The sequence below is a fragment of the Oceanobacillus sp. Castelsardo genome (genome assembly GCF_001659985.1).
In the GTDB taxonomy this organism is placed as follows: Bacteria; Bacillota; Bacilli; order Bacillales; family Amphibacillaceae; genus Oceanobacillus.
Map to the genome: position 1 here is coordinate 1 of NZ_LYCS01000014.1, position 57671 is coordinate 57671.

54 protein-coding genes, 1 rRNA gene, 3 pseudogenes and 1 riboswitch (1 of these 59 running past the window's edge) are annotated in these 57671 nt (G+C 35.9%); of the genes and pseudogenes, 24 read left to right on the plus strand and 34 right to left on the minus strand.

The window, feature by feature from the left end; all coding sequences use genetic code 11:
- A 16S ribosomal RNA gene (locus A9178_RS16845) occupies positions 1-498 on the minus strand; the annotation flags it as partial.
- A 494-nt stretch (positions 499-992) separates the two neighbouring features.
- Between A9178_RS16845 and A9178_RS16850 the strand changes: the two genes are divergently transcribed.
- From A9178_RS16850 to A9178_RS16865, 4 genes are all read left to right on the plus strand, one after another.
- Entirely contained in the window at positions 993-1724 is a 732-nt protein-coding gene (locus A9178_RS16850) for an ABC transporter ATP-binding protein (protein WP_068677383.1), read from the plus strand.
- On the plus strand, positions 1721-2482 hold the full coding sequence (locus tag A9178_RS16855) for an ABC transporter permease (RefSeq protein WP_068677386.1): 762 nt from the start codon (positions 1721-1723) through the stop codon (positions 2480-2482). Before A9178_RS16850 ends, A9178_RS16855 begins: the two co-directional genes overlap by 4 nt.
- Before the next feature lie 183 nt (positions 2483-2665).
- Positions 2666-3100 (plus strand): MarR family winged helix-turn-helix transcriptional regulator, encoded by a 435-nt coding sequence (locus tag A9178_RS16860; RefSeq protein ID WP_068677388.1) that lies wholly within the window; start codon positions 2666-2668, stop codon positions 3098-3100.
- 14 nt (positions 3101-3114) lie between these two features.
- Complete coding sequence (locus tag A9178_RS16865; RefSeq protein WP_068677390.1) at positions 3115-3711, plus strand: alpha/beta hydrolase; 597 nt, start codon at positions 3115-3117, stop codon at positions 3709-3711.
- A gap of 34 nt (positions 3712-3745) precedes the next feature.
- On the opposite strand, the gene A9178_RS16870 is transcribed toward A9178_RS16865, so the two are convergent.
- On the minus strand, positions 3746-4699 hold the full coding sequence (locus tag A9178_RS16870; protein WP_068677392.1) for a calcium/sodium antiporter: 954 nt from the start codon (positions 4697-4699) through the stop codon (positions 3746-3748).
- Between the two features lie 112 nt (positions 4700-4811).
- On the minus strand, positions 4812-5675 hold the full coding sequence (locus tag A9178_RS16875; RefSeq protein WP_068677394.1) for a VOC family protein: 864 nt from the start codon (positions 5673-5675) through the stop codon (positions 4812-4814).
- Between the two features lie 172 nt (positions 5676-5847).
- Positions 5848-5892, plus strand: a riboswitch (PreQ1 riboswitch).
- Positions 5893-5898: 6 nt separating this feature from the next.
- On the opposite strand from A9178_RS16875, the gene A9178_RS16880 reads away from it, so the two are divergent.
- Complete coding sequence (locus A9178_RS16880) at positions 5899-6384, plus strand: QueT transporter family protein (protein ID WP_068677396.1); 486 nt, start codon at positions 5899-5901, stop codon at positions 6382-6384.
- A 95-nt stretch (positions 6385-6479) separates the two neighbouring features.
- A complete protein-coding gene (locus A9178_RS16885) occupies positions 6480-7247 on the plus strand; it encodes a DUF3891 family protein (RefSeq protein WP_068677398.1) in 768 nt (255 codons plus the stop codon).
- A gap of 30 nt (positions 7248-7277) precedes the next feature.
- Here the strand turns inward: A9178_RS16885 and A9178_RS16890 are convergent, their stop codons facing one another.
- Positions 7278-8369 carry a mechanosensitive ion channel family protein gene (locus A9178_RS16890; RefSeq protein WP_068677400.1) on the minus strand — a complete coding sequence of 364 codons (1092 nt, stop codon included), beginning with the start codon at positions 8367-8369 and terminating at the stop codon, positions 7278-7280.
- A gap of 100 nt (positions 8370-8469) precedes the next feature.
- The gene (yfkAB, locus tag A9178_RS16895; RefSeq protein WP_068677402.1) at positions 8470-9600 is read right to left on the minus strand and encodes a radical SAM/CxCxxxxC motif protein YfkAB; all 1131 of its coding nucleotides are present in this window, start codon (positions 9598-9600) and stop codon (positions 8470-8472) included.
- Positions 9601-9733: 133 nt separating this feature from the next.
- On the opposite strand from yfkAB, the gene A9178_RS16900 reads away from it, so the two are divergent.
- Complete coding sequence (locus A9178_RS16900) at positions 9734-11362, plus strand: catalase (RefSeq protein ID WP_369801994.1); 1629 nt, start codon at positions 9734-9736, stop codon at positions 11360-11362.
- Between the two features lie 54 nt (positions 11363-11416).
- On the opposite strand, the gene A9178_RS16905 is transcribed toward A9178_RS16900, so the two are convergent.
- Together A9178_RS16905 and A9178_RS16910 are read right to left on the minus strand one after the other, a co-directional pair.
- A complete protein-coding gene (locus A9178_RS16905) occupies positions 11417-12595 on the minus strand; it encodes a trans-sulfuration enzyme family protein (protein WP_068677406.1) in 1179 nt (392 codons plus the stop codon).
- Between the two features lie 227 nt (positions 12596-12822).
- On the minus strand, positions 12823-14022 hold the full coding sequence (locus A9178_RS16910) for an ornithine--oxo-acid transaminase (protein ID WP_068677407.1): 1200 nt from the start codon (positions 14020-14022) through the stop codon (positions 12823-12825).
- Between the two features lie 50 nt (positions 14023-14072).
- Here A9178_RS16910 and A9178_RS16915 point away from each other — a divergent pair, with 50 nt between their 5' ends.
- From A9178_RS16915 to A9178_RS16935, 5 genes are all read left to right on the plus strand, one after another.
- On the plus strand, positions 14073-14405 hold the full coding sequence (locus A9178_RS16915) for a hypothetical protein (protein WP_156520797.1): 333 nt from the start codon (positions 14073-14075) through the stop codon (positions 14403-14405).
- A gap of 200 nt (positions 14406-14605) precedes the next feature.
- Positions 14606-15367 carry a GTP cyclohydrolase II gene (locus tag A9178_RS16920; protein ID WP_068677409.1) on the plus strand — a complete coding sequence of 254 codons (762 nt, stop codon included), beginning with the start codon at positions 14606-14608 and terminating at the stop codon, positions 15365-15367.
- Complete coding sequence (gene ribD / locus A9178_RS16925) at positions 15360-16508, plus strand: bifunctional diaminohydroxyphosphoribosylaminopyrimidine deaminase/5-amino-6-(5-phosphoribosylamino)uracil reductase RibD (protein WP_068677410.1); 1149 nt, start codon at positions 15360-15362, stop codon at positions 16506-16508. The genes A9178_RS16920 and ribD overlap by 8 nt, the downstream gene beginning before the upstream one ends.
- A 162-nt stretch (positions 16509-16670) precedes the next feature.
- On the plus strand, positions 16671-17237 hold the full coding sequence (locus A9178_RS16930; RefSeq protein ID WP_068677412.1) for a 5' nucleotidase, NT5C type: 567 nt from the start codon (positions 16671-16673) through the stop codon (positions 17235-17237).
- A gap of 127 nt (positions 17238-17364) precedes the next feature.
- Positions 17365-18021: a GntR family transcriptional regulator gene (locus A9178_RS16935; protein ID WP_068677414.1), complete on the plus strand. Its 657-nt coding sequence runs from the start codon at positions 17365-17367 to the stop codon at positions 18019-18021.
- 260 nt (positions 18022-18281) lie between these two features.
- Here the strand turns inward: A9178_RS16935 and brnQ are convergent, their stop codons facing one another.
- The 6 genes from brnQ to glgB all read right to left on the minus strand — a co-directional run bounded on the left by brnQ (position 18282) and on the right by glgB (position 28277).
- Positions 18282-19640 (minus strand): branched-chain amino acid transport system II carrier protein, encoded by a 1359-nt coding sequence (gene brnQ, locus A9178_RS16940; RefSeq protein WP_068677416.1) that lies wholly within the window; start codon positions 19638-19640, stop codon positions 18282-18284.
- Between the two features lie 268 nt (positions 19641-19908).
- Entirely contained in the window at positions 19909-22338 is a 2430-nt protein-coding gene (locus A9178_RS16945; protein WP_068677418.1) for a glycogen/starch/alpha-glucan phosphorylase, read from the minus strand.
- 14 nt (positions 22339-22352) lie between these two features.
- Complete coding sequence (locus tag A9178_RS16950) at positions 22353-23780, minus strand: glycogen synthase (protein ID WP_068677420.1); 1428 nt, start codon at positions 23778-23780, stop codon at positions 22353-22355.
- A gap of 25 nt (positions 23781-23805) precedes the next feature.
- Positions 23806-24912: a glucose-1-phosphate adenylyltransferase subunit GlgD gene (gene glgD, locus A9178_RS16955; RefSeq protein ID WP_068677422.1), complete on the minus strand. Its 1107-nt coding sequence runs from the start codon at positions 24910-24912 to the stop codon at positions 23806-23808.
- A complete protein-coding gene (locus A9178_RS16960) occupies positions 24909-26069 on the minus strand; it encodes a glucose-1-phosphate adenylyltransferase (protein WP_082918256.1) in 1161 nt (386 codons plus the stop codon). Before A9178_RS16960 ends, glgD begins: the two co-directional genes overlap by 4 nt.
- 282 nt (positions 26070-26351) lie before the next feature.
- On the minus strand, positions 26352-28277 hold the full coding sequence (gene glgB / locus A9178_RS16965) for a 1,4-alpha-glucan branching protein GlgB (RefSeq protein ID WP_068677512.1): 1926 nt from the start codon (positions 28275-28277) through the stop codon (positions 26352-26354).
- Positions 28278-28592: 315 nt separating this feature from the next.
- Here glgB and pulA point away from each other — a divergent pair, with 315 nt between their 5' ends.
- Positions 28593-30737 carry a type I pullulanase gene (gene pulA, locus A9178_RS16970; RefSeq protein ID WP_068677424.1) on the plus strand — a complete coding sequence of 715 codons (2145 nt, stop codon included), beginning with the start codon at positions 28593-28595 and terminating at the stop codon, positions 30735-30737.
- Between the two features lie 53 nt (positions 30738-30790).
- Here pulA and A9178_RS16975 read toward each other — a convergent pair whose 3' ends face one another.
- Positions 30791-31405 carry a class I SAM-dependent methyltransferase gene (locus tag A9178_RS16975; RefSeq protein ID WP_068677426.1) on the minus strand — a complete coding sequence of 205 codons (615 nt, stop codon included), beginning with the start codon at positions 31403-31405 and terminating at the stop codon, positions 30791-30793.
- 148 nt (positions 31406-31553) lie between these two features.
- Here A9178_RS16975 and A9178_RS16980 point away from each other — a divergent pair, with 148 nt between their 5' ends.
- Positions 31554-32480, plus strand: a complete 927-nt coding sequence (locus A9178_RS16980) for a ketopantoate reductase family protein (RefSeq protein ID WP_068677428.1) — start codon at positions 31554-31556, stop codon at positions 32478-32480.
- 175 nt (positions 32481-32655) lie between these two features.
- Here the strand turns inward: A9178_RS16980 and A9178_RS16985 are convergent, their stop codons facing one another.
- Positions 32656-33063 (minus strand): secondary thiamine-phosphate synthase enzyme YjbQ, encoded by a 408-nt coding sequence (locus tag A9178_RS16985; protein ID WP_068677430.1) that lies wholly within the window; start codon positions 33061-33063, stop codon positions 32656-32658.
- 147 nt (positions 33064-33210) lie between these two features.
- On the opposite strand from A9178_RS16985, the gene A9178_RS16990 reads away from it, so the two are divergent.
- From A9178_RS16990 to A9178_RS17010, 5 genes are all read left to right on the plus strand, one after another.
- On the plus strand, positions 33211-33747 hold the full coding sequence (locus A9178_RS16990; protein ID WP_068677432.1) for a ribonuclease H-like YkuK family protein: 537 nt from the start codon (positions 33211-33213) through the stop codon (positions 33745-33747).
- Between the two features lie 165 nt (positions 33748-33912).
- The gene (locus tag A9178_RS16995) at positions 33913-34263 is read left to right on the plus strand and encodes a DnaJ family domain-containing protein (protein WP_068677434.1); all 351 of its coding nucleotides are present in this window, start codon (positions 33913-33915) and stop codon (positions 34261-34263) included.
- A gap of 94 nt (positions 34264-34357) precedes the next feature.
- Positions 34358-35413: a sporulation integral membrane protein YtvI gene (gene ytvI, locus A9178_RS17000; RefSeq protein WP_068677436.1), complete on the plus strand. Its 1056-nt coding sequence runs from the start codon at positions 34358-34360 to the stop codon at positions 35411-35413.
- Between the two features lie 417 nt (positions 35414-35830).
- Complete coding sequence (locus A9178_RS17005) at positions 35831-36016, plus strand: hypothetical protein (protein WP_068677438.1); 186 nt, start codon at positions 35831-35833, stop codon at positions 36014-36016.
- Complete coding sequence (locus tag A9178_RS17010; protein ID WP_068677440.1) at positions 36013-37455, plus strand: sodium:solute symporter family protein; 1443 nt, start codon at positions 36013-36015, stop codon at positions 37453-37455. Before A9178_RS17005 ends, A9178_RS17010 begins: the two co-directional genes overlap by 4 nt.
- A gap of 90 nt (positions 37456-37545) precedes the next feature.
- Here the strand turns inward: A9178_RS17010 and A9178_RS17015 are convergent, their stop codons facing one another.
- The 9 genes and pseudogenes from A9178_RS17015 to A9178_RS17055 all read right to left on the minus strand — a co-directional run bounded on the left by A9178_RS17015 (position 37546) and on the right by A9178_RS17055 (position 45775).
- Positions 37546-38112, minus strand: a complete 567-nt coding sequence (locus A9178_RS17015; RefSeq protein ID WP_068677442.1) for an NADPH-dependent FMN reductase — start codon at positions 38110-38112, stop codon at positions 37546-37548.
- Between the two features lie 12 nt (positions 38113-38124).
- Positions 38125-39183 carry an LLM class flavin-dependent oxidoreductase gene (locus A9178_RS17020; RefSeq protein ID WP_068677515.1) on the minus strand — a complete coding sequence of 353 codons (1059 nt, stop codon included), beginning with the start codon at positions 39181-39183 and terminating at the stop codon, positions 38125-38127.
- A gap of 107 nt (positions 39184-39290) precedes the next feature.
- Entirely contained in the window at positions 39291-39728 is a 438-nt protein-coding gene (locus tag A9178_RS17025; protein ID WP_068677444.1) for a MarR family winged helix-turn-helix transcriptional regulator, read from the minus strand.
- Between the two features lie 232 nt (positions 39729-39960).
- The gene (gene copZ / locus A9178_RS17030) at positions 39961-40167 is read right to left on the minus strand and encodes a copper chaperone CopZ (RefSeq protein WP_068677446.1); all 207 of its coding nucleotides are present in this window, start codon (positions 40165-40167) and stop codon (positions 39961-39963) included.
- A gap of 27 nt (positions 40168-40194) precedes the next feature.
- Entirely contained in the window at positions 40195-42579 is a 2385-nt protein-coding gene (locus A9178_RS17035) for a heavy metal translocating P-type ATPase (protein WP_068677447.1), read from the minus strand.
- A gap of 13 nt (positions 42580-42592) precedes the next feature.
- Entirely contained in the window at positions 42593-42895 is a 303-nt protein-coding gene (locus A9178_RS17040) for a metal-sensing transcriptional repressor (protein ID WP_068677449.1), read from the minus strand.
- Between the two features lie 199 nt (positions 42896-43094).
- A pseudogene (locus A9178_RS17045) lies at positions 43095-43286 on the minus strand (nitrite reductase); the annotation flags it as partial.
- A gap of 683 nt (positions 43287-43969) precedes the next feature.
- Entirely contained in the window at positions 43970-44764 is a 795-nt protein-coding gene (locus tag A9178_RS17050) for a sulfite exporter TauE/SafE family protein (RefSeq protein ID WP_068677453.1), read from the minus strand.
- 108 nt (positions 44765-44872) lie between these two features.
- Positions 44873-45775: a LysR family transcriptional regulator gene (locus tag A9178_RS17055; RefSeq protein WP_068677455.1), complete on the minus strand. Its 903-nt coding sequence runs from the start codon at positions 45773-45775 to the stop codon at positions 44873-44875.
- 320 nt (positions 45776-46095) lie between these two features.
- On the opposite strand from A9178_RS17055, the gene A9178_RS17060 reads away from it, so the two are divergent.
- The 4 genes and pseudogenes from A9178_RS17060 to A9178_RS19435 form a co-directional block, all read left to right on the plus strand.
- On the plus strand, positions 46096-46683 hold the full coding sequence (locus tag A9178_RS17060; RefSeq protein WP_068677457.1) for a TetR/AcrR family transcriptional regulator: 588 nt from the start codon (positions 46096-46098) through the stop codon (positions 46681-46683).
- 6 nt (positions 46684-46689) lie between these two features.
- The gene (locus A9178_RS17065; protein ID WP_068677459.1) at positions 46690-47031 is read left to right on the plus strand and encodes a DMT family transporter; all 342 of its coding nucleotides are present in this window, start codon (positions 46690-46692) and stop codon (positions 47029-47031) included.
- Positions 47031-47342: a DMT family transporter gene (locus tag A9178_RS17070; protein ID WP_068677461.1), complete on the plus strand. Its 312-nt coding sequence runs from the start codon at positions 47031-47033 to the stop codon at positions 47340-47342. Before A9178_RS17065 ends, A9178_RS17070 begins: the two co-directional genes overlap by 1 nt.
- A 72-nt stretch (positions 47343-47414) precedes the next feature.
- Positions 47415-47589, plus strand: a pseudogene (locus tag A9178_RS19435) (LysR family transcriptional regulator); the annotation flags it as partial.
- A 157-nt stretch (positions 47590-47746) separates the two neighbouring features.
- Here the strand turns inward: A9178_RS19435 and hpt are convergent.
- Both hpt and A9178_RS17080 read right to left on the minus strand, forming a co-directional pair.
- Positions 47747-48271: a hypoxanthine phosphoribosyltransferase gene (hpt, locus tag A9178_RS17075; RefSeq protein WP_156520798.1), complete on the minus strand. Its 525-nt coding sequence runs from the start codon at positions 48269-48271 to the stop codon at positions 47747-47749.
- 45 nt (positions 48272-48316) lie between these two features.
- Complete coding sequence (locus A9178_RS17080) at positions 48317-49603, minus strand: NCS2 family permease (protein ID WP_197482213.1); 1287 nt, start codon at positions 49601-49603, stop codon at positions 48317-48319.
- 124 nt (positions 49604-49727) lie between these two features.
- Between A9178_RS17080 and A9178_RS17085 the strand changes: the two genes are divergently transcribed.
- Positions 49728-50588, plus strand: coding sequence for a LysR family transcriptional regulator (locus tag A9178_RS17085; protein WP_068677465.1), 861 nt, complete (start codon positions 49728-49730; stop codon positions 50586-50588).
- 322 nt (positions 50589-50910) lie between these two features.
- On the opposite strand, the gene A9178_RS17090 is transcribed toward A9178_RS17085, so the two are convergent.
- The 8 genes and pseudogenes from A9178_RS17090 to A9178_RS17125 all read right to left on the minus strand — a co-directional run.
- Positions 50911-51858 (minus strand): ring-cleaving dioxygenase, encoded by a 948-nt coding sequence (locus A9178_RS17090; RefSeq protein ID WP_068677467.1) that lies wholly within the window; start codon positions 51856-51858, stop codon positions 50911-50913.
- A gap of 54 nt (positions 51859-51912) precedes the next feature.
- Positions 51913-52206 (minus strand): annotated as a pseudogene (locus A9178_RS17095) (methyl-accepting chemotaxis protein); the annotation flags it as partial.
- Positions 52207-52534: 328 nt separating this feature from the next.
- Positions 52535-52885: a DUF2200 domain-containing protein gene (locus tag A9178_RS17100; protein WP_068677471.1), complete on the minus strand. Its 351-nt coding sequence runs from the start codon at positions 52883-52885 to the stop codon at positions 52535-52537.
- Between the two features lie 102 nt (positions 52886-52987).
- Complete coding sequence (locus tag A9178_RS17105) at positions 52988-53689, minus strand: LutC/YkgG family protein (protein ID WP_068677473.1); 702 nt, start codon at positions 53687-53689, stop codon at positions 52988-52990.
- Positions 53673-55109: a LutB/LldF family L-lactate oxidation iron-sulfur protein gene (locus A9178_RS17110; protein ID WP_068677475.1), complete on the minus strand. Its 1437-nt coding sequence runs from the start codon at positions 55107-55109 to the stop codon at positions 53673-53675. Before A9178_RS17110 ends, A9178_RS17105 begins: the two co-directional genes overlap by 17 nt.
- A gap of 17 nt (positions 55110-55126) precedes the next feature.
- Positions 55127-55843 (minus strand): (Fe-S)-binding protein, encoded by a 717-nt coding sequence (locus tag A9178_RS17115; protein WP_068677477.1) that lies wholly within the window; start codon positions 55841-55843, stop codon positions 55127-55129.
- 40 nt (positions 55844-55883) lie between these two features.
- Complete coding sequence (locus tag A9178_RS17120; RefSeq protein ID WP_068677479.1) at positions 55884-56597, minus strand: FadR/GntR family transcriptional regulator; 714 nt, start codon at positions 56595-56597, stop codon at positions 55884-55886.
- 270 nt (positions 56598-56867) lie between these two features.
- Positions 56868-57671: the 3' portion of an MFS transporter gene (locus A9178_RS17125; RefSeq protein ID WP_068677481.1), read on the minus strand. It continues 507 nt past the right edge of the window; only the last 804 of its 1311 coding nucleotides appear in the window; its start codon lies off the right edge, out of view; the stop codon is at positions 56868-56870.

Below are 57671 nucleotides of genomic sequence, written 5' to 3' on the forward strand. Positions count from 1 at the left end.
ATGATCAGTTACTATCATACTTGTTCTTCCCTAACAACAGAGTTTTACGATCCGAAAACCTTCTTCACTCACGCGGCGTTGCTCCGTCAGACTTTCGTCCATTGCGGAAGATTCCCTACTGCTGCCTCCCGTAGGAGTCTGGGCCGTGTCTCAGTCCCAGTGTGGCCGATCACCCTCTCAGGTCGGCTACGCATCGTCGCCTTGGTAGGCTTTTACCCTACCAACTAGCTAATGCGCCGCGGGCCCATCTGTAAGTGACAGCTTACGCCGCCTTTTAAACTTCTTATTATGCAATAAAAAGTATTATCCGGTATTAGCTCACGTTTCCGCGAGTTATCCCAGTCTTACAGGTAGGTTGCCCACGTGTTACTCACCCGTCCGCCGCTCTTTCCACTACTTTCATCCCCAAAGGGATGAAAGTAGCTTCCAGCGCTCGACTTGCATGTATTAGGCACGCCGCCAGCGTTCGTCCTGAGCCAAGATCAAACTCTCCAAAAAAAGTTTGTTCAAATGAAATGCATTCACTTGATATTCTTAGCTTAAAAATGATTCAGGTTTTAAGTTATCATCTATCAAACGATATCCAACTCATCCCCGTTTAATTCATACAGGTTGTTTGTTCAGTTTTCAAAGAGCAATTAATTTCTTTCGCGCTTGTTTAAAGCGACTTTATTAATATAACACAAGTTTCACTCGGCTGTCAACAACTATTTTAATTGGTTGTTTTCCTCAACAGCAACTCTTATATCATATCAACATCTGCAATCTAAGTCAACACTTTTTTAAAACCACTTAAAAGTCATTAACTTTTGTAACAGCAAAATTTATAATACTACTCTCCATCTTAAATGTCAACATTTTCATTTAAACACTTTTATACTTTAATCATTGTACAGGTTAATGGAACTAATATGCATATTTATAGATTGCTATAGAAAAATATTGAATAATAGAAGAGGTTTTAAAATTTGTTTATAAGGAAGGTAAATTTAATGACAACTACTTTCGAGCCAATTATTACGTTTAATAACGTTACATTTTCCGATCGTAATGTTCCTATAATAAAGAACCTTTCCGGCTCTTTTGCTAAAGGTAAAATAACAACGCTAGTAGGACCCTCCGGTGCAGGTAAGACTACTTTATTTCGATTATGTAATAGACTCATTTCTCCTAATTCGGGGCAAATCACAATAAACAACAAACCCATTGAACAATACGATCCAATTATATTACGCCGCAAAATCGGGCTTGCTTTACAAAGTGCTACCATGCTAAGTGGCTCTGTTTATAAAAACCTTTCTTTACCACTTACATTAAAAGGTGAAACATTACCTGAGGAAGATGCGAAAGAATTATTAGAAGATGTATCACTAGGAAAAGATTTCTTAAATCGGAATATTAATGATCTATCTGGTGGACAAAAGCAAAAGGTTTCCATTGCTCGAACATTAGTAAATCGTCCAAATGTTCTCTTATTGGATGAAATTACTTCTTCTCTCGATCGAATATCACAACACGACATTGAAGAATTAATACAAAAGATAAACCAAAAATATGGAACAACAATTATTTGGATTACGCATAATTTGGACCAAGCTTTGAACATTGGTGATTATTCATGGGTTATGATGGCTGGTGAAGTCATTGAAACAGGTAAGAGTGAATTTTTAATCAACCCGAAAGACGAAAGGGTACAACGTTTTATAAAGGGAGACTTAGAATGAGTTATTTAACATTGTCATTATCACTTATATTTGTATTAATCCCCATTATCCTATCAAAAACATTACATTTAGGTTTAGAAAGGGACACTATAATTGCAACTGTTCGTTCTATTATCCAACTACTAGTTGTCGGTTATGTTTTACAATTTGTCTTCGCCTCGGAGCAATTTATTTTTATCGTCTTAATGATTATTTTAATGATTGGAGCAGCAACACAAAATGCTAGAAAAAAGGGAGCATCGATTAAAGGGATTACCTGGAAACTAATTATCACCTTTATTTTTATCGAAATACTTACTCAAACAATCTTACTAGGATTGCAGATAATTCCACCTACTGCACAATATATTATACCTATTAGTGGGATGATGGTTGGGAATTCTATGGTTCTTGCAATTTTATTTCTGAACCGATTCACTGCTGAGGTGGAAGCACGACAAGATGAAACGGAGCTCATTTTATCCTTAGGCGGTACACCGAAACAAGCAATCCATACTCCCTTAGTTACTTCTATTAAAGCAAGTACGATTCCTACTATAGAAAGTCAAAAAACGATTGGCTTAGTCCAGTTACCCGGGATGATGAGTGGACAAATTATAGCAGGAGCTGATCCAGTACAAGCTGTACAATTCCAACTACTTGTCCTTTTTTTACTATTAACAACCGCAATCGTCACAAGCATATTCCTAGGATTCTTATCCTATCCAACCCTTTTTAATGAAAAGATGCAAATGTTAAAAATTAGAGATGAAGAATAAAGAAGACTTGGTTCAGGTGGAGTTTTAGTAACGCCAGCAGATAAAATAGATCGTGAATCTAAATTTGGATTCACGATCTACAGCGTTTTATTGACAATTGCCTTTTAATTTTGTATATTATACTTAATTAAAAATACCTTAATTAAGTATATATAAATAAATAATGTAAAAGGAGAATTTTCTATGACTGAGAATTTATCACTAAAAGCTTTTGTTGTCTTACTTAAAGCTAACAAGACGTTGGCAGAATTAATTAAAAAGGATATAAGCAGTCATGGAATGCGAACATCTGACTTCGCTGTTTTAGAAGCATTATACCATAAAGGCCAACAGACTATTAAACAAATTACACAAGCCGTATTGATTAATACAGGTTCCATTACGTATGTTATCGATAAACTAGAAAAAAAAGGACTACTGGAAAGAACTCCATGCAAGGATGACCGCCGTGTTGTTTATATTCAATTAACTGATCAGGGCATAAAATTAATGGAGGAAATTTTTCCGCTTCATCAACAGGTTATTGAAAACATATTTGAAGATGTTACAGATGAGGAAAAGAAAATAGTAATCGATGTAGTAAAGCGCGTTGGTAAGAAAAGTGAACAACTAAAATAAACAGGGGTGAAACGATGAAACATATTTTTCAAAAAGGTACAGATACTTCAAAAACTTTATTACTACTTCATGGGACAGGAGGGACAGAACAAGACCTGTTACCTTTAGCGGAGATTATCGATAAGGGCGCTAATATTCTTAGTGTGAGGGGAAATATTTTAGAAAACGGAATGCCTCGTTTCTTTAAAAGACTTGCTGAAGGGATATTTGATGAAGAAGATTTAGTATTTAGAACAAAAGAACTAAATGATTTTCTAGATGAAGTAGCTACCAAATATGAATTCCCACGTGATAATATTACAGCAATTGGGTATTCCAATGGCGCAAATATAGCTGCAAGTCTACTATTCCACTATAAAGACTCTTTAAATGCCGCCATATTACATCATCCTATGGTACCTAGAAGAGGAATTGAGTTACCAGATTTATCGGATAAAAAAGTTTTTATCGCAGCAGGAACCAATGACCCTATATGCCCAGCTCAAGAATCCGAGGATTTAAAATCCCTATTAGAAGGTGCGGGTGCAAAAGTCAAGATACATTGGGAAGATTTCGGTCATCAATTAACAATAAACGAAGTAAAATCCGCTGCTGAATGGTATAACAATTAAAAAAACTGCCGTGCTACATAATGCGCGGCAGTTTTTAATTTCTTAATATAATATACGCTAAATAAACAACATAAGAAATGGCTAGTATAAGACCTTCCCTCTTACCTACTCTAAAATTAGTCCTAGAGAAGACTAATAAGAGTACCGTTAAGACCATCATAATGATAACATCCATAAATACTTTATTATCCACCGCGAGAGGAGATATAGCCGAAGCCGCTCCTAACACAAATAAAATATTAAAGATATTACTTCCAACAATATTACCAAGGGCAATTTCACTTTCTTTTTTCAGTGCGGCAGTAATAGAAGTTACAAGTTCCGGTAAAGAGGTCCCAACGGCTACAATCGTCAATCCGACTAACGTTTCACTCATTCCCCATTGGTAAGCAATTTCCGTTGCATTGGAAACAACTAGATCCCCGCCAAAAACAATACCTACTAATCCTAACAAAGTAATTAATATATTTTTCCCCCATGTTACACCTTCAGGAATCAATTCATCCTTCATATTTTCCCTACTCTTGAATGCAACTTCGATAACATAATACATAAAGATGGCGAAAAATAATAGAAAAACTAGCCCGTCACTACGAGTGATAAAATTACCACTCAACCCTTCTAACATGACATCACTCATAAGGACTAACAATACAGCGCTCGCCAAAAGCGTAAAAGGGATTTCTTTTCGTATCGTTTCCGTTTCGACCTTTAAAGGATAAATGAATGCAGCAATACCAACAACAGCAGTCAAATTAAAAATATTACTACCAATAACATTACCTAGTGCTACATCAGCATTTCCTTCAAAAGACGCTATAATACTTACCGTTGCCTCAGGAGAACTTGTTCCAAATGCGACGATAGTAAGACCGATTAATATCGAGGGAATTTTAAGTAACCTTGCTATATTGGAAGCACCATCTACAAAATAATCCGCTCCCTTAATCAACAGGCCAAAACCTATAATCAACAATAAGTATTCCAAATACTCCCACCCCCAATTCCTCTTTATCTTAATATAATTTTCCCTTAATAACTATTTTAAATTCTAAAGAAAATAGAGATTGCCAATTTGCGCAATCTCTAATATCCCTTATTTATTCTTCTAGTTGAAGTCGAATAGCATTCCCTGAAGGATCCTCTACTAAATAATAATCATTCTCCTTAATTACGGTTACTTGCATATCGTCTAATTTACGGACAGCCTTTTCTCTTTTTTCAGAATCGGGGAAAATTAATGAGAACCAGTTAAGACCAACACTATTCTTTGAAGACGCCTTAGCACCTTCTCCATTCCAGACATTTAGCCCTAAGTGGTGATGATAACCATTTGTCGAAGCGAAAAGAGCGCCGGGATATCTAGTAACAATATTAAATCCTAGTCCATCTACATAAAACTTCTCCGTTTCTTCTAAATGAGCAACATGTAAATGAATATGTCCCATCAAGGTGTTTTCTGGCATTCCTTCCCATTTATCTCCTGCTTCACCAAGCACACCTTCTCCATCCATTTGTGCTGTGCCCATATCTACTAAGTCACCATTCCAATTCCATTCAGATGAAGGGCGATCACACGCAATCTCAATTCCATTTCCATCCGGATCATCGAAGTATAATGCTTCACTAACGAAATGGTCAGATGCCCCTAAACGAATTTCGTGACCTTTCGTTTGAATAAGATGTTTTAAAAATGTACCCAAGTCTTTGCGAGACGGCAAAAGAATAGCAAAATGATACAAACCTGTTGTTCTTCTTTCTTTAGGTATAACATTTTTCGGTTGTTCCAATGTTAATATTGGCTTTGTACCATCTGCCGTTAATACAGCCCGTTCACTCGTTTCTTCTAAAACTTTAAATCCCATAAAGTCTCGATAAAAGACAAGAGAATTCTTTAGGTTTGTTACATTTATATTAACCTCACCAACATAAGTAGCTGGCTTTTGAAAAAATTTCTTTTCCATTTTAAATCTCCTTTTAATAACATTGCATTTATTATTGTTATATATAATTATAAGGTTACTTAAAGTAAGTATATGGATATTCTTCAAATCTGTCAACCGAACACTTAATAATTACTTATAATACCATTGTGAATAATTATAAAATTTGCTATGATAGATTCCATTGACTTACAGCTCCGTGGTTCGAAAACCTCCCACGTAAAAAAACTAAGGAGAGATTGAAATGAATATTAAAACATTAACTGTAAACGGGGTATTGGCTGCATTGTATATAGCTGTATCAGCACTTATTCAGCCTTTTGGCTTTACCAATGTGCAATTCCGTGTTTCTGAGATGTTTAATCATCTAGTGGTATTTAATAAGAAGTTATTTTTCGGTATTATATTGGGTGTATTTCTAACCAATCTATTTTTCTCGCCGATGCGACTATATGATATTGTATTCGGAGTCGCTCATTCAGCAATTTCTTTAGGATTTATTATTCTATTATCTAAATACACGAAAAACACCCTACTTCTACTAACTGCAAATACAATTATTTTCAGTATTAACATGTACATTATCGCATTAGAATTATACTTAGCATTTGAATTACCTTTCTTATTTTCTTGGGTAACTACCGCGATTGGAGAAATTGTTGTTTTAGCTATTGGAATTCCAATCATGTATACTTTAAATAAACAAGTACATTTTGATAAAATCATCTAATAGAATAATCTATAGTAAAAAACTTCACGATTAACTAATTAATCCGTGAAGTTTTTTCTATACTCCTACATAATATATATAAAGGGGGTCTATTTATGATTGTTAGAGAAGAAAAAGACCATTTTATAATGATTGAACAAGACAATCACGCCATTGTGTCCGGCGAATTAATAAAGCATTGGAAAAAGGAATTGTTATTAAGCAACACTCTTATGAATTCCGTTAACACAGCAATTACACTTCATGATTATGGTTGGAAGTATTTTGATAAGCAGCCAGTATGGAATGATCAAATAAACGTACCATATGATTTTACGAATTACCCCTTAGCCCCAAAAACGATTATTTATACACATGGAATTAATGAGGTGGAGAAAGAAGACACCTATGCAGCTTTATTATGTAGTACCCACTACACAAAATTTATAATTCAGGAATCTTCTTCTTATGCAGAATCCTTTGTAGAACAAGAAAGGAGAAGACAAAAGAAAATCATTCAGTCTTTAAATAACTTCGATAAGAACTTATTTGATTTTCATTATGAATTACTTAAGTTTACCGATAGTCTATCTCTATTCTTTTGCATTAATAGACCCGGTGTTAAAAAAGATGAATATCATTTCTTTTTTAAAAATGGAATTGCTCTTCCTTCTATTGATAAAATGAAAAGCCAGATTCTTTGGCCGGAATGGAAGGCAGACAATACTATTTATATCGATCCATTTCCATATGAAGCAGAAGTACCTTTAAAAATTAAACAAAAGAGAGTTGTAAAAAATTTAATCAAGAAGAATGGTATCGTTAATAGCTATGAAAAAACACCATACGAAATAGTAGATTTAAAGCTTTCACCTAAAAAATAGAGAAGGAGCCCTTGTGAACTCCTTCTCTATTTAAGATTCCTGTCTAAGTTGTAACGAATCTGAATCATCAGATGAATCATTCTCTAAATATAATCTTCTTGCAGGTAAGGCAAATTCTACTCCTTCTTCCCTTACGATATCAAGTATTCTAAAATTAATTTCTTCTTTCACATTTAGATATTCTCCCCAAGCCGTTGTCTTCGTGAAGAAATATAGAAGAATACCCAAACTACTTTCTTTATACTCATCAAATTTCACAAATATCGTTTCTTGATGAATCTCTGGATGATTTTTCACCAGACTTTCTATTCGGTTTACGACCGATTCTACTTTTTCTCTTGGTGTTTCGTAACTTAATGAAAGATTGAAAGTAACGCGGCGTTTATTCATTTTAGTCCAGTTCGTGATTGGTTCATTTGCTAATTGATTATTAGGAACAGAAACCAATGCATCCGCAAAAGTTCGTATTTTAGTACTTCGGAAATTAATATCTTCTACTGTTCCTTCCACACTAGGGGTTAAAATCCAATCGCCAATCGTAAAAGGTTTTTCAGAAATAATTAATATTCCACCAAGAATGTTCGCTAAGGCATCCTTTGCTGCTAAAGAGATAGCTAAACCACCTAACCCAAGCCCAGCAATAAGCCCTTCAATATCATAACCAAATTTTTGAAGAATAATGGTAATAGAGATAGCAATAATAATAAATTGCAATGTCCTAGACAGTAGCGGTATTAAGATTTCGTCAATTTTGATATCTGTCTTCTCATTAATTCTCCGAAATACATCGGATGAAGATGAGGATAATCGCACTAAGCCCCAAGTAATAAGAATGATAAATGCCGCACTAATAAAATTATATAAAACTTTTTCATTTACGTATGGATAGTAAGAAAAGGCAAAATAAAAACCTAACAATGTAAAAAACCATTCCATCGGTTTTTGGAAAGCAATGAATATATTAGACAAGATTTTAATCTTCGTCTTTCTTACAATTCTCATAATGATTTTAAAAACATACTTCGTAAATAATTTCCTAAAAAGAATAAATAAAAGGAAGATACCTATAGCTATTCCTAATTCTATTAGATGACTATATGATATAAAGTGCTCCCAAGTCATATATGTTTATTACCTCCTAAAATTATAGAAATATCATAACATATATACCCGGATTACGTCATAAGTAAAACAGCCTATAGCATCTTCCTTCCTAGAACTTTTATGGTCGACTTATTTTTGCTTCCCTCGTTGTAAAATCGACGTCTTTATAATATGCATTTTTAACTAAAATATTGGGGCCTAAGCATTTTACCGCTGGACAATGGCAATTTAAACTTTTTGCCGTTTTTGTTTCCATCCACCGCGCGTAAGCTTTTGGTAAAGTTGTATTTTGTATATTGCCCAAGGATGGTTCATCGTCGCCGAAGTCCGTAACGATAATATCCCCCGTAAATATATTAACATTAAGTCTTGATCTTCCATCTGGATCATTACGTAATGAAACATTTTCTTCTCTATATAACCTTTGAAGTAAGGCCAAGTCATCTTGGTCTCCACTACAAGCATAGAATGGTAGGGTTCCAAACAGCATCCACATGTCTTTATTCCGATGATTTAATAAACGTTCAATACCTGTTCGAATTTCATCTAAATTTAAGATTTCTAGATTACTAGCAAAATCGACTGGATACATGGGATGAATTTCATGACGTGCACACCCCATCTCATTCACATGGTCATGAATTTGCTCTAAGTAAGGGAAGGTTCGTTTGTTTAGCATCGTTTCTGCAGCAACCATTACCCCTTCATTTGCCAGCCTCTTAGAATTTTCCACCATCCGTTCGAAATACTTTTTTCGATTATCTAGGGAAGGCTTCCGTTCCATTAGCGCAAATCCTGTTTCCGCAAATTCATCTGCCGTACCCCAATTATGCGAAATATGTAAAACATCTAAATACGGAATAATTTCTTCATAGCGATTATATGGCAAGGTTAAGTTGGAATTGATTTGTGTTTTCACACCCCTACTAGAAGCATAAGCCAATAACGGTACAACATATTCTCTAACCGATTTCTTATTCATCATTGGCTCTCCGCCCGTAATACTTAATGTACGTAGACGTGGTATTTCATCTAACCTTTTTATTAGTAAATCTATTGGAAGCGCATCAGGATCACTTGGTTGTAATGTATATCCGACGGCACAGTGTGCACATCGCATATTACACATAACAGTTGTCGTAAATTCAATATTCGACAAACTCATTTCACCGAATTCTTCTACATCCATATATGCCTCCCATGGATCATTGGCAGGTGTCATCGTTTGTTTTATCTCCGTTGTTTCCATTTTATCTTCTCCTTTTTTATAACTATTCTTCTATTGTAACACCATATGTATAAGGTCTTAAAAATAGAGATTAAATTAACGTTTTTAGGTAAATATAAATAGTGTTATATACAATCTTTTACAGAAAAGAGGAATTAACTTGGAAAAAGGGCATTCAACTAACCACGAGACTAATATCGAGAATGATGACACACTTACAACAAGGCAAGGTCATCCGATCACCAATAACCAAAATATTAGAACAGTAGGAAATAGAGGACCAGCTACTTTAGAAAACTATGATTTTATAGAAAAAATCAGTCACTTCGATCGTGAAAAGGTTCCGGAACGGATTGCACATGCACGGGGAGCGGGTGCGCATGGTTATTTTGAAACATATGGAACAGTCGGGGATGAACCCGTATCGAAATATACGAGAGCAAAGGTTTTCCAAGAAAAAGGGAAACAGACCCCAGTCTTTGTAAGATTTTCAACTGTAGTTAATGGTAAGGATTCTCCTGAAACAGTTCGTGATCCTCGTGGTTTTGCTATTAAATTTTACACAGAAGATGGTAACTGGGATTTAGTTGGAAATAACATAAAGATCTTCTTTATCCGTGATGCAATGAAATTCCCGGATATGATTCATGCTTTTCGCCCAGATCCAGTAACAAATCTTCAAGACCCGGAACGCTTTTTTGACTTCTGTGCAAATTCACCAGAAAGCTTTCATATGGTTACGTTTATGTATTCTCCATGGGGTATTCCGGCAAACTATCGTATGATGCAAGGATCAGGTGTTAATACGTATAAATGGGTTAATAAAGAAGGAGAAGCTGTACTAGTTAAATATCACTGGGAACCAAAACAAGGAATTAAAAATTTGACTGTAAAAGAGGCTGAAGAAATTCAAGGGAAAAACTTCAGTCATGCAACCCAGGATTTATACGAAGCTATTGAACGTGGAGAATATCCAGAATGGGAGCTTTTTGTTCAAATTATGGAGGATGGTCCACATCCTGAGCTAGATTTTGATCCATTGGATGATACGAAACTATGGCCTGAAGACCAATTCCCATGGTTACCAGTCGGGAAAATGGTATTAAACAAAAATCCAGAAAACTTTCATACAGAAGTGGAACAAGCTGCGTTTGGCACTGGAGTTCTTGTTGATGGACTTGATTTCTCTGATGATAAGATGTTACAAGGAAGAACGTTCTCTTATTCCGATACACAGCGTTACCGAATTGGTGCAAACTACCTTCAATTACCAATAAATGCTCCGAAAAAACGTGTCGCAACAAACCAAGAAGGTGGCTCATTAAGATATGAAAATGACAAGGCACCTGGTCAAAACCCACATGTTAATTATGAACCATCTATTTTAGGAGGGTTAAAAGAGGCAAAACAACTCGGGAAAGAACACACACCGAAAGTAGAAGGAAATCTTGTTCGCGAATCTATTGACCGAGACGACAATACGAAACAAGCAGGTGAAACTTATCGACGTTTCGAGCAATGGGAGAAAGATGAGTTAATTAACAACCTTATTAACGATCTCTCCATTTGTGACAAGCGTATCCAAGATAAAATGATTGCATTAGCTGAAGATGCTGATGAAGAATATGGTCGTCGTTTAAGAGAAGGGATAGCTGAAAAAACAAAAACAATGGCCAATCAAAAAATGGAAATGGGTGAAGAAATGCGACCACTTGGGGCTGAAGATGCCCACCAAGCGGTAAAAGATGCCATTGAAAAAGGACATGACGCAGAGCCTTATTAATTTTACAGCCGGTATTCGAGATTGGAATACCGGCTAGTTTATTGTCTTTTAAATTTACATTGTCTGCAATGCTTGTAAAACATCTTTTTTCAAATCTTCAATGTGTTCTAATCCAACAGAGAGGCGAACAAAATTTGCTGGAATACCTGCTGTTTCCATTTGCTCCTCATTTAATGCCCCTTCCCACATTGCAGCAGTATGCACAACTAATGAGTCCACACCACCTAAACTTACTGCATGCTGTGTAAGATTTAATGATGAAACAAATTTTTGTGTTTCTTGATAACCACCTTTAATCGAAAAGGCAATAACTGCACCATACCCTTTCATTTGCGACTTGGCTAGTTCATGTTGTGGATGACTTTCTAACCCAGGATAAAACACTTCCTCCACCTTGTCTTGTTCTTCTAAAAACATAGCTAACACAAGAGCATTCTCATTAATACGCTCCATTCTTAAAGGAAATGTACGAAGACCCCTTAAAAGTAACCAAGCATCCATCGGGGATAATACAGATCCAATCGCTGTATGGACACTCCAAATTTTCTCTGCTAGCTCATTACTCGTACAAACGACACCTGCTACAATATCATGATGACCACCCAAATACTTCGTTGCACTATGCACAATAATATCCACGCCATAATCATGAGGTCTTTGATTTAGTGGGGAAGCAAATGTATTATCCGCCATCACTAATATTTCATGTTGCTTAGCTAGACTAGCTACCGCTTTTAAATCTGTCACAATTAATGTTGGATTAGCCGGTGTTTCAATCATAATTAATTTTGTGTTAGGACGAATCGCCTTCTCAAATTCCTGAACATCGGTTTGTTCTACAATGGTAACCTCTATCCCGAATTTCGTTAGCATTTCATCCAATATTTTAGCTGTACCCATATAATGTCTCGTTTGAGCAACAACATGGTCACCTGCTTGAAGTAATGCTAAAAGTGTAGTTGAAATAGCCCCCATGCCCGACCCTGTCACAAGCGCCGTTTCAGTTCCTTCTAAATCTGCCATAATATCAATCACACGGTCATGAACTGGATTGCCATAACGCGTATAATATTTCGAATGTCTTGGAGTATTCGCCATTTCCGCAAATTCTATAGCATCTTTTGCCATAAAAGTAGCAGAATAATAAATTGCTGGGGAAGCCGTCCCTTCCTTTTCACTCCAGTCTTTATCAGCATGTAGCACTAAAGTTTCATTTTTATCAAATGTATTCATGTTAATCCCCTTTTCCGCTCACCTTTTCACAAATAATTGTCATAGGTTTAAAGATTCTGTTAATTGATTATACCATTTCAAACAGATAAAGAACACTATAGAATTTAAATTAATCAATGTTTTCCAACCAAGTTACTTCGAGTTATTTAATTCTACTAATTACAGTAGATAATTTGGTATCTTCCCATCTGCCCAAAACAAAAAATTGAAGGGAAATCCCTTCAATATTACACAGATAGAACCTTTTTAATTTTATCTATTGCATAGTCAAGCTCTTCCTTTTTTATAATAAGAGGTGGTGCTAAACGGATAACATTTTCATGCGTTTCCTTACATAGCAATCCCTCTTCCTTTAGAGCTTCACAATATTTCCTAGCTGATTCAGTTAATTCAATACCAATAAAAAGCCCTTTTCCCCTAACTTCTTTGACAATAGGGTTATTGATTCGTTTCAATCTATCTTTAAAATAATTGCCTAGTTTAAAAGATTGATCTACTAAGTTTTCTTCTTTAATTACGTTAAGTGCAGCTATAGACACGGCACAGGCTAAAGGGTTACCCCCGAATGTCGAACCATGGGAACCCGGGTTGAACACACCCAAGATATCTTTATTTGCTGCTACACAGGATATAGGAAAAACACCACCACCTAATGCCTTCCCTAATATATACATATCAGGTTGGACATTTTCCCAATCACAAGCAAACCATTTGCCAGATCTTCCAAGCCCTGCCTGAATTTCATCTGCAATGAATAGTACATTTCTTTCTTTGCAAATTTCATAAGCTTCTCTTAGAAAACCGTCTGGCGGAATTCGAATACCTGCTTCGCCTTGAATTGGTTCCAACAGAAATGCTGCAGTATTCTCTGTAATTGCTTCCTTTAACGATTCCACATCTCCATACGGGATTAATTTAATTCCAGGTAACATTGGACCAAAACCGCGTTTATATTCGTCTTCTGAGGATAAAGACACTGCAGTCATCGTACGGCCATGGAAATTACCTTCACAAGCAATAATTTCCGCTTTACCATCTGTAACACCTTTCACACCATATGCCCACCTTCTTGCTGCTTTAATCGCAGTTTCTACCGCTTCTGCGCCCGTATTCATTGGTAGCACCATATCTTTTTTTGTTAACCGAGAAACAGCTTCATACCAGGGGCCGAGTTGATCATTATGGAATGCTCTTGAAGTTAATGTAACCTTATCTGCCTGTTTTTTTAAAGCCCCCACTATTTTAGGATGCCTATGCCCCTGATTAACTGCTGAGTATGCACTTAACATATCCAAATATTTTTTTCCTTCTGGGTCCTTCACCCAAACACCTTCCGCCTCAGAAACTACAATAGGAAGTGGGTGATAGTTATTCGCGCCATATTTTTCCGTTTGTTGAATAATTTCGGTTGATTTTTGACTTGTCAAAAATCCCTCCCCCTTTCCTTGGAAAACTCAGATTCGAGATATCTGTAATTGTGCTTAGGATATCAGCACTTGCAACCGGGATTTCAGCACTAACACTCGAGATTTCAGCACTAACACTCGGGATTTCAGCACTAACACTCGGGATTTCAGCACTAACACTCGGGATTTCAGCGCTACCACTCGGGATTTCAGCGCTACCACTCGGGATTTCAGCGCTACCACTCGGGATTTCAGCACTATCACCCGAGATTTCAGTAATCGTGGTAAATGCCTTCGTTTCACTTATGCAGGTTAAGAAAGTTATTCATTTTCATCTACCAAAAATTAATCGCTTCATTATCTATTTTTATTCCTTAAACCACACATTCATTCTTACCTTTTAAGATTATGTAATGAAAGTCTTTCTCTAGGAGAACATAAAGAAGACTTGGTTCAGTTGGAGTTTTAACTCCAACTGAACCTTAGTTGCCCTTATCTCCCGTCTAAAAATGCGGGAGATTTAGTAACTCCGCGTAGATAAAATTGATGAACCTCTCCTTTTTAACTATACTAATAAAAGGAGTAAGGAAAAGGAGTGGAAAACATGGGAAATATCAAATTAAAATCTGAAGTATTTTCAATTTTAAAAGATAAAATAAAACTAATCCAAACGGAAGAAGATCGAGCTATTTACTTAGTTGGACCAATTCGTCTTCCGGTTAACCTATATAACGAAACAGTCGAATTCCAATGGTATTGCTGGCTAAATTACGATGAAGTTACCGAGGATTATGAACGAATTATTGAAAATCTTGCTTCATCAAATCTTGCGGAATATCAACAATCTAGTGTACTTGTCTATGGAGACTTTGAAAATGCAGACGATGCCTTAATCCGTATGCATTCGATTTGCCATACGGGTGATATCTTCGGAAGTAAACGTTGTGATTGTGGATTTCAATTAAAACAATCCATGAAAAAAATAAAAGAACATGGAGTCGGTGCTATATTCTACCTAGCTAATCATGAAGGTAGAGGTATTGGTTTGTTTTCTAAGGCAATGGCTTATGTATTACAAGAGAACGGGTACGATACGGTAGAAGCGAATGAAAACCTGGGCTTCGTTAATGACTCCAGAAACTATAGTGATGCTATTCAAGTTCTTAAGGCGTTGCGTGATAAGCCAGTAACGTTAATTACCAACAACCCTAAAAAACTCGAAGCATTAAAAGATGCAGGCCTTCTACTTTCAGGTAGGGTTCCTTTATGGGGGGATGTATCAGAATTTAATAAAAAGTATTTAGAAACTAAGATTGAGAAGTCCGGTCACTTGCGAGATGAGGAAGGGACTTGTTGCAATGATTAATGATGAATTCTATATGGATTTAGCTTTAAACAATGCAAAAGCAATGAAAGGACAAACCGACCCTAATCCATTAGTAGGTTCGGTTATTGTCAATGATAACCGCATAGTCGGAGTGGGAACTCACCTAAAAGCTGGTGAGCCACATGCCGAGATTCACGCCCTTCGAATGGCTGGTGAAAAAGCAAAAGGTGGAACGATTTATGTCACATTGGAGCCCTGTTCTCATCATGGAAGAACTGGTCCATGTGCAGAAGCCATAGTAAAAGCAGGAATAAAAAAAGCTGTAATTGCAACGTTAGACCCCAACCCAATCGTAGCCGGTAATGGTGTGCAAATACTAAAAGATGCAGGAATTGAAGTTCAAGTTGGTATTCGCGAAAAAGAATCGAATAAAATGAATGAGGTCTTTAATAAATATATTGTCGAGCAAAAACCATTCATTACCTTAAAAGCAGGGATAACATTAGATGGGAAGGTAGCTACTCATACATTTAGTAGTAAGTGGATAACTTCTGAAGAATCTAGAGAAGACGTACATCAAATAAGAAATGAGAATATGGCAATATTAGTTGGTATCCAAACAGCATTAAAAGATGATCCAGCGTTAACGGCAAGGATACCAAACGGAAGGAATCCCTTACGAATTGTCATGGATTCTAAACTTAGACTACCACTTGATTATCAATTAGTGACAGATATACAAGCTCCAACATGGATTTTCACAAGCAAAAACTATGATGAAGAAAAGAAAAGAAAATTAGAAGAACAAGGTGTTAAAGTAATCGTAACAAACTCCGAAAACACTGTTGACCCTAAAGATGTTGTGAATACGTTAGGAAAAGAGGGTATCTCCTCCCTAATTATCGAAGGCGGAGGAAATATCCATGCTTCTTTCCTACAGGCAAAACTAGTTGATAAGGTAATCCTTTATATTGCCCCTAAACTAGTCGGCGGAAAAGACGCACCGACCTTTTTAGAAGGTAAAGGTATTGAACTAATGGAGGATGCCATTGAGCTTACAGACACAGAGATTACTACTATTGGGAATGATTTTAAATTTATTGGCTATCCATCATATAACGAACAAAAGCGTAAGCGCTCGTTTAGCGACGTACGGACTGGACTGAGCCGTAGGAGATAAAGGAAACACGACGAACGGAGTGAGTCGATGTTGACTTATCGTACGAAGGTGAAGGAAGTCTCGCTAGTCGCTGGGCGCTGGAGCTGGACTTGGCCTTCCCAATGACAAGATTTAACAAGCTGAATTTTTTTATTTTCTTATCTTTGAAGAAGAGGGATCATGATGCGATTTGGTTTTGATATTGATGATACATTAATAAACTTACGTGAACATGCATTTCATATTTATAATAAGAAGTTAAATCAGCAATTAGATTTATCGGTCTTTCAAAGTATTAAACGGGTGGAAATCCACGAACCCTTTGGCCTGACAGACGAAGAAGGAGCAAAAATGTGGAATAATACATTAGAAGAGATTTACTATACGGACTGCCCTTCTTTTCCCGGCGCCATGGAAACATTAAATCAATTACACCAGGATGGTCATTCCATTTTCTATATTACAGCGAGACCTAATGAACACGGTGAGCGAACAAAAGAGTGGATGAAAAGTCAGGGTTTTCCGATACATGATAATCACTTTTTCTACGGAATGAAAGATGAAGAGAAAATCCATACAATTAAAAAATTACATCTCGATTTTTACGTTGATGATAAACCGACTATATTACAAACACTAATTAACGAAAGACCTAAACTATTACTGAAAGATCAACCATATAATCAGCAAGAGAAAGATTTTATAAGAATGGTAGATTGGGCTGATTTTTTTAATTTAATTAATCTTTAACAAAGCTATACTAAAGTTTAGTATAGCTTTTTCTTTTTTATCCTAAAACAAATATATTGCATATTACATTCTAATATAGCTTGTAGTATAATAATGTGTATATAAATATTCTGGGGGGGATATCGTTATGCCAATACCAATAAATCATGAAAAGCCAACAAGAAAATCTGCAAAAGAAAGTGCATTTAGTCAACTTCAGCAATGGATTATCGATGGTACACTTCTACCGGGGGAGAAAATAAATGATACGGAGCTCGCGCAAGCCTTGGGGGTTAGCAGAACTCCAATACGGGAGTCTTTACAGCTTCTTGAGGCACAGGGATTTGTAGAAATGTTCCCAGGTAAGGCAACACAGGTTACGCAAGTAGATAGGAGTTCTATTAAAGATCTTTTACCTCCATTAGCTGTATTACAAGCTTTATCTGCAGAATTGGCTATCCAAAACATGAATAAAGACATACTTACCTTACTTGAGAGTACGAATGAGCGTTTTGCAGAAGCAATTCATTCAAAAAATTACTATTCTGCTTTAAAAATAGATGAACAATTTCACGAGATTATCGTGGATGCCGCTAACAATCCATATATTAAGAATATTATAGAATCCTTACAAGTACATGTTAGTAGACTTTTTTTCCATAATTCCATTGTCTTAACGGAGCATTCTATTCACGATCATGACACCATCATAAATTTATTGAAATCCGGAGATGTCAATCAGTTAAACGAAACAATGAAAAATAATTGGCTCCGTACAATTGACCTATTCCCAGATGTAAGCTAATTAAAGACTTCAGCCTCCTTTAAACACTTTGGAAGCTGAAGCCTTTTTTGATTTACTAAATTAGAAAACTTGGCATTCGCCAAGCCCTTGGCCGAATGACTTAGTTGCACTTATGCATATCTTTACGGTAGGGCGAGTAACCGAAGCCCCAGACGGGAAAGATTTTATACTTTCTTATCTCACGAAAATAAACCGCATGAAATCTTCAAATCAGATTTCATGCGGTTTATCAATTTATAGAATTTCTGTCCTAGCACTCTTTATACTTCTTGCGTATTAGACACTTTTTGAATTCGGGCAATAATACCTGTAATCGCAATTACAATTAATGCAGGTATCAACCAACCAAGGCCAATTCCGTATAGCGGCAATACTTGCTCATAGAAGTTCAAGATTGGTACCATCCAACTAAAATAATCGATTCCTAACGAGCCACAAAGAGCTGTTAATCCGTCAAAAATACTGATCAGAATAGTAACTACAGTTGTTGCTACATAGACAATACGTGCATGATTAAATAATGGTGACAAGAATGTTAATAGCATCAATACAACCGCTAATGGATATAGGAACATCAATACAGGAATAGAAAATGCAATGATATTAGCTAAACCAAAGTTTGCAATCACAAATGAGAAAGTAGTAAAGATTACTACAAACATTTTATAACTTATTTTTGGAATTAATTTACTAAAATATTCTGCATTAGCTATAATTAATCCAATTGCTGTAGTTAAACAAGCTAGAATAATTGCAACAGCTAACATAACAGATCCAATTGTTCCGAAGTAATATTCTGCTGATCCACTTAGAACAGGTCCACCTGTATCAAATAAACCAAGCGTTCCGGTACTGATGGAACCGAGATAAGCAATACCAACATAAACTACTGCTAATAGAATAATAGCAACTCCACCTGATTTTGCTGTAGCCGCAAGAACTTCTGATTTAGAAGTAACACCAAATGATTTAACCGTACTAATTACAATTATACCGAATACTAAAGCAGCTAAGGCATCCATTGTATTATATCCTTCTAAGAATCCTGTCATAAAAGCAGCACTTACATATGCTTCTTCTGGTGCTTGTTGCGATCCCATCGGGTTAACAAGTGCTGTAATTAAAAGTATTGCTAATAATAACACAAGAGCTGGTGCCAATATTTTACCAACGTTATCTACAAGTTTCGCAGGATAAAGAGAGAATAAAAGTACAACTACGAAGAATACTAATGTAAAAATTAATAGTGCAATTTGTTGAGATCCCTCTGAAACAAAAGTACTAATACCTACGTCGTAAGCTACTGTACCAGTACGAGGTATGGCGAAAAATGCCCCAATTGTTAAATACAATAAAGATGTAAAGAAAACTCCGTATCCAGGACTCACTCTACTAGCTAGGTCCTGCAAATCACGGCTTCCCGAGAATCCCATAGCAAGAATCCCTAAAAGTGGTAAACCTACTCCAGTAATCAAGAATCCTATAATAGCTGGTGTTAAGCTTGTCCCAGAATATTGACCAAGCTGTGCCGGGAAAATTAAGTTCCCTGCTCCGAAGAATAGTGCAAATAGCATAAACCCTATTGCAACATAATTAGAAGTTGATAGCTTTTTCTTCATTTTAGGCTCCCCCTGTGTCATTTATTAAATGTACTAAAATGCAATATATTGGATGAAACCTATGATACTATCATTTTTAGTAAAATGCAATATATTACATAGGAAAAATTAATATTTTTTGCAAATAATTGATTAGTTAGACAAATCAGAAGAAAAACGGACGGAATCTATTTTTAGATTCCGTCCGTTTTTAATATTTAGCTCCGGCACCCAGCGGCATACAGCTCGTCACGTTCCTAGCCAGTACGAACGCTTGCGCTTTTGTTTTTCAATCCATTTGTTTAATTTTCCAAATATCCGTTGCGTACTCACGAATGGTCTGGTCACTCGAAAATTTACCGGAGTATGCAATATTCGTAACACTCATGTTCATCCATGTTGTTCTATTTCGATAAGCCCGCTCCGCAAGTTCATGTGCTTCAAGATAAGGCTCAAAATCCTTCAATACAAAATAGGGATCATTATGGTATAAAATATTGTAAAAGATATCTTTAAATTCGATATTATGAATTCCAAACTCGCCTTGATTCAATTGGTCTAGAATAAGTTTGATACGGTCATCTGTATTATAAATATCACGAGCATTATAGCCACCATTTTGATAATAATCTAATACTTCGTCCGAATTTAATCCAAATATAAAAATATTTTGATCCCCTACTAAATCGTATATCTCTATATTCGCACCATCCATCGTACCTAACGTAATAGCCCCATTCATCATCATTTTCATATTTCCAGTCCCGGATGCTTCCTTACTTGCAGTAGATATTTGTTCACTAATATCCGCTGCCGGAATGATTTTCTCTGCTAAGCTGACATTATAATTCTCAAGGAAAATTACTTTTAACTTATCTTTAATATCTTTATCATAATTAACGATGGAGGCCACCGTATTAATTAACTTAATAATTTCCTTAGCTAAATGATAACTTGGGGCTGCCTTGGCACCGAAGATAAAAGTTCGCGGTGTCACATCCTGATTAGGATTTGCCTTTAATTCATTGTACAAATAAATAACATGGAAAATATTAAGTAACTGCCGTTTATATTCATGCAATCTTTTAATTTGGACATCAAAAATAGATTGGTCATCCACAAGAATACCCGTTTGTTCATGTATATAATTCGCTAGTATCCTTTTATTTTCATGCTTTACTTGATCAAACTTCTCCAATAAAGCTTTATCATTGGAGTATTTTAATAAACTAATGAGTTGCTTGGGCCGTTTAATCCATTGTGTTCCAATTGCTTCAGAAATAACATCAGAAAGTTTTGGATTCACTTGTAATAACCAACGCCTGTGTGTAATCCCATTCGTTTTATTGTTAAATTTATTAGGAAATAACGTATAGAAATCTTTCATTTCCTGTTTCTTTAAAATTTCTGTATGAATCCTTGCAACCCCATTCACACTAAAGCTCCCAACGATAGCAAGCCTAGCCATATGAACCCTACCATGTGCAATAACGGCAAGGTCTGGAATCTTATCCCTTAATTCCTCATGGTCAAACCAAATCGATTGACAGAAGCGCTCATTGATTTCATCAACAATCATATAAATCCTTGGCAATAAGTCTTGAATCATTTCTTCTGGCCAAGTTTCTAACGCTTCACTTAACGTAGTATGATTGGTATAAGCTAGAACATGGATAGTAATTTCCCATGCTGTATCCCAATCCAATCTTTCCTCATCCATTAAAATACGCATTAATTCAGGAACAGCAAGACTAGGATGTGTATCATTGATTTGAATAACCACTTTTTCAGGTAATCTACTAATAGGAAGTCGATAATTTTTCTTAAAGCTCCTAATAATATTTTGAATACTTGAAGAAACAAGGAAATATTGTTGCTTTAATCTTAATTCCTTTCCTTCATAGTTGGAGTCATCTGGATAAAGGAAACCTGAAATTTGCTCTATGGAATGTTGGTGATCCAAATCATGGTAAAATTCACTATTTTCTTCTTGTTCCGATTCCTTATAAGCTACCGGTTCCGCGCTCCAAAGTCTTAATGTATTTACGACTTCATTTTGATACCCAACTACTGGTATATCATATGGTACGGCTAACACTTTATCTGTATTTTCATATTTAAACTCTAAGGAACCGTCATTTCGTTTGAACATATGTACCTTTCCATGAAATTGAATGACAAAGGCCTCTTCTTCTTTTCTCGTTTCCCAGGGATAAGAATCTTTTAACCAATAATCCGGTAGTTCTACCTGGTTACCATGAATAATTCTTTGTTCGAATAATCCATAACGGTAACGTATACCGAACCCATGACCAGGGTAATGCAAGGATGCTAATGAGTCTAGAAAACAAGCAGCAAGTCTACCAAGGCCTCCATTACCAAGTCCTGCATCCCTTTCTTCTGCAAATACATGTTCGGAATTAAATCCTAAATCTTCAAGTGTTTCCTTCGCGATATCCAACATTCCACAATTAAGAAGGTTACTTTCTAATAGCCTCCCAATTAAAAATTCCATTGATAAGTAATACACTTGCTTCGAATTGTTCTCTTGATATCTTTTAGTTGTTTCAAACCAATTTGGCATAATTTCATCATTTACGATAGATGAAAGTGCATAATAAACGTCCTTATTAGAAGCAGTACTTACTTCTACTCCTTTTTCGGTAATTAATTTCTTTTTAAGCCTTTCCTTTAAATCATTTGTGGTCAACTGTGACAAGGAACCATCTCTCCCTAACCATATATTGGGGTTGGTACTATTTGTTCATAAAGTTCTACATACTTTTCAGCAGAGTTTTTCCATGTAAATTGGCTCTTATTTACATTTCTTATTAGCTGCTGAAATTGTTCATGGTCATGATAAATTTGCAACGAATATTTAAGAACATGAAGTAAGTCATGTGCATTATAATTTGTAAAACTAAAACCATTACCTTCTCCTGTTATTTCATTATAAGAAGTAACGGTATCCTTAAGGCCCCCAGTTTCACGTACAATTGGTATTGTTTTATACTGTAAAGCTATTAATTGTGTTAAGCCGCATGGTTCGAATTTAGAGGGTACGAGGAAGAAGTCAGCACTTGCATATAATCGTCTTGCTAACCCTTCATCAAAGGTAATTAAACTTTTTACCTTTTCAGGATAACGATTAGCTACTTCAGAAAAATAATGTTCAAATTCATGATCTCCTGTACCTAAAACAATAAACTGTACATCCTCTTGTAAAAACTCATCCATAATATTTTGAACGAGATGGAATCCTTTTTGTTCAACTAATCTAGAAATGATTACGTATAAAGGCTTACCTAAATCCATTTCCATATTAAGTTCATCACCGAGCGCTAATCGATTCTCTACCTTTTTCGACCGAGCAGAGCGATAATTAAACGAAACATGAGGATCTGTCCTCGGATTATATTCTTTAGGGTCTATTCCGTTTAAAATTCCAACTAAATCCTCCTTCCGATCTAAAAGAACTGGGTGTAACCCTTCACTATAAAATGGATACTTAATTTCCTCTGCATAAGTTGGACTTACTGTTGTGATTTTATCAGCATGAAATAAGGCTCCTTTAAGGCTATTTAACATCCCATTCCATTCCAGTCCACCGATATGTTCTCTATCCAAATTGAAGAAGTCCTCAAAGATATCAATTGGCATCATACCTTGATACTTAATATTATGAATGGTAAATACTGTTTTCATCTCATCGATTGGTTTTAAAATATTTGCCAATGCAACTGCTATACCAGCCTGCCAATCATGCGCATGAAGAATATCCGGTTTATACAATCCTTGATTTAAGAACTCCATAACGGCATGGCTAAAGTAAACAAACCGCTCGCCATCATCGTAATATCCATAGATTCCTTTTCGAGTGAAATAGTAGTCATTTGCTACAAAGTAATAGATTACCTGATTATGTTTTAACGCGTATACTGCTGCATCTTGATTTCTCCAACCAAAAGGTACGTCAAAGGATGTTACGTACTCCATTTTTTCTTTCCATTCATCCGAAATTTCATCATACATTGGTAAGATAACTCGAACTTCCATTTGTTCTTGTTTCAAAGCTTGTGGGAGGGAACCTATAACATCACCCAGCCCTCCCGTTTTTATGAAAGGTGTCGATTCTGAGGCAACAAACAATATATTCTCCATTTCCTATCCTCCTTTTGAACTAGCCTTATATATCACTTCGTTTTGCTACGACAAATGGTTTGTCTTTCGATCCGATAATTCGTTGTCCTTTCCTTACATGAACATCTTTATCCAGAATTACATTTTCTAAATATACGTCTTCTTCAATCGTACAACGCTGCATAATAATAGAGTTTTTAATCTGCGCTCCTTCATTCACTATGACCCCACGGAAAAGAATACTTTTATCTACCTCTCCCTCAACCTCACAACCATTTGCTAGAATCGATTGTTTGACACTTGAAGGATTATAGTATTTCACTGGTGGATTACTTGATACCTTTGTTTTCACAAATGGGGGATTGAAGAATAACTCTAAATAATTATCCTCTGTTAATAGATTCATATTATGTCGATAATAACTTTCAATTGAATTAATAAATGCCCCATAACCCTTGTGTCGATACATGACAACTTTAAGTTCGGATAACTTCTCCCTTATTCCATGGACGAATAAGTGATCACGGTTATATGCGATACAATCATCTACTAATTCCATTAATAAAGATTTATTAATAATATATGCTCCGGTAAATAATAACGGATTTGTTTGATCATTTGTTATGTCTTCCACCCAACCTAAGTCATCCGCTTGAATACGGAAATACGGTGCATGCTCTTCTTTTAATTCTTCAACCGCCGTTGTAACTAGGGTTACATCTGCACCGCGATCAACATGATATTTAAAGGCCTCACTATAATTTATATTTGCTATAAATTGGCTTCCGCTGATTAATACGTAATCAGACTTCCCCCGATTGAAATAGTCCCTATTATTATGAAAAAATTGTAAATCCCCTTTTGAAACATCGCTCGGATCATTCCAATCCGGCGGAAATATATATAGTCCACCATTTCTACGATCCAAGTTCCAATTTTCCCCTGTACCCAAATGGTCTGATAAAGAGCGGTATTTTGTTCTAGCAAAAATAGCTACTTCATTAATACCGGAATTAACCATATTAGATAAGGCAAAGTCAATCATTCTATATCTACCTGCAAATGGAATAGAAGCATGCGTTCTGAAATAAGTTAATTCATTAAAGACATGGTGTTCATGTTCCAAATTTATTAAACCCATCATCGTTTTCATTGCTTTACTCCTCCCGTCATTGCCAACATTCCATTTAATATTTCCTGATTGATTACGATAGGTTCATCATTTTCATCGACATTAATATTAGTCCCTTCAGGAATTTCCGTGTTTTCCATCACAATGACCCGGTGAAGAGTTGAGTTTCTTCCTACCTTTACCCCTGAATGTAAAATAGATTGTGAAACGGCACTACTCTTTTCCACTTTGACATTACTAAATAAGACAGATTTTTCTACCCTTCCGTAAACAAAGCAACCAGAATTAACTAAAGAATGGTTGACTACCGCATCCTCACCGATAAATTGCGGAGGGTAATTCGAGTCTTGCGTGTGAATGCGCCAGCTATTATGGCCAAGAGAAAGTCCACTCTGTTCATTATTTAGTAAATCCATATTTGCTTCCCAATAACTTTGAATCGTACCGACATCTTTCCAATACCCATTAAATCGATACGCATATAGTCGTTTTTCGTCGCTTAACATGGCAGGAATAATATCCTTTCCAAAATCGTGACTAGATGTCTTTCTCATTGCATCTTGAACCAAATATGCTTTTAACGTTTCCCAAGTAAATATATAAATTCCCATAGAAGCCAAATTACTTTGTGGCTGTTTAGGTTTCTCTTCAAATTCATAGATTCTTAAACTATCTGTCGTATTCAAAATTCCAAAACGGGATGCTTCTTCCCAAGGCACCTCAATTACGGAGATAGTAGCATCTGCTTTTGTCCTTTTATGTTGGTCGAGTAATTTCTGGTAATTCATTTGATAGATATGGTCACCTGATATAACAAGAACATACTTAGGATTATATTGATTGATAAAGTGAATATTTTGGTAGATGGCATCGGCAGTTCCTGAGTACCAATCTCCACCTGATTTGGCAGTATACGGTGATAATACACTTACCCCGCCATACCTGCGATCCATGTCCCAAGGCTTTCCATTTCCAATGTGTCTGTTAAGTTCTAATGGTGAATATTGTGTCAGTACCCCTAATGTTTGAATATTTGAATTGGAGCAATTACTTAAAGTGAAATCTATAATTCTATATTTCCCTCCGAATGGTACTGCTGGTTTTGCTATATGATTCGTTAACGCACCTAATCGTTTTCCTTCTCCCCCTGCTAAAAGCATACCTACGCATTCTCTCAATCTAATCGCTCCTTTTTGTAGTGGAAGTTCAAAAAGTCCGGTGAAAATGACATGCCCCTTCAATAGGGGTATGCCGACGTTGGGCGCAAAGCCCGCTTTTAGTTGGCCTTCCTTTAAAGAAGATCGTTTGCTTGCTTTTCCGTTCCTCACGTATTAATTGCATACGTTCCGGTACTCAAAGCTACGCCGCCTCGAACCGCGACGCACAGGACGTGCTAGTGTCGGCGTTGCAACAAATGTCTTCGGTGGGGCGAGTAATCGGAGCCCCAGGACGTTGCGCATTTAGCCGACCTCGGTCCTTTTCATCCTCCTTTTTGAACATTTTTTTCCTACTTTTCTAAATACCGTAATTGCAAGTGGTGGTATTTTTATCTTTATATGTTGGGCTAAACCATGCCACTTTTCCGGAAAACTAAAATGTTTATTCTCGTTTTGTTGTCCTGACCCTCCAAATTCTATCTGGTCAGAATTAAAGACTTCCTCGTAAATTCCTGGATCTGGAACCCCAATTTTGTAGTCATACGCTACATTAGGAGTAAAATTACAAACAATTATCAGTTCTTTATCCTTACTTTTTCTTCTAAAAGCTATAATACTCTGATCAATGTTATGGGGATCAACCCATTCAAAACCGCTTGGGTCATGGTCAAGTTCAAAAAGTTCTGGATTTTCTAAGTAGAAGTGATTTAGTTCTTTCACATAATTGAAGACTCCGTGATGTAATGGGTAATCTAAAAGATGCCAATCTAACTGCTCTTTATCCTTCCATTCCGCATATTGGGCTAATTCAGCCCCCATAAATAGTAATTTTTTACCCGGATGACAAGTCATATATCCATATAGCAATCTTAAGTTAGCAAACTGTTGCCACTGGTCTCCAGGCATTTTATCTAATAAAGACTTTTTCCCATGAACAACCTCATCATGTGAAAGTGGCAAAAGAAAGTTTTCTGAATATGTATACATGAAAGAAAAGGTTAATAGATTATGATGCCATTTCCTATGGACTGGATCTTTTTTCATGTACGATAACATGTCATTCATCCAACCCATATTCCATTTAAAATTAAAGCCAATTCCACCGGAGTACGTAGGTGCCGTTATGAGTGGTAAGTCTGAACTATCCTCAGCCATCATCAGCGCACTAGGTTCATAAGAAAAGATAACTTCATTCAGCTTACGTAAAAGGGCATATGCCTCTAAATTCTCTTCTCCTCCATACGTGTTATAAATCTTTTCTTCCCAATCTTGTCGATCGAAATTTAAATACAACATACTAGCTACAGCATCTACGCGAATTCCGTCCAAATGATATTCTTCCAGCCAATATAATGCATTCGAAATTAGGAAACTTTGCACTTCTGGACGACCAAAGTCAAATGTAAGTGTCCCCCAAGTTGGCTTCTCTGCCTTTTTTGGATCAGAATATTCATAAAGCGCCTTTCCATCGAATCTCTGAAGGGCGAAATCATCCTTACAAAAATGACCAGGAACCCAGTCCATAATCACCCCTATCTCGTTCGCATGACAATGATCCACGAAGTATTTAAAGTCTTCGGGGTTCCCATATCTTGTCGTAACAGAAAAATAACCAGTAATTTGATATCCCCAAGATAAATCAAATGGATGTTCAGCTAAAGGTAATAATTCGATATGTGTATAACCAAGAGATTTAACATATGGAATTAATTCCTTTGCTAATTCTTTATACGTATAAAATTCTCCTGATTCCTTCTTTTTCCATGAACCTAAGTGAACTTCATAGATAGCAATTGGAGAAGTATGGGGATTATAAACTTCCTTCTGTTTAATCCAATGATCATCCTGCCAATTATATGTAGAGGGACTTAATGTTAGAGAGGCCGTACCTGGTCTAAGTTCTGACTTTCTAGCATATGGATCTGCTTTCATCCGTATTTCACCTGAAGAAGAAATAATTCGATATTTATACGCTTGGTTTTCTTCAACATCAGTAAAAAAGCCAATCCAAATCCCTTCATTATTTAACCTTTCCAAAGAGTGAGATTCACCATTCCAGTCGTTAAAGTCTCCGACAACAGATATCTCTTTTGCATTTGGAGCCCATACTACAAAACGAAACCCTTGCTTGCCTTCCCATTCAATTACATGACAACCTAAAAAGTCCTGACTACGATAATTTGTTCCTTGATGAAATAAATAGATATCTTGTTCGGTTATATGATACATGCAATCCATTTTTTCCTCCTTATACGATAAGGAAGGATTTGACATAACGAGAAAAATATGGCTAATCCTTCAAATACACGCTTAATTATAAGATGAATAATCATTCACTTCAATTAGTTTTCTGAAGATTCGTTCGACAATAAATGACCGCAGTTCTTGCATTGGAGTATGTTTTGTCGAATGACGTTAATTATCTGTAAACTTTGTTTAAACGGACGCTTGAATGGTTATAATTTTCTTAATAGTTTATATTTCCATTTTATTGACTAATACATATACTGATAAGTGTATAGTTTATTAAAGGAGTTGCTTTCTTTGGATAACAAGGTTGCGTGGATAGACGATATTCATGAAATAACCGTAATAGGTGACATGGAAAGTTTATTTTTAAATAGACAATCCCCCTTAATTTATATCGAAAACAAACAAAGTTACATTCAGACTAAAGCCGAAAAGATAAACCATTCAAAAGCGAAAATTCGGTATCATGAGGAACTACCAATCGGAGAAAACTTATTCCTATTATGGAATGATATAAAAATCCCTATCTATCCAGGAGCCATTGTGCGAACAAATTGGTTTGATGAAAACTATTCCAATTTGGATGTAGAGCTTGGGGCTACTTGTCACCGAGCTTCAACAACCTTTTCTATATGGGCCCCCACTGCAACCGTAGTGAAAGTGGAATTAAACGATAAAAAGATTCCATTAAAAAGGCAAAACAGAGGGGTGTGGACACTAACGGTAGATGGAGATTGGCATGGTTGCCCTTATATATATGATGTAACATTGAATGGAGAATCCACTCTAGTCAATGATCCCTATGCGAAAGCAATGCTTCCGAATAGTGAAAAAGGAATCATCATTGACTTCACTAGAACAAAGTCATTAAAGGATAGTTCGGTTTCAAGACCAAAATTAGACAGTTTACAAGATGCCATTATTTATGAATTACATGTAAGGGACGCAACGATTCATGTAAATAGTGGTGTAAAAAACAGAGGTAAATTTTTAGGGCTAACAGAGAAAAACACGACTAATTCCAACGGATACCCAACAGCCCTATCTTATATAAAAGATTTGGGAGTAACCCACGTTCAATTACTGCCAATTAATGACTTCGCTCGGGTTAATGAATTGGATCCAGATACTTCTTATAATTGGGGTTACGATCCATTATTTTTTCAAGTTCCTGAGGGAAGTTATTCTTTAATTCCTAATGACCCCGTTACAAGAATCAATGAATGTAAAACAATGATAGATTCTTTTCATCAGGAAGAAATTTCCGTAATTTTAGATGTTGTCTATAATCATGTTTTCATAATGGAGGAGTCACCATTTGAAAAAATAGTTCCCGGCTATTACTTCCGATATCATCCAAATGGAGCAATTAGTAATGGAACTGGTGTTGGTAATGACATTGCATCGGAAAGACAGATGGTTAGAAAGTTCATCTTGGATACGATAAGTTTTTGGTTAGAGGAATATCAAGTTGATGGCTTTCGCTTTGATTTGATGGGAGCTCTTGATATCGAAACAATGAGGCAAATTCGAGACCGCTGCAAAGAGGAACCTATCCCTATTATGCTTTTGGGTGAAGGTTGGGAATTGGACACTGCATTACCCCCACATCATAAAGCAACAAGTGGAAATTCCCATCAATTAAATGGGGTTGGCTACTTTAATGATTTATTTCGAGATACAATAAAAGGAAACTTATTTTATCACCATGATTCTGGTTATGTGAATGGAAATGGACATTATGTGGAACGAATTGCCCATTTGGTGACAGGATCTGTATTAGAAGAATATGGTATTCCCTTTGTTTCTAATATTAATCAAACAATCAATTACGTGGAATGTCACGATAATCATACACTATGGGATCGCCTTTTATTAACAAACCCAGATGCTAGTGTAGACGAACGTAAAAAAATACATCAGCTAGCAACTGGATTAACCCTATTAAGCCAAGGAATTCCATTTATTCATGCAGGTCAAGAATGGTTTCGAACAAAAAAAGGTGTAGAAAACAGTTATATTTCTAGTGATGAAATTAATCAATTAGACTGGGATAGACGTGAATTGGAAGATGAAAATATTCAGTTCGTAAAATCACTGATTTCTCTTCGTAAAACGTATGAAGTCTTCCGTTTAAAATCTAAGGATGAAATAAGAAGAAGATTTCATATATTGGAAACACAACCACCTATTTTCGGTTTTACGTTATTAGGTGATGATGCTGACATCTCTATATATGTGAACCCCACAGACCAAAAGGTTCCATTACATTTACCATCGTCAGGGAAATGGTTTGTAACACTTAGCAATATCCAATCTAGTAAGCAAGTTATAGGAGAATTTACTTCCATCAATCCTTTTGAATTATTAGCGCTTAAGAAGTCACGAAAAACGGCAGGAAAGGAAGACTCTGTATTATTCGTGAATACTAGTGAATAAGTAAAAGAAGACGAACAGTCCATTACAACTGTTCGTCTTGTCTTTTACTATATTTAATAATTTAAACGATAGATTAATATGCGTTCATATGGATTCTTCTCATACATCTTTGGTATTTTAATTTCAGATACTAATTCAAATAACGTTTCATTTTCCAAAAAGAAAATATAATCTTCATGTGGATAATATAAGATAATATCTACTTCTCTCTTGGTTTGTTCAACAGATGTTAGTATGTTGTTAACAACTTTTCGAAAGATATTGACTGAAAATGGGTTAAAAAAGTAAAATCGATTATTCTCTTTCTTAATTTCAAACTCCTCCGCTAAACAATTAAGAAAGAACATGTTATCCGATTTCCTTTTTGTCTTTGCCATATAGTGATTTTTATTATCCACAGCCTTTTTATAAAACTCCTCATTTCTCTCAATACCTATAACGGTTGAATGGTAAAAGTAATGAACATAGAAGTTTAAACGGCCTAGACCACAGCCAAAATCAACCATATAATCAGTCTGCTCGACAGGATAAATCGTAAATAAAAGTTCTAGTACATCGTAAGGGGTTGGTTCATATGGATAATAATGTATTATATCCCCACCGGTATGGGCATTTCTTTGGTCTCGGGTTTTAATATTAAGTAATTTATCATAGTAAAATTCTTTCATTTGCATTCTCCATCATTCTATTTCATATTATTATCTCTTTATTTGCTTAATCTGTAAAATCATCACAATTGTCCTTTTGAAATCTATTAAAATATTAGATATAATAATAGGAACTTTCAAATAATAATTAAGAAAGAAGCGAATATATATGAGGAGTATTCAAACCGTTTCCTTAGTTGGACTTGGAGCAATCGGAGCTATTTTTGGTAAAAAGCTACAGAATTACTTAGGAGACAAATTTCAAGTTATCGTTAATAAAGAGCGCATGGAGCGTTATCAAAAAACTGGGATAACGATTAATGGGGAAAAACAAAAATTTCATTATATTACGCCCGATACGGAAGTAGAACCAGCTGATCTTGTTATCATCGCAACAAAAAATGCAGAATTAAAACAGGCAATAGTTGATGCAAGAAATCATATAGGAAAAGATACGATTATTCTTTCACTATTGAACGGGATTTCTAGTGAAGAGGAAATTTATGATGCTACGGAAAATGAACATATTTTATATAGTATGACATATCAAAATGACCCCATTCGTCATAAACAAGAAATTAACTATCAACATATGGGTTTGATTTGCTTTGGAGAGAAAAATGGGTCTTTATCTGAAGATGTTCTTGCCGTAAAGGATTTATTTGACAGAGCTGAAGTCCCCTATGAAATACCCAAAGATGTTTGGCATGTTATTTGGGCAAAATTCATGTTTAACGTAGCCGTCAATCAAATTTCAGCGGTACTAAAAGCTCCTTATAGTAACTTTCAGAAGATCCCTGAATTAAAGGAATGGATGGAGTTTGCAATGTACGAAGTCGTAGCGCTATCCAAAGAGGTAGGAGTAAACTTAACGGATAAAGATGTTCATCAATACAGACCAATCCTTCAAAACCTCTCGCCTAATGGAAAAACGTCGATGCTTCAAGACATAGAAGCAAATAGAAAAACCGAGGTAGAATTTTTCGCTGGAAAAGTATGTGAATTAGGAAAAAAATATTCTGTTCCCACCCCAATCAATGACCAACTTTATAAAATGATTCATATCATGGAAGAAATGGCAAAGTTGAACAATTAGTTTAGATAACTTACCGTTTGCTAATAGGCCTAGGTAAATTATAATTGTGTAAAAAGTTAAGCTCCATCTGCTATAAAGGCAGATGGAGTTTATTCATCTCCTCTATGAGTACTCCAATTAACATTTCCATTCTACGTTCCGGCACTCATCACCTTGATGAATGTCAGACACGATTTTAACCTTCTATAATCTTCACATAAAATGTTCTTCTTCTAGGTCCATCAAACTCTGAAAAGTATACGCTTTGCCACGTCCCCAAAATAAGATTCCCCTCTGATATAATGAGCGTCTCGCTTACCCCTACAACAGATGACTTTATATGTCCATCCGAATTCCCTTCCATATGTACATATTCTTTTTTATTTGGGAATGTTTCATCAAGACCAAATTTTAAATCCCGTTTTACATCCGGATCCGCATTTTCATTAATGGTTATCGCAGCAGTTGTATGCGGACAATAAACAACCATTATCCCATCTTTCACGCCGCTTTGTAGCAGTGCTTCCTCCAAGTAGGAATCAATATTCGTAAATGACTGTCTTTCATGTGTTATAACCTCAAATTGAAATAAATTTTTCCCCAAGACATTTCACTCCTATAATAAATTTAAATTAATAATGGAATTAGTAAATTTAAATAGTCGTAATTATTAATTAGTGAATATACTGTAGTAACGAGCTCGTTTCATCGCTTGTTTTTACTCATTAACTTACTTAAAAGGAAGGGAATTATGTCAAAATTAAAGGTGTTCCATTATTCATTCCAAAACTTAAGTCAAAAAAACATGTCTTTTGAACAAGTCTTTGAAAACATCATTCAATTTATGAGAAACGACCCGAATGGTAATTACCGCTTAATGTTTGGAACAGACTCACAAGTACATGGCTATTATACTAAATTTATTACTGGAATAGTAATTCAGCGCGAGAAAAAAGGGGCATGGGCATGTATACGAAAAATGATTGTACCTCGAAAGATGACAAACCTTCATGAACGTATTTCTTATGAAACAACCTTAACGGAAGAAATTGTATCTATGTTTACAGACGAAAGAAAAAGCCAGCTAATCGATATCATTTTGCCGAACATTTATAAAGGAGCTACATTTACGATTGAAGGGCATCTAGATATCGGTTCAGAAAATCGAAACAAAACTAGAATTTTCGTAAACGAAATGGTATCTAGGATGGAATCTATTGGTGTAGAACCAAAAATAAAACCGGAATCCTTTGTAGCAAGCTCATACGCAAATCGTTATACGAAATAAATAAAGGGGCTGTCTTTAAATGAATTTTCATCTAAAGACAGCCTCTATTCTATGCACCAAACATCTCAAATACATTTGAATCAGCTAATTATATTGATTAAATTTACATCTCTAGGATATACTTTTAACAACTTCTATTTTTCTAGTGAAAGAAGGGAATGAAATTTGTATCATATAGTAGAAGATAGAATCAAAGAATCGATGGAAAACGGTGAGTTTGATAACCTCCCAGGAAAAGGAGAGCCTCTTAATGTAAGAGACGAATTTCAAGGGTTATCTCCAGAAATCAGACGAACCTTTAAAATACTCAAAACTGCCGGATATATCCCAGAAGAGAATGACAAAGAAAATCTTACTTTTAAAGACTTACATCGATTTGCTACAGGGATAGAAAGTGAGCAAGGACAATTCGAATGTAAAAGACAATTTGAGTCCTTTGCAAAACAAAGGGAATTAAAGAAAAACCCTTCATTTCGTCATTACGCAGAAAAAATATATAACAAATTATTTCGTTAAAGAGGTTGGATACACGCACTTAAATATTGGAAACAATTAGATACCTAATACTATAATAAAGGTATTGAAATTCACGATGGAAAGGAGTCTTTATTTGGCTAAGTTTTTTACAACGAAACGGATTATTATTGCAGTTTCACTGATATTAATCGCAATGATTTTATATTTCTATTCTTCCGCTTTCATGCCTTTAATATTAGCCATGGTTACAGCTTTCATCTTAGAACCTTTAGTTAGATTTCTACAGAAACACTTAAAGCTGAAAACCAGGTTACCTGCAGTATTAATCTCATTTCTTTTATTTGTTTTAAGTGTCGCTTTCATATTTTATATTGCTATCACTAGAGTCGTGAATGAAACGATACGATTTGCTGAAAGATTACCCTATTATATTATTGATATCAATCTTTTTATCGAAAAGCTACTCGAAGATATTAATAAAACCGCTGCAGGACTTCCACCTATTTTTATAAATGAAATGGAAGGACAGGTATCTAATCTTTTAGAATGGTTAACTAATATGGCACAGGGAATGATACCCATACTAGCTGGTTGGATACAAGGAATTCCTAATTTATTAGTTGTTATTATTATATATTTAATAGCTTTATTTTTAATAAGTATGGACCTTCCGAAATATAAAAAGGCTTTTTACTCCAAATTCCGTGATGAAAATGCTGAAAAAATCCAATATATATTACAACGCTCCACACGATTTTTTACCGGCTTTATGAAGGCACAATTTTTAGTTAGTATTATTATTCTTATCGTAACTTATATCGGTCTAATCTTTATTTCACCACATAATGCACTTGTCATGTCCTTAGTAATTTGGCTTATCGATTTAATCCCAATCATTGGTTCCATTGTTATACTTGCACCATGGGCGTTATTTGATTTAATAACTGGAGATACGAGTACAGGAATTCAATTACTTGTTTTAGCTGCAATATTATTGATCATACGTAGAACGGTTGAACCTAAAGTCATGGGAGATCAAATTGGGTTACCCCCACTTCCCACTTTAATTGGTTTATGGTTAGGTTTATACTTCTTTGGTATTATCGGATTTATTATCGGTCCTTTATCTATCATCGCCATACTATCAGCAAAAGAGGCTGGGCTTATTAAGTTGGATTTTAAAATATAATCCGTAAAAATGAAACCACCCAATGGGATGGTTTCATTTTTTTTCACCTGTTATCCTTATCTATTAAAGCTGTTGTTCTGTCTTTTTATATAGCCGTACAGATTTTCCCTTTTTATTTACATTTGTAAAATAACTGTGAAGCAACATACCTAGAACAATAATGAACAGACCGATGATGGTGAAGCCTAAGGGAGGTAACACAGAATTTAACTATTTAAATAGATAGAAAATATTAGTAATATTTGGTATGATATTGAAAATTCATCATTTTTATGGATACTTTATAGCTAACGTTTAATTTTACAGATAATGTGAAATATTTCACTATATGAACAATAGTATTATTTAAGCATTATCGGTTATTCTATTAATCCTTATCCATTAATTTACAATTACTTATAGGAGGTAGGTTTTTTCTTGAAAAACGAATTAAGATGGGGGCTTATTATTTTATTTTTTGTTCTAATTGCTTATATCCTCCCCTATACACTTTTGACTAACGTTACAAAATGGTATGGAAGCTTTTTTGTTTGGATCATCCTAACCATTATTGTCATCGGTATTAATTATTTAATAACAAAGAATTGGGGTAAAGAAAAATGAGTACTACTTTAGTATGGAGCGCCATTACCATCTATGTCACAATTGCGATTGTTATTGCATTTTTATCTAGAACAGGAAAACAAAATAACATGAACAGTTACTTCCTTGGTGATCGAAAAATGAACGGTTTTGTATCTGCTCTTAGTTATAGTGCTACAACGTATAGCGCGTTCATGTTAGTAGGACTAGCCGGTCTAACATACAATGGTGGAGTTGGAGCATTAGGATTTGAACTGATTTATTTAATGGGAGTTTCCCTTGTTGCTTTTTTTGGACCTAGGTTTTGGAAAGTAGGAAAGAAATTTGGTTATGTAACCCCATCCGAAATGCTAGGTGATCGCTACGATAGTAAAGCGGTTGCGATAATCGTAGCGATCTCCAACTGTATTTTCTTAATTCCTTATAGTGCAGTTCAATTATCAGGCGTTGGTTACTTATTACAAGGCGTGACAGATAATGCTATTTCCTTTTCAACCGGTGTCATTATCGCTACAGCACTTGCGATTTTTTTCACTTATATTGCAGGAATTCGGTCTGTTGCCTGGACCGATTCACTCCAAGCTCTCTTTATGATTGTTACTTCCACTATTGTAGTGATCGTATTAATTAAAGGGCTTGGTGGTTTCAGTGGATTTTTTGGTACACTTGAAACAAAATATCCAGAATATTTAACCGTCCCAGGAAATGGGTTTTTTAGCTTTATAAACTTTTTAGGGTTAAGTCTCCCTTGGTTTTTCTTTAGCTTATCCAATCCACAAGTTAGTCAAAGATTATACATGCCTTCTTCACTAAAAAGTATGAAACATATGCTTATGGGCTTTTTAATATTTGGTTTGATCTATACGATTGTAGCAGTTATTTGGGGGTATTCTGCATTAATTATGTTTCCAAATTTAGAAAATGCAGATATGGCAACACCGTTAGTACTTCAATCTGATTTGGTACCTCCAATCCTAGGGGTTATCGTTATGGTAGGAATCATGGCAGCAGCCATTTCTACTATTGATTCGATCTTACTTACCCTTTCGTCTTTATTTGCTAGGGATGTTTATGGGAACGTGAAGAGGAACACAAGTGACTCTGCACAACTTAAAGTAGGTAAGTTTGTCATCCCTGTAATTGCTGCTTTAGCATTTATCTTTGCACAAATGGAAGTAAATTTAATCGCTGTTCTATCCGTTTCTTCTTCTGCTGGTTTATTAGTAGTTGTACCAGCAATTATTGGAGCCTTTTTTTGGAAAAAAGGAACAGCAGCCGGGGTTATTTCTAGTGTAGTGGTCAGTGGATTAATTGTCATTATCCTTGAATTAATGCAAATGAAACCATTAGGCCTTGCTTCAGGGCTTTGGGGTATTCTTATTTCAACAATTCTCTATATCACTATCAGCGTAATGACTAAAGCACCCGAAGAAAAGGCCAAAAGCTTTTTATCTGTATAGCTTGCATTCTTAATGATTACAATATTCAATAGAAAAAAGACAGGAATTTCCCCAGGGGGAATGATCCTGTCTTTCATTTTACCTTTTCCATCAAAAATCATACTCTTCTTCTTTAGCCTTACGAATATTCATATAAGTTTCAGTTAAAACTACTGTATCTTCAACTAAACGTTGGAATCGGAAGATAATGTCATCATTGATTATTTCTTTTCTATAAAAATCTTTTTCTTCAATAAATACATACGATTGAACAACTTGTGCTTTCATATAAGATAAAATCGGTTTTAATTGTTGTTCTACGATTAAATAATGTTTCGGTGATCCGGCAGTAACAATGATACTAACGATTTTATCCCGAAATGACTTTTCAGGAAGCAAATCAAATATATTTTTCAATGTAGCTGGAATGGATGCTTGAAATATAGGTGTTCCAATTATGATGGCATCCGCTTCCATGATTTGTTTAGTTACGAATCCAGTATCACCCTCATACTCCAAGTAATTTCTCCCATCACTAAACTGAATATTATAATCCGCTAAGTCTATTAGATTAAATTCTACTTCTGGATATTTTTCTGATATTTCTTTAGATAAGTAATTCATTGCTGTCCTCGTTTTAGAACCAACAATGGAACCAGATAATCCTACTATTTTCACGTTTATAACCCCCTATTTTTTTGCTGTATATTTTCTAATAGCCGGTATAATTTCGGTACCAATGATTTCAATATTTTTCATTATCTTGTCAAACGGTACACCACCAAATTCCAACTGTGCCATATATCGTTGATGGCCAAATTGTTCATGTTGATACAATATCTTTTCAATAATTTCTTGAGGGCTTCCCACAAGCATGACACTTCGTTTATCCGCTCCTTGTGCAAACAGCTGCTTAGCAAAGCCTCGTCCATTCGTTCGTTTCATTCCTTCATTGATATGAGGATAATATTCGCGTAATGCTTGTTGTGTCGTTTCAGCTGTATAGAAAAAACCCGTCGTTGCAACTGGAAAATCGGTTGGATTATACCCTACTTGGGTTAAAGCCTGACGGTAGGTATCAATCGATGTTTTAAAATGTGATACTGGTCCACCGAGCATGGCCAGAGCCATTGGAACACCTTGGAATCCTGCTTTAACCGCACTAGTAGGTGTACCACCAACAGCACGCCAGATCGGCATAGAACCTTCTTTTGGTCGTGGCAAAACTTTTGCATTTCTTAAAGGAGCCCGAAAATCTCCGCTCCAGTTGACGACTTCATTTTCATTAATTTGTAGTAACAGTTCAAATTTCTCTTCAAATAATTCTTCATAATCACGAACATCATAACCTAACAGTTCAAAAAGTCCAATTCTTGAAGCACGACCAGCAATAATTTCTGCACGACCATTAGAAATTAAATCAATGGTGGCAAAATCCTCAAACACCCTAACTGGATCAGATGTCGAAAGAATAGTTGAAGAACTTCCTATCTTTATTTTTTCAGTTGCTTGAGCAATTGCTGATAATACAACCGAGTGTGCTTGCGTAGTAAAATATTCTTGATGACTTTCACCAACACTAAAGAAATCGATGCCAGCTTGATCAGCTAATTTCGCGGATTCAACTAGTTCCTTAAGTCGTTGTTGTGCTGAAATTCGTTCACCTGTATGAGGATTAGATAGATGATCACCTAATGAGTACAATCCAAATTCTAATCCTTGACTTTGATCGATCCGGTACTTTTCCATTCCCATTTTTATCACCCTTCTTTATTAGCTCTATATTTTCATCTATTGGTCATATGTAACCCTTCTACCATCATTTTACTAGTCAAGTGATGGATTTTAAAAAATGGTTACTTTTCCATTTTCTCTTCTGTATGTTTTTGTAATTTAGTCATGAGCTTGTATAATGTTTTTTGCTCTTCTTTTGTTAAGGATTCATTAAAAAGAGATGTTTGGAACCTTTTTTGGTGTTCAAAAACCTCTTCTATTTTTTTCCTGCCTTTAGAAGTAAGGGCAATCCATTTCGTCTTCCAGTCCTGTTTACGTTCTATATACCCCTCTTGCTCAAGTCTTTTGAGCATACGTGAAACTCCGCCCTCTGATACAGTTAATTTTACAGCTAATTCACATTGCATGATAGGCTGATAGTTAGAAATCTGACTTAGTACATCAAACTGTGCAGCTGTGATTCCATAGCGCTTTAGGAATTCATTCGATAATAAATTACTTTGATGTGTAAACCGTGCAATACGCAACCAGAGCAATATACCTAGTGTATTTTTTTTCACCACATTTCCATCCTTTCTTTACCTCACTTTACACATCAAGTTATAAAAATTCAAGTAAAGTAGCTCATATATTTCAATCACTTAGGTTAATTTGGACGAGAGTATACCCTTACCTCTTGATAATTAAAACGAACGTTTGATTGATATTTTCAAACCACCGAATACATTTATGTTTTCCGCACTCTTAATTTAAAAAGCTGATTTTCACAACGGAAAACCAGCTTTCTTATATTTAGACTTCAACATCATAGCCTTGTTCTTCAATAGCTTCTTTCATGGCATCGACATTTACTTTTGATTCATCAAAAGTAACATCTACTTTGGCAGCCTCTAAATTAACTTCAGCTGCTGATACACCGTCTAATTTTTTTAATGCACCTTCAACAGACATTTTGCAATGACCGCATGACATACCTTGTACGTTTAGTGTTTTTTCCATGACTTTTCACCCCCTTTAAATTGACATTTATAATTTCACTCGTTTTAAGCGAAGTGAGTTAGAGACAACACTTACTGAACTTAATGCCATGGCCGCACCAGCAATCCATGGAGCAAGTAAACCAATCGCTGCCACCGGAATTCCTGCTGTGTTGTATCCAAATGCCCAGAATAGGTTTTGACGAATATTTTTAATCGTCGCATGACTAATTTTAATTGCTTTTGGTATGAGCAATAGTTCCCCACCAAGAATGGTAACGTCAGCCGCTTCAATCGCAACTTCAGTACCAGTTCCAATAGCAATTCCAATATCTGCTGTAACTAAAGCAGGTGCATCATTCACCCCGTCACCAACCATTGCTACCTTTTTACCCTGTTCTTGAATTTCTTTTACTTTATCCGCTTTTTCTTCAGGTAACACTTGAGCAATCACATGGTCGATTCCTACTTGTTTCGCAATAGCTTGTGCAGTTCGTTCGTTATCTCCTGTTAACATGATTACTTCTAATCCTTGTTCTTTTAACTCGCTAATTGCTTGTGGTGCTGTTTCTTTAATGGTATCTGCAACCGCAACAATTCCACGATACTTTCCATCAATGGCGATCAACATCGCTGTTTTGCCATTGGTTTCAAATTCAACTAATTTCTCTTCATTACCTTCAATATCAATTTGATAATCATTCATTAATTTCCGATTTCCAACAAGAATCTGTTTTCCAGAAATCTTCGTTTCAATACCGTGACCTGGTATTGCGGTAAAATCATCTACATCCAAAAAGTCGATATTATTCTCTGTTGCATATGCCACAATTGCTCCTGCAAGTGGATGTTCTGAACCTTTTTCCGCACTTGCTAATAATTGTAATGTTTCTTCATCCCCAGTAAAGTCCGTTACTTCCGGTTTTCCTTTTGTGATAGTTCCTGTTTTATCCAAAACGATCGCATTTAACTGATGTGTTCTTTCTAAATGTTCTCCACCTTTAAAAAGAATTCCGTTCTCTGCAGCCTTTCCTGTACCAACCATAATGGAAGTTGGTGTTGCAAGTCCTAACGCACATGGACAAGCAATAACAAGTACAGCAATGGAAGCGACTAATGCCAATTCAAATTCACCTGGTTGAACAAAAGCTATCCATACGATAAATGTTAGAATGGCAATACCCACAACAATCGGTACGAAATAGCCAGAAATAACATCAGCTAATCGCTGAATCGGTGCTTTTGATCCTTGAGCTTCTTCCACAACATTAACAATAGATGCAAGGGCAGTATCTTTCCCTACTTTTGTTGCTTCCATTTCAATCGAACCGTTTTTGTTTATTGTTGAACCGATTAAGCTAGCGTCAATTTCTTTTTCAATTGGAATCGATTCCCCGGTAAGCATCGATTCATCAACAGATGTTTTCCCTTTTACAACGATACCATCTACAGGTATTTTCTCCCCAGGTTTTACAACTAATCGCTCTCCAACAATAACTTCCTCAACTGGAATCATGATTTCCTCGCCATTTCTTATAACGCGAGCTTCTTTTGCCTGTAAATTAAGTAAAGAAGATAGTGCATTCGTTGTCTGGCTTTTTGCTCTTGCTTCCAAATACTTACCAAATAAAATCAACGTAATTAATACAGCACTTGTTTCAAAATACAGATGAGCTTCATACGCTGGATTTCCAATCGTTTTAAATGCTTCGTACAAACTATAGAAATAAGCAGCACTTGTACCTAATGCGACAAGCACATCCATGTTCGCTCCACCATTACGCAGGTTCTTATACGCACCAACATAAAATTGCCATCCGATAATAAATTGAACGGGTGTTGCTAAAGCAAATTGGAACCACGGATTCATGAATATATCCGGTATCGTCATGTTAAATAAATGAACGAACATAGTTACAAGCAGCGGTGCAGCTAATACCGCGGAAATAATTAATTTGGTTTTCATATTTTTAATTTCTTTTTCTTTATGTGTTTGTTTTTCTGCTGCCTCCGCTTTAGGCTTCGCATCATAACCCACATTTTTAATTTTCTCAATTAATGCATTCGTATCTGTGAGCCCTGGGTTATATTCGATGGATGCACTTTCTGTTGTTAAGTTTACAGTTGCCAGTTTAACCCCCGCTTGTTTATTCAATACCTTTTCAATTCGGTTCGAACAAGCTGCACAGGTCATTCCAAACACATCTAATTCCGCCTTTTCCATTAAAACCCCATAACCGACATTTTCTATTTTCTTCGTAATATCTTCTATCGATGTTTTCTCAGGATCAAAGTCTACCGTTGCCTTCTCTGTCGTCAAATTAACCTGTGCTTCCACTCCATCCATTTTATTTAAAACCTTTTCCACACGATTAGAACAAGCTGCACAGGTCATTCCTGTTATACCTAGTGTGGCATGATTTGGTTCACTCATCATAGTTCCCTCCTTACTTGGAAAACTGTTTTAGTACCCCCATTAATTCGTCGATGGCTTCTTTCCCTTCGCCTTGTTTAATCGCATCACTGACACAATGATTGATATGTCGTTCCGTGACAGCAAACCCTACATTTTTTAAAGCAGATTGAATCGCGCTAATTTGTACTAAAATATCCATACAATAACGATCATCCTCCACCATTTTCTGTATTCCACGAACTTGACCTTCTATTCGTTTTAAACGATTTATGACTTTTTGCTTCTCATCTTGTGTTCTTGGTTTACTAGGGTGATCATGTAAGAATTCATCCAAATGAATCACTTCCTTTTCTTTTATACTTATACCATACCCCCATATGGTATCTTTGTCAATAAAAAAACATCATATTTTGACAAATAGGAAAGAATAAATCATTTCCTGTCTAGTAAGGGTAAATGATTTCCCTTACCTATTTATTAATCCACAATGATAAAAAGGATTTTATATCAACTTATGAATTGATCCTTGCCGACCCAACACTTTCAAATTCCTCTATGATTTCTTCTTTTCTATTCTCCGGAATTTCTATATATAATTGTTGAAATGTGGTTAATTCAAGTTCATCATCTTCATTCATGTATTTGGATATTGTCATTAGTTGTTTAGAGTTAAGTTTTGCCCCAAACCCTATTCCACCATTCACCGCAATTTTAATCTTTTGGATATCTTTATCATATTCATTCCCCCATGCTTTCTTATTATATGTACCGCGGGAGGGTATTTTTCAGTCCTAGAAAGTATCCTTCCTAATTATTAGTCCCTCTTATCTTACTATACCCTCTATGGGTATTATCAAGAGGAATTTATTTTATTGGTATTATTTTATTCCTCATTAGTTCGATGCGGTACCAATGCAGAAAGGACTGAACCCCACTGGATCCAGTCTAATTTGTACACATTTTATTCAAACAAACGTTTGATTGATTTGAAAACACTGGGGTTAGGTATTAGGCTTCATTCTTGCTTTCCCAAAGCACTAAAACCCTTGGAAATCTCCAAAAATCGGTGATAATAACGAGTTGGTAAGTGAAAGTTTATCAAAAAACAAAATAACTCCCATTACGATCATTATACTTCCACCAATTTTCATAAAAGCGCCACTATATTTTTTTAACCACGTAAATTTAGTAATAAAAAAATGCCATTAAGAAAAATGGGATACTAAATAAAGGAAAATACTAGATTTTCTTGTAACATGATTGGAAGATGAAGAATTATATGCTTCATCTTTTTTAATGGAATGGATTGTTTTTATTAATGAATAGCTGAGGGCAGGTAAATCTGGAAGTATTCTATAGTGCGACTGATTGTTCTGAAAGGAAAGTGCTTCCTTATTGGATTCGAACTTTATCCAAAAAACAATCGTACTCCAACAATAATTAACAGCACAGAGAGAAGGCGAATAATTAGTTTTCCAGATATTTTATTTGATAGGTAAACCCCTAATTGAGCACCAAAGATAATCCCTATTCCACCCCATAGAACCGCTATCCATTCAATATTACCATGTATAAAGTAAACAATAACGCCCGATATAGAATAGATACAAAGAGCAAAGATGGAAGTTGCAGTCGCATATTTCGGTACTATTTTGAAGATGTAAATTAAAATCGGTACCATCAGCCAACCGCCACCTATTCCAAAGAATCCAGAAACAATTCCTAATAGAATACCAGTGCAAGCGATTAATACCTTTACCTTAGCTTCACTACCTGCTTGTGCCAAAATGCCGGAAGAAGACTCAGCTGTTGTAGCAACTTCTGATTTTGCTTTGGATTCCTTTTTAAGGATTAAAAATATTCCCAGTCCAATTAGTAAAGTTGCAAATATTCCATAAAATGAAGCAGCAGGAACAATATGCGCTAACCAAATTCCTAAAAATGTACCCGGAATAGCCCCAATGGATAACATGAACCCAAGCTTATAGTTAATCCTTTTTTGCCTCACATAACCCGTAACTCCGGATATTGCGTTAAGTAAAACAACAGCAAGACCCGTACCAGCCGCGACCTCTGGTGGATAATCCATGATAAGGAGAAGCGCAGGTACAAATATAAACCCACCACCCGCACCTACAATTGTTCCATAAGCGCCAGATACAAAGCCAATAGCAAGAAGTAAAATTCCTAAAGTAATCTCCATGATGCATCCCTCCAAACCTATTATTCTTTCTTAAACCTATCACTTTTGGGAAAATAAAAAAAATACAATTTTGTTATAGCTCATAACAAAATTGTATACCTATATTTCTTATTCAAATTCCGACCAGTTCTTGTTTCGAATAAAGTCTAGGAACAAATCGACACTTTTTCGTTGAAATCGCTTCTGCTTTCTCACTAGCCATAAGTCCCTCTTCATTTGTAAATCCTTTATCTCTACCTTCTTCAACATTCCGTAACGAAGCTCTTTTGCGACCGTTATTTTTGATAAAATACTTACACCAAGCCCAGCTTCAACGGCACTTTTCGCTGCCTGAACACTACCAAATTCCATGTAATGCTCTATTTGCTGAAATATTTCTTTTCCCTCCAAAGCATTCCTAATAATAGAATGGGTACCAGATGCTGCCTCCCGGTATATCATACACTCCTCTGGTAACTCCTTCAGGGAAACAAAACCTTTATCAGCCCAGCGATGTTTTGGATGACAAACCAAGACTAGTTCATCTTCAGCAAAATTTTCTACCTGCAAATCTTTTTCATCCACCAAGCCTTCAATTAGTGCGACGTCAATTTCATCTTTCTGAAGTTTCTCTACCATACTTGGTGTATTCCCAACATCCAAATTGATACGAACATCGGGATGTAACTTTTTAAAATCAGCAATCAAACCTGGTAGCAAATAATCACCAATAGAAAGCGTCCCACCGAGTCTTACTAAAATATCATAAGTCCCTACTAATTCGTGAATAGCCTCCTTAGAACTATCTACATCCTCTAAAATAATCTTTGCATAGGAATAGAGAACTTTCCCTGCTTCTAATAAGGTCAACTTTCCATCTTCTCTATCAAAGAGTAATGTACCATAATAATCCTCCAACAGGTGAATATGCCTAGTGACCGCCGGCTGTGATATGTAACTTAAACGCGCAGCCTTGCTAAAAGCCCCCTCTTCTACAACTAAGCAAAATAACTTTAAACTGTCTATATTCATAAAATCACCTTTATTATCACATTTTTGATGTAAAAATGACCAAGCACCCTATATTTTCAATTGATCTATTATCTGTTAATAACAATTGATAACTTATAACTTACAAAATTGCTTAAGCCAGTTAAAAATTCATCTGTATAGTCTAAAATATACATTGTTTAACAGATATTTTAAAGAAAAGGGAGTAACGATCAAACAAACTAAGTATCTTACGGATTTAATGCAAAAATTGTTTCATTAACAAAAGAAAAGAATTAGATTGACATATAAAAAATCAAGTGAGAAAATATAAACCAACCGAACGATAGGTAGGTGGTTTTATGAGTGCTGTAAAAATACGCAATATTGCCCTATCCCATTTTGCAAATTATGGCTATGAAGGGGCTTCCCTAAACGAAATCGCCAAAGAGGTGGGCATTAAAAAAGCAACGATTTATTCTCATTACAAAGGAAAGGACGATTTGTTCTTTAGTGTAGTGAAGTACGTCTTTCATTTAGAAAGAAGAAATATTCTTTTGTATTTCCAATCATCTGAGCAAAAGCCAATTAAAATCAAATTAGAGGATTTCTTCGGATTCATTGAAGAAAGGTTTAACCAATCTGATTCCGCTAAACTTTTATTAAGGATATGTTTTTTTCCACCTTGGAATCTACGGTTTGAGCTTTCAAAAATAGTAAACTCATTTCTTGATGGGATGCAACGACTCCTAGTAAAACTTATGAAGTATCACCAAAAAAACAATGAACTAAATGGTGTAAATATTAATAAAGCAGCCCTAGCTTATATAACCTTGGTCGATGGAGTAATCATTGAACTCCTATTCACAGGAAAAAATAAATATTTTGAACGAATAAACGTAACTTTCCCGATTTATTGGCAGGGAATTAAATCAATTAACAAGGAGTAAGAATATATGAACAAATATTGGATTTATGTTTTAATAGCTTCCGTTTTTGAAGTGTATTGGGTCGCTGGACTTAAACATTCAGAAGGTATTGTAGAATGGAGTATTACCTTAATAGCAATTATCGCCACCTTTGTTCTTTTACCGCTTTCTGCAAACCACCTTCCCATTGGCACTGTTTATGCTGTCTTTGCAGGTCTTGGCGCAGCAGGAACTGTTTTAGTTGAGATTGTCGTATATGGAGAAGCCTTTAATCTATTAAAAGTTCTACTGGTTGGAACACTTCTAATCGGGGTAATTGGATTAAAGTTAGTATCGGACGAACCTTCTGAAAGTAGGGGGAATGCATAATGGCTTGGACAGCAATTATTATAGCCGGATTTAGTGAAGTCTTGGGAGTTATTAATATAAAGCGATTGACAATGAAAAAGTGGGATGCATTAATTTATATGATTCTTACGTTTGGATTAAGTCTCTATCTGTTATCCTATGCAATGCAAACATTACCGATGGGAACTGTTTATGCAATTTGGACAGGAATTGGGACAGTAGGGTCTACTATATTGGGAATGATACTATATGGAGAACCTAAAGATTGGAAACGGATATTTTTTATTTCCTTAATACTCGCTTCCGCTGTTGGTCTTAAACTTATCTCATAGTTTTAAAAGTAATGTATAAAAACTTAGCTTGTTAAATGTTATACGACCGACAAGGGATAAAAATTATAAAAGGTTGAAGAAAATCTTGGGTATGCCTTATGTTTAGATAAACTCATTAATACATCGGGAAACAGCAACCTTTTTTTAAACCATTAACCCCCGGATTAGAGGCTAATTTAAATATTATCTGGAAAAAACTTCAGGTATTTTTTCTAATGCCGCAAATCAATTTTTAAATCAGCTTTGAAATAATATTATAGTAATCAATCAAAAAGCACGTTACTCCAAATGAGAATAACGTGCTGTTCTTTCGGATAAAACCTTTTTTAACAAAAAACATCCGTTCTTTTGTACTTTCCTGCTTTCTTGCCAATTCGATATTGACTATTCAATATTAGATGATGTTACTTTTCAATGACTTCAAAAATATAAGGTGTATTACGGTAGTGATGACCATAGTTCAGACCATATCCCGCTATAAATCTATCTTCTATGACAAAACCTTTATAATCCACCTCAATATCAACCTGCCTGCGTGATGGTTTATCTAGTAATGTGCAGGTCTTTAGACTCTTTGGTTTTTTTTCTTTCAGTACATCATATACCGTTTTCATCGAATTTCCTGAATCCAATATATCATCTACAATAAGGACATCATACTCGGAAATATCCATTGAGAAGTCAGAGACCTTTACATTTCCAGTGCTAGTTTTTCCAAACCCATAGCTTGAAGTTTCCATAAATTCAATTCTCACGGGAACAGTTATGTGTCGAACAAGGTCTGCTGTGAAAACAAAACTCCCTCTTAATAAGGAGATAATAAGGAGATTTTTATCATCGCTTTGGTAGTCGTTTGAAATGATTTCGCCTAACTCTCTTACCTTCTTATCAATTTCTTCTTTACGAAACAATATATTTTTTTCCACCATTTTTCACCATCCTGGTAATTATTTTATTGTTTTTTTAGTTTTTTATTAAAATACGTACTGAATAACAAAATTGCTGATAAACAGAACAGCAATCATATAAAGCGCAGGATGAATTTCCTTCCCCTTCCCTGTTAAAAGCTTTATTAGCGGATACAGAATAAAACCAATTGCCATGCCATCTGCAATGCTATACGTTAAGGGAATCAATACAATAATTAAAAGTGCTGGAAAACTCTCTGTTAAGTCATCCACCCGAATATGAACAATATTTTGCAACATAAGCATCCCAATTAATATCAGAATTGGAGAAACCGCACTAGCAGGGACTATTTTAATAACGGGTATAAACAAAAGAGAAATTAAAAACATAAATCCAGTCACAATACTCGTTAACCCTGTTCTTCCCCCCGCTGTTATTCCGGCCGCTGCTTCCACTGAAGCTACAGTGGGGCTCGTACCAAAGATTCCGGAAGACAGAACGGAAATAGATGTAGCCTGAAGTGATTTCTTGCTACTTTCAGGACGGCTTAGCATATTGCTATGTCCATGTATCAAGCCAATATTTTCAAATACAATCACCATTGCAAAAGAGATGGAAGTTAACCAGAAAATGATATTTCCTGCTTGTGACCATGATATTTGACCAAACACTGTAAGGTACTCATGAAAGTCTGGCATAGAAAGGGAGACTCCCTCAAATGTAGATCCCCCTAGCCAAATTAATAACATCGATGTAATTATGATACTTAACAATAGGTTTCCAGGTATATTATTAACAAATAATAAAATGGTAATAATCAAACCAACAAATGTTATGAGCACTGTGGGGCTACTTAAATCTCCAATTGCAAGTAACGTGTGCTCAGATTTCGTAATTATACCTGCATTTTCAAAACCAATTAAAATCAATAAGATTCCAATCCCAATGGTAATGGCTTCTTTTAAGGAATTAGGAATAGAGGATGTAATTATCTTAGCCATTGGTGTAAAGGCAATAACAACAAAAATTAATCCTGAAACAAATACCATCGCTAGGGCTTCCTGCCAGGTAAATCCTCCAGATTGAACGATTGTATAAGTAAACATCGCATTGAGCCCCATACCTGGAATAAGGAGGAGAGGAGTATTACTCCATAAACCGAGAACCAAACAACCAAAAAAACTGGCTAATATCGTGGCAATAATACCTGCTTCCATCGGAATTCCTGCTTCTGCCAAAATCGTCGCATTTACAATAATAATATAGGCTACTGTTATATAGGATATAAGACCTACAGAAATCTCTTTTGTAATCGTCGTATCATATTGATTGAATTTGAAAAAACGTTCCATATTCATCCCCTTCCTAATTTACCTATCAAATGAATATAAAGGTAATGGTAACATGGACTTATCTATATGGAAAATATATAATTTGAATAAATACTATATTAATTTTAAATACAAGGAGAAATCTATGGACCTTAAACAATTACGATATTTTATAGCCATTGCTGAGGAAAAGAATTTAACAGCCGCGGCGACTCGATTACATATGTCTCAGCCACCATTAAGTATTCAGTTGAAACAATTGGAAGAAGAATTGGGAGTTCAATTGTTCGAGCGAAGTGGTAGGAGTATGGAATTAACTGATAAAGGTCATGTACTTTACAAAAGAGCATTACATCTTGTTAATAGTGTAGAAGAAATAAAAAGTGAAATACAAGAAACTGAGGAAGGTAAAAAGGGTATACTCGCTGTAGGAATCAACACCTTATCTCTTTCAGGAATTTCGGAAGTGCTTCAATCCTTCCACAAAAAGTATCCACTTGTTTCATTAAAAATTGTTCAAAACGATTCTTTTTATCTAGCAGAAATGGTAAAAACGAGGGCTATCGAAATGGCATTTGTACGTCTTCCACTTGAACATCGTGGTTTGACTTATCATCATCTCATGAATGAGCCCTTTTATTTCGTAACAAATAAAAAAACAAACACTATTACATTGGAAGAGATTTCAGATATTCCCCTTATCATTCCAAGTACAGAGGGCTTGGGCATCTATAGTACGATTCTTGAAGCATTTTCAAGGCAAAACCTTCAATTAAACAAAATGGCGGAGTGCTCTGATATGCACATTTTAATGGAGATGGTTAAAGTTGGAATGGGGGCAACAATTGTTCCAAAGTCTGTTGTAGATATATATGGTGACAAATGTCTTTATTCAACACTGATAAATGATGTCAATTTGGTATCTTCATTAGGAGTTATTTACCTTGAAAAACATTATGTCTCTGCTACTGCTAAGAATTTTTTAGAGCTAGTAAAGAGAGCCTGAAGACTATAATAAAAATATGATTAGATCTACCCAAAATTGTATTCCATTCCGGTAAGAAAACCTCGAAACATATCGCAAAGGCTACACAAAATAAAAGAACTGAACCTAATACCTAGATTCAGTTCTAATCTACTTTAACAATTAAAGTAGATTAATCACTATCGTTTTACATCGTCTTTAACCAATAACCCTCAATGGTCTACTGTAATAATAGCCTTTGTAGCTATCACTGTTTTTTATTATATTAGTAGACAATATCAAAACCCCTAATTAATGATTGTCCCTCTATTCCCTTTCGAACACTTGTGTACTCCTTACTCCATTATTCGTTCTCTTCAATAGGAGTGAGCTTTGCCTCGATTTCTGCTCGCCTTTCTTCCAAAAATGGTGGCAAATCAAGTTTTTCTCCTAAATGTTCCACATCTCCATCAACAGTAAATCCTGGTCCATCCGTTGCAATTTCAAAAAGAATACCGTTTGACTCACGGAAATATAGGCTCTTAAAGTAGAAACGGTCTACAATCCCTGATGAATGGAAGCCCCTTTGTTTCACTTGTTCATCCCAAAACTGGAGCTCATCGTCGTTTTTCACACGAATTGCTAAATGATGGATACTACCACGACCTGGTTTTTCGGAAGGACCATCCATATATTTCACAATAATTTCTCCAAAAACTTCTCCTTCGACTGACTGGAAAACCGCTTCTCTTTCACTTCTACTAACTTCTGTATAGCCAAACATATCTGTAAGGGTGCTCGCCATTTTATCAAGTCTCCGTACCGTCATTTCCACAGAACCCATTCCTTGAATCTGATGCTCTTCTGGAACGTCAGACTTTTCCCAAGTTTCCCAATGCTTCACTTTTTCTCCGTTTGAAACGAGTAGCACCAAACGAAGTCCATCAGGATCCTCAAATTTCAAAGCAGGGCGATTGGCATACATTGTGATTTCACCATGAGCTACACGGTTCTTCTCAAATCTAGCTTTCCAATAATATAGACTGTCTTTCGATGGAACGAGTAATCCAATTCTAGTAATTGCATTTGTCCCGGGATATGTATTTCCTACTAAAGGAATTTCAAAAAATGTTAGTTCAGTACCCGGGCTACCTGTTTTATCTCCATAAAATAAGTGATACATCGATGGATCATCTTGGTTCACTGTCACTTTCACACGACGCAAACCAAGCACTTGTTTGTAAAAGTAATTATTTTGACTTGCGTTCTTTGTAATCATAGAAATGTGATGATGTCCTGGAATTTTATACATCAATAATTCCTCCTCTTTTTCAATTTACTAATCAAGTGATAATCGAAAACTTTGTTAATTTAATTTCTTAATCAAAGACAATAAACTCCCTGACATTCCATGGATATTCTTCGTTGTACTATTAATTTCTTCTGTCACAGCAGCCTGTGATTGAATTTTATCACTCATAGTATTAATACTTGTAACAATGTTTCGTACAGATGAATTAATATCCTCTAAAATTTTTTCAACCTTTTCTATCGCTTTAGATGTATTTAAGGATAATTTTTGAACTTCCGAAGCAACCACACTAAAACCCTTTCCTTGTTCACCTGCACGAGCTGCTTCTATAGATGCGTTTAATTTCAAGTCAATTTATTACGAATTAGAGATAATTACTAAAAAAATTATAATCCTTTCAGATATCTTTAATTAAATATAATTTTACAACCAATTCCTTCTGGTTGTCAAACTAATAATATTATTCAAGGAATCTTTCCATGTTAACTTTTTTATAGCCATAATCATATTGGATTCACTTGTAGGATTTTATCACACATTATCCTCCCTTTTAATAGCTTCAACCGCCTCAGTCGTATGCCTTTTCACTGTCAAATTGAAGGTTTATTAGAAATTAAGAAAAACACCGATTCTTTTAATCTTATAAATAGAATCAGTGTTTCTTTTTCTTTAATTATTATTTCCGCAATATCTTTTCCATCGTCTTTCCCTTAGCCAACTCATCGATTAGCTTATCCAAATAGCGAATTTCCTGCATCGTAGGCTCTTCGATATCTTCCACTCGGACACCGCAGATCACACCTTTGATTAAAGACCGCGAAGGATTCAGTTGGGGAGCTTCCGCAAAGAAAGTCTCAAAGTCTGTCTGTTTTTCCAGTTGCGCTTCGAACTCTTCCTGGCTATATCCTGTCAACCAACGGATGATTTCATTGACTTCTGTTTTCGTACGCCCTTTTTTCTCCGCCTTCGCAACATAATGAGGATAGACACTTGCAAAACTCATGGTATATATCCGATGTTTGCTCATAATATGTTTCATTCCTTTCGTTGTGCTCGAGGCACAAAAACACCCTTTTGGACAATTTTATCCGAGGGAGTAAAGCTTCGCAACCACCATCTACTTACGATTTTAATCAACTAAAATGTAGGTTGCTTTGATCGGCCCATGTACTCCAACAATTAAATTCATTTCGATATCTGCGCTATTACTTGGGCCAGAAATAAAGCTTACATAGGATGCAACCTCTTCCCCCTTCATGGTGGCCTCATGAATTTGGTTAGCTGCTTGTGTCATGCGTGGTACAAGCGTACTTTTTGGAATAATGGCTATATACGTTTTGGGTAATAAACTAATCGAGCGACCATTGTTTTTATTATTAAATAATGTCACCGTAGCTGATTCAGCTAATGTAATATCACTAAATGTAATTCCTACATCTGCTTGTTCCGCAATGACCTGGTTTCCTTTTCCTAATCTGGGATCCCAAATATGGACATTTAAATCTCTATCTAAATCTTTATACAAACCGCTTAATCCATATTCTTCGTTACGAGAATCATTGGATACAATCATCGACTTTCCATTATAGTTCCTGATTGTTTCCTCTAGAAGTTTTGGCAAACCTTTCCGATCTGTGTGGATAAAATCGGTATGGATAGCTTCACATTGTTTTTCTAAAACTTCAACCAATTCATCTTGTGTTATCCCCTTCAATACGTCATATTGTGGATAAACACTCCAGTCTGGTCGACTTACCCCCTGGGTTCGGCGAGGCCTATGAAGTCTGCCGGCTAGGTTATTTAAGAAGGATTCTCTATTTTGAATGCTCATGTGAGTCACTCTCCCTTTCTTTAAACCAAGCGCGAAACGACTTTTTACTTGGAGCGGGAAAATCACGTACATCCGTCCATCCTTTTAGAGGTCCCGGCCCATTTTCAATCCTATCCTTATCTTTGATCCACGGGGTTAAAGCAGGCCTTGCTAATTTCGTACTTATTTTATAAGCGGCCGGACTGGATGACCACTTGGCAAACCCATTCATTAAAATTTTCTCTGACATTGGTGCTTTATTTTCTCTTTCCACAAGAATTTGTCGGTGGCGGATAAGCATTTCATGTAACGGGATTTTAACCGGACACGCTTCTGTACATGCACCACATAAAGTGGATGCATAAGGAAGTTCTTGATGATCATCATATCCATCCAATAACGGCGTAATGACCGCTCCAATTGGTCCCGGATAAATGGAATTGTACGCGTGTCCTCCAACATGTCGGTATACGGGACAAACATTGATACAGGATGCACAACGTATACAATGAAGGGCAGCTTGAAATTCTGTTCCTAAAATTTTCGAACGCCCATTATCCACAATGACAAGATGATAATCATCCGGGCCATCTATTTCATCCTCTAAACGTGCCCCCCCGTAAGCGGTAATATAACTGGTTAGCTTTTGTCCGACAGCCGATCTCGTCAATAAACTAACAAGCACTTCCATTTCCTCCCACGTAGGCACAATCCGTTCCATCCCCATCACCGTAACAACTGTATCTGGAAGGGTCGTTACCATTTCTGCATTTCCTTCGTTCGTCACTAACGTAATGGCTCCTGATTCGGCGATTGCAAAGTTACATCCTGTAATACCAACATCCGCTGCCAGGAAATCTTTTCGTAATTCTTTTCTGGCGAAAGCAGCAAGTTCTTCTGGGTCATCGGATTGATCATAGCCTCTTTTTTTAGTAAATGTTTCACGGATTTGCTTCTTGTTCTTATGTAGAGCAGGTGTAACGATATGGGACGGGGCTTCCTCATCCAACTGCAAAATCCATTCCCCAAGATCTGACTCGACCACCTCCACCCCTAAATCTTTGATTGCATCATTTAAACCAATTTCTTCCGTTACCATTGACTTCGCTTTCACTACCTTTTTGGCGTTTTTCTTTTTAACGACATTCTGAATATAATGGTTCGCATCCTCAGCAGTTTCCGCGAAATAGACATTTCCCCCTTTCTCAGAAACGGCATCACTCAATTGCTGTAGATAGAAATCAATATTTTCCAATGTATGTGTTCGAATTTCTTCTCCTAATTGTCGCCAGTCCTCCCAGTTTCCAAGTTCCTCTGCACGCGTCAGTCTCCCAGCTCTAAATCTCCCTTGTGCGGAAGAAACGGCTTCACGCATGAAGTCATTCTCAATCCCTTTTGTTATACGTTCTTTATAAGGAGCCTCCCCAATTTTCACGCTCATGTAAACCCCTCCATCCATTAGTGTGTATTTAATATTTCTGTAATATGGACAACTTCCACTTGTTTCCCTTCCCTACGCATTCTCCCACCAATATTCATGAGACATCCCATGTCACCACCGACCAAGTAGTCCGCTCCCGTCTCGGATACATGCCTCGACTTTTCCTTTACCATTTCACGAGAGATGTCAGCATTTTTCACCGCGAATGTTCCACCAAAGCCACAGCAATCCTCCGCAACAGGAAGCTCAATTAATTCTACTCCCTTCACATGCTGTAGCAGTGTTCTAGGTTGATCTTTCACCCCAAGAATTCTCGTCATATGGCATGATGGGTGATAGGTTACTCTTCCTTTAAATGTCGAACCAACATCTGTGATACCAAGAACATCCACAAGAAATTGCGTGATTTCATAGGATTTATCGGCAAGGTCCTTGGCAGCCTCTTCCCACTCCGAATCCCCCGCAAATATTTTGGGATATTCCTTTAACATTCCAACACACGATCCAGACGGGCCCACAACATATTCTGAATCTCTGAAACTCCGCATCATCTGTTTCATAGATTGTTTCGCTTCTTTTAAATAACCACTATTAAAAGCGGGTTGGCCGCAACAAGTCTGGGATGCAGGAAAGTCCACCTCACAGCCAGCTCGTTCCAAAATCTCTACCGTATTTTTCCCCACATCTGTAAAAAACATATCACTTAAACACGTAATAAATAAGGATACTTTCAAACCGCTCACCTCTTCTTATGTAGACTTTCCAAATAACTTCCTACCATTTATCAATATGTTTAAATAAATCTTGATTTACTTCTTCTAAATGATCGCGCATATACCGTCCTGCAAGTTCTGAATCCCTAGACTTTAGAGCATGAAAAATTCGTTCATGTTCCAAATATAACTTTTCAGATTGCCCCCGTGAATACAACAGGACTTTCCTTGTTTCACGAATGGATTCAGTTAGAAGATCAGACACACTACTCATTAGGTTAATTAGTAATTGATTATGTGTTGCACTTGCAATTGCCATATGAAAATCTGTATCCGCACTTGCTGCTACTTCATCATTATTTTTTGCATTTTTCATGACGATTAATGCCTTTTCTATTGGTATTAAATCTTCCTCTTCATAAACTTCTGCAGCAAGGCTGGCTGTTCCAACCTCTAAGATTTTCCGAAGTTCATAAAGTTCCTTCACATCGTCTTTCTTCATTAAAAAGGCCGTTGTAACAGGCAAAGTGAATCTGGACGGATCAAAAGCCTTCACATAGGTTCCTTCCCCTTGCCTCATCTCCAGTAATCCCATGGAACGAAGGCCACTAAGTGCCTCCCGTATAGCAGACCGACCAACATCAAAATGATTTGCTAGTTTCTCAACAGAATCTAATTTATCTCCTGGGTTTAGTTGTTTATTTTTAATCATCTCGATTAGAGAATCAGCCACTTCTTCATAGATTTTTTTCCTTCTTATTTTTTTATATTCCAATTTATGTTCCACTCCTGTTCATCGTTGTTGGATCCTATTAATCCATTATATCCTCTCTAGTTGTGATGATTGATTTATTGAAAGTGATAAAAACACTCATAAATAATGACTTGGCACCAAGTATGAGTGTTTTTATGGATGTCTAAAGTAATTTCGTCACCTTTCATTCTTAATTGAAATTTATTAATCCAAACATGGTTGGAGCGAACAATCGCTCCGGAAATATACTTCGCTTAGATAGCGAATTGTTCGTCCTTAGGGTTAAACACTTTAGTTATGTCCCACCCTCATTTCTTCAAGTTTTGAATCTGTTTCTTCCTTTACATGACCGTTACCTTTTATAGAAATAATGGCAATAAGACTAATCACAGCGGCCAACATCATATAAAGAGCAACTGGAACGTAAGAATTATTAAAGGTAGCTAATAATGCTGTTGCCACAAGTGGAGCCGTTCCTCCTGCAACTGCTGCACCAAGCTGATAGCCTAATGAAATACCGGTGTTACGGATTTTTGCAGGGAAAAATTCTGACATCATCGTCCCCTGAACGGCATTGAGTGAGCCCCAAATGAATCCAAGGCCAATTACCGTTGCTAAAACAAGTAAAAATACCGAACCTTGTTGCAGCATCCAAAAATATGGGAAAGCATATAATACAGTAGCCACAATACCAAATAAGTAAATTTTCTTTCTACCAATTCGGTCGGATAGATGCCCAATAATCGGAATAAGAATCGTAGCAACTAAGGAACCAATGACAACCGCATTCAAAGCTTCTGATTCACTAAATGACAAATTGGATGTTGCATACGAGACGATAAATGTTCCATATATGTAGAATGGTGCCGTCTCAACTACTTTTGCCCCCATTGCAATTAACACTGCTCTCCAATGGTAACGCAATGTATCTGCAATCGGAAGTTTTGATATTTCGCCCGCCTCTTGGGCTTTCTTAAATGCAGGTGTTTCATCAATCCCTTTCCGTATCCACAAACCGAATAAAACAAGTAAAACACTTAATAAAAACGGCACTCGCCATCCCCAAGACATAAACTGTTCTTCCGGTAAAAGTGT

Bases quoted from the DNA above. Each gene is read 5' to 3' on its own strand.
- A9178_RS16850 (WP_068677383.1), top strand. From the start codon at position 993: ATGACAACTACTTTCGAGCCAATTATTACGTTTAATAACGTTACATTT.
- A9178_RS16855 (WP_068677386.1), top strand. From the start codon at position 1,721: ATGAGTTATTTAACATTGTCATTATCACTTATATTTGTATTAATCCCC.
- A9178_RS16860 (WP_068677388.1), top strand. From the start codon at position 2,666: ATGACTGAGAATTTATCACTAAAAGCTTTTGTTGTCTTACTTAAAGCT.
- A9178_RS16865 (WP_068677390.1), top strand. From the start codon at position 3,115: ATGAAACATATTTTTCAAAAAGGTACAGATACTTCAAAAACTTTATTA.
- A9178_RS16875 (WP_068677394.1), bottom strand. From the start codon at position 5,675: ATGGAAAAGAAATTTTTTCAAAAGCCAGCTACTTATGTTGGTGAGGTT.
- A9178_RS16880 (WP_068677396.1), top strand. From the start codon at position 5,899: ATGAATATTAAAACATTAACTGTAAACGGGGTATTGGCTGCATTGTAT.
- A9178_RS16885 (WP_068677398.1), top strand. From the start codon at position 6,480: ATGATTGTTAGAGAAGAAAAAGACCATTTTATAATGATTGAACAAGAC.
- A9178_RS16890 (WP_068677400.1), bottom strand. From the start codon at position 8,369: ATGACTTGGGAGCACTTTATATCATATAGTCATCTAATAGAATTAGGA.
- yfkAB (WP_068677402.1), bottom strand. From the start codon at position 9,600: ATGGAAACAACGGAGATAAAACAAACGATGACACCTGCCAATGATCCA.
- A9178_RS16905 (WP_068677406.1), bottom strand. From the start codon at position 12,595: ATGAATACATTTGATAAAAATGAAACTTTAGTGCTACATGCTGATAAA.
- A9178_RS16920 (WP_068677409.1), top strand. From the start codon at position 14,606: ATGGGAAATATCAAATTAAAATCTGAAGTATTTTCAATTTTAAAAGAT.
- ribD (WP_068677410.1), top strand. From the start codon at position 15,360: ATGATTAATGATGAATTCTATATGGATTTAGCTTTAAACAATGCAAAA.
- A9178_RS16930 (WP_068677412.1), top strand. From the start codon at position 16,671: ATGCGATTTGGTTTTGATATTGATGATACATTAATAAACTTACGTGAA.
- A9178_RS16935 (WP_068677414.1), top strand. From the start codon at position 17,365: ATGCCAATACCAATAAATCATGAAAAGCCAACAAGAAAATCTGCAAAA.
- brnQ (WP_068677416.1), bottom strand. From the start codon at position 19,640: ATGAAGAAAAAGCTATCAACTTCTAATTATGTTGCAATAGGGTTTATG.
- A9178_RS16950 (WP_068677420.1), bottom strand. From the start codon at position 23,780: ATGGAGAATATATTGTTTGTTGCCTCAGAATCGACACCTTTCATAAAA.
- glgD (WP_068677422.1), bottom strand. From the start codon at position 24,912: ATGAAAACGATGATGGGTTTAATAAATTTGGAACATGAACACCATGTC.
- glgB (WP_068677512.1), bottom strand. From the start codon at position 28,277: ATGTATCATATAACCGAACAAGATATCTATTTATTTCATCAAGGAACA.
- A9178_RS16975 (WP_068677426.1), bottom strand. From the start codon at position 31,405: ATGAAAGAATTTTACTATGATAAATTACTTAATATTAAAACCCGAGAC.
- A9178_RS16980 (WP_068677428.1), top strand. From the start codon at position 31,554: ATGAGGAGTATTCAAACCGTTTCCTTAGTTGGACTTGGAGCAATCGGA.
- A9178_RS16990 (WP_068677432.1), top strand. From the start codon at position 33,211: ATGTCAAAATTAAAGGTGTTCCATTATTCATTCCAAAACTTAAGTCAA.
- A9178_RS17010 (WP_068677440.1), top strand. From the start codon at position 36,013: ATGAGTACTACTTTAGTATGGAGCGCCATTACCATCTATGTCACAATT.
- A9178_RS17020 (WP_068677515.1), bottom strand. From the start codon at position 39,183: ATGGAAAAGTACCGGATCGATCAAAGTCAAGGATTAGAATTTGGATTG.
- copZ (WP_068677446.1), bottom strand. From the start codon at position 40,167: ATGGAAAAAACACTAAACGTACAAGGTATGTCATGCGGTCATTGCAAA.
- A9178_RS17035 (WP_068677447.1), bottom strand. From the start codon at position 42,579: ATGAGTGAACCAAATCATGCCACACTAGGTATAACAGGAATGACCTGT.
- A9178_RS17050 (WP_068677453.1), bottom strand. From the start codon at position 44,764: ATGGAGATTACTTTAGGAATTTTACTTCTTGCTATTGGCTTTGTATCT.
- A9178_RS17055 (WP_068677455.1), bottom strand. From the start codon at position 45,775: ATGAATATAGACAGTTTAAAGTTATTTTGCTTAGTTGTAGAAGAGGGG.
- A9178_RS17060 (WP_068677457.1), top strand. From the start codon at position 46,096: ATGAGTGCTGTAAAAATACGCAATATTGCCCTATCCCATTTTGCAAAT.
- A9178_RS17065 (WP_068677459.1), top strand. From the start codon at position 46,690: ATGAACAAATATTGGATTTATGTTTTAATAGCTTCCGTTTTTGAAGTG.
- A9178_RS17070 (WP_068677461.1), top strand. From the start codon at position 47,031: ATGGCTTGGACAGCAATTATTATAGCCGGATTTAGTGAAGTCTTGGGA.
- hpt (WP_156520798.1), bottom strand. From the start codon at position 48,271: ATGGTGGAAAAAAATATATTGTTTCGTAAAGAAGAAATTGATAAGAAG.
- A9178_RS17080 (WP_197482213.1), bottom strand. From the start codon at position 49,603: ATGGAACGTTTTTTCAAATTCAATCAATATGATACGACGATTACAAAA.
- A9178_RS17085 (WP_068677465.1), top strand. From the start codon at position 49,728: ATGGACCTTAAACAATTACGATATTTTATAGCCATTGCTGAGGAAAAG.
- A9178_RS17090 (WP_068677467.1), bottom strand. From the start codon at position 51,858: ATGTATAAAATTCCAGGACATCATCACATTTCTATGATTACAAAGAAC.
- A9178_RS17100 (WP_068677471.1), bottom strand. From the start codon at position 52,885: ATGAGCAAACATCGGATATATACCATGAGTTTTGCAAGTGTCTATCCT.
- A9178_RS17105 (WP_068677473.1), bottom strand. From the start codon at position 53,689: ATGAGCATTCAAAATAGAGAATCCTTCTTAAATAACCTAGCCGGCAGA.
- A9178_RS17110 (WP_068677475.1), bottom strand. From the start codon at position 55,109: ATGAGCGTGAAAATTGGGGAGGCTCCTTATAAAGAACGTATAACAAAA.